Source organism: Shewanella sp. SP1S1-7 (assembly GCF_031932105.1).
GTDB lineage: Bacteria > Pseudomonadota > Gammaproteobacteria > Enterobacterales > Shewanellaceae > Shewanella > Shewanella baltica.
On record NZ_JAUOEU010000005.1, the window covers coordinates 1 to 57671 of the forward strand.

55 protein-coding genes and 3 tRNA genes (1 of these 58 running past the window's edge) are annotated in these 57671 nt (G+C 46.4%); 33 read left to right on the plus strand and 25 right to left on the minus strand.

Translation table 11 applies throughout. From position 1 onward, the window contains the following. Positions 1-639 precede the first annotated feature (639 nt). A complete protein-coding gene (gene pssA / locus Q4Q49_RS05660) occupies positions 640-1491 on the minus strand; it encodes a CDP-diacylglycerol--serine O-phosphatidyltransferase (protein ID WP_311998847.1) in 852 nt (283 codons plus the stop codon). Positions 1492-1585: 94 nt separating this feature from the next. On the opposite strand from pssA, the gene Q4Q49_RS05665 reads away from it, so the two are divergent. Continuing rightward, positions 1586-2053: a DUF4124 domain-containing protein gene (locus Q4Q49_RS05665; protein ID WP_006080594.1), complete on the plus strand. Its 468-nt coding sequence runs from the start codon at positions 1586-1588 to the stop codon at positions 2051-2053. A gap of 251 nt (positions 2054-2304) precedes the next feature. Here Q4Q49_RS05665 and clpB read toward each other — a convergent pair whose 3' ends face one another. The 3 genes from clpB to rluD all read right to left on the minus strand — a co-directional run bounded on the left by clpB (position 2305) and on the right by rluD (position 6786). Continuing rightward, complete coding sequence (gene clpB / locus Q4Q49_RS05670) at positions 2305-4878, minus strand: ATP-dependent chaperone ClpB (protein WP_006080593.1); 2574 nt, start codon at positions 4876-4878, stop codon at positions 2305-2307. A gap of 198 nt (positions 4879-5076) precedes the next feature. Next, the gene (gene pgeF, locus Q4Q49_RS05675; RefSeq protein ID WP_311998848.1) at positions 5077-5811 is read right to left on the minus strand and encodes a peptidoglycan editing factor PgeF; all 735 of its coding nucleotides are present in this window, start codon (positions 5809-5811) and stop codon (positions 5077-5079) included. After that, positions 5812-6786 carry a 23S rRNA pseudouridine(1911/1915/1917) synthase RluD gene (gene rluD / locus Q4Q49_RS05680; RefSeq protein WP_006080591.1) on the minus strand — a complete coding sequence of 325 codons (975 nt, stop codon included), beginning with the start codon at positions 6784-6786 and terminating at the stop codon, positions 5812-5814. Between the two features lie 122 nt (positions 6787-6908). On the opposite strand from rluD, the gene Q4Q49_RS05685 reads away from it, so the two are divergent. The 6 genes from Q4Q49_RS05685 to hmpA all read left to right on the plus strand — a co-directional run bounded on the left by Q4Q49_RS05685 (position 6909) and on the right by hmpA (position 11534). Next, positions 6909-7670, plus strand: a complete 762-nt coding sequence (locus tag Q4Q49_RS05685) for an outer membrane protein assembly factor BamD (RefSeq protein ID WP_006085778.1) — start codon at positions 6909-6911, stop codon at positions 7668-7670. A 229-nt stretch (positions 7671-7899) separates the two neighbouring features. Next, positions 7900-7975, plus strand: a tRNA-Phe gene (locus Q4Q49_RS05690). Positions 7976-8029: 54 nt separating this feature from the next. Further along, positions 8030-8116: transfer RNA gene (locus Q4Q49_RS05695), tRNA-Leu, on the plus strand. Between the two features lie 86 nt (positions 8117-8202). Further along, a tRNA-Leu gene (locus tag Q4Q49_RS05700) sits at positions 8203-8289 on the plus strand. A 166-nt stretch (positions 8290-8455) separates the two neighbouring features. Continuing rightward, positions 8456-10081: a methyl-accepting chemotaxis protein gene (locus tag Q4Q49_RS05705; RefSeq protein WP_311998849.1), complete on the plus strand. Its 1626-nt coding sequence runs from the start codon at positions 8456-8458 to the stop codon at positions 10079-10081. A gap of 259 nt (positions 10082-10340) precedes the next feature. Then, the gene (hmpA, locus tag Q4Q49_RS05710; RefSeq protein ID WP_311998850.1) at positions 10341-11534 is read left to right on the plus strand and encodes an NO-inducible flavohemoprotein; all 1194 of its coding nucleotides are present in this window, start codon (positions 10341-10343) and stop codon (positions 11532-11534) included. Between the two features lie 126 nt (positions 11535-11660). Here the strand turns inward: hmpA and Q4Q49_RS05715 are convergent, their stop codons facing one another. Next, positions 11661-12368, minus strand: a complete 708-nt coding sequence (locus Q4Q49_RS05715) for a pseudouridine synthase (protein ID WP_259541916.1) — start codon at positions 12366-12368, stop codon at positions 11661-11663. Positions 12369-12529: 161 nt separating this feature from the next. Here Q4Q49_RS05715 and Q4Q49_RS05720 point away from each other — a divergent pair, with 161 nt between their 5' ends. After that, entirely contained in the window at positions 12530-13456 is a 927-nt protein-coding gene (locus Q4Q49_RS05720) for a TPR end-of-group domain-containing protein (RefSeq protein ID WP_311998851.1), read from the plus strand. Between the two features lie 105 nt (positions 13457-13561). On the opposite strand, the gene Q4Q49_RS05725 is transcribed toward Q4Q49_RS05720, so the two are convergent. Further along, a complete protein-coding gene (locus Q4Q49_RS05725) occupies positions 13562-14185 on the minus strand; it encodes a metalloregulator ArsR/SmtB family transcription factor (protein WP_311990495.1) in 624 nt (207 codons plus the stop codon). Positions 14186-14332: 147 nt separating this feature from the next. On the opposite strand from Q4Q49_RS05725, the gene Q4Q49_RS05730 reads away from it, so the two are divergent. Further along, positions 14333-14947 carry an NAD(P)H-dependent oxidoreductase gene (locus tag Q4Q49_RS05730; protein WP_311998852.1) on the plus strand — a complete coding sequence of 205 codons (615 nt, stop codon included), beginning with the start codon at positions 14333-14335 and terminating at the stop codon, positions 14945-14947. 56 nt (positions 14948-15003) lie between these two features. Continuing rightward, positions 15004-15420 carry a VOC family protein gene (locus Q4Q49_RS05735; protein WP_006080581.1) on the plus strand — a complete coding sequence of 139 codons (417 nt, stop codon included), beginning with the start codon at positions 15004-15006 and terminating at the stop codon, positions 15418-15420. An 86-nt stretch (positions 15421-15506) separates the two neighbouring features. Here the strand turns inward: Q4Q49_RS05735 and Q4Q49_RS05740 are convergent, their stop codons facing one another. Beyond that, positions 15507-15845 (minus strand): DUF1971 domain-containing protein, encoded by a 339-nt coding sequence (locus Q4Q49_RS05740; protein WP_311998853.1) that lies wholly within the window; start codon positions 15843-15845, stop codon positions 15507-15509. Positions 15846-16142: 297 nt separating this feature from the next. Here Q4Q49_RS05740 and Q4Q49_RS05745 point away from each other — a divergent pair, with 297 nt between their 5' ends. Beyond that, positions 16143-16613, plus strand: a complete 471-nt coding sequence (locus Q4Q49_RS05745; RefSeq protein ID WP_311998854.1) for a YcxB family protein — start codon at positions 16143-16145, stop codon at positions 16611-16613. A 71-nt stretch (positions 16614-16684) separates the two neighbouring features. Here Q4Q49_RS05745 and Q4Q49_RS05750 read toward each other — a convergent pair whose 3' ends face one another. Continuing rightward, on the minus strand, positions 16685-17248 hold the full coding sequence (locus Q4Q49_RS05750; RefSeq protein WP_311998855.1) for an acetate uptake transporter: 564 nt from the start codon (positions 17246-17248) through the stop codon (positions 16685-16687). Between the two features lie 778 nt (positions 17249-18026). Here Q4Q49_RS05750 and Q4Q49_RS05755 point away from each other — a divergent pair. The 6 genes from Q4Q49_RS05755 to Q4Q49_RS22160 all read left to right on the plus strand — a co-directional run bounded on the left by Q4Q49_RS05755 (position 18027) and on the right by Q4Q49_RS22160 (position 21900). Next, positions 18027-18263, plus strand: coding sequence for a hypothetical protein (locus Q4Q49_RS05755; RefSeq protein WP_012088493.1), 237 nt, complete (start codon positions 18027-18029; stop codon positions 18261-18263). Positions 18264-18627: 364 nt separating this feature from the next. Beyond that, the gene (locus tag Q4Q49_RS05760) at positions 18628-19491 is read left to right on the plus strand and encodes a MipA/OmpV family protein (RefSeq protein ID WP_311998856.1); all 864 of its coding nucleotides are present in this window, start codon (positions 18628-18630) and stop codon (positions 19489-19491) included. A gap of 5 nt (positions 19492-19496) precedes the next feature. Next, entirely contained in the window at positions 19497-19907 is a 411-nt protein-coding gene (locus Q4Q49_RS05765; RefSeq protein ID WP_006085791.1) for a DUF3019 domain-containing protein, read from the plus strand. Continuing rightward, positions 19907-20620, plus strand: coding sequence for a response regulator (locus Q4Q49_RS05770; RefSeq protein WP_006080570.1), 714 nt, complete (start codon positions 19907-19909; stop codon positions 20618-20620). Before Q4Q49_RS05765 ends, Q4Q49_RS05770 begins: the two co-directional genes overlap by 1 nt. A gap of 372 nt (positions 20621-20992) precedes the next feature. Next, entirely contained in the window at positions 20993-21061 is a 69-nt protein-coding gene (locus Q4Q49_RS22155) for an AgrD family cyclic lactone autoinducer peptide (RefSeq protein ID WP_373317072.1), read from the plus strand. A gap of 137 nt (positions 21062-21198) precedes the next feature. Then, positions 21199-21900, plus strand: coding sequence for a sensor histidine kinase (locus tag Q4Q49_RS22160; protein WP_409373158.1), 702 nt, complete (start codon positions 21199-21201; stop codon positions 21898-21900). Positions 21901-22029: 129 nt separating this feature from the next. Here Q4Q49_RS22160 and Q4Q49_RS05780 read toward each other — a convergent pair whose 3' ends face one another. After that, positions 22030-22335 (minus strand): DUF1289 domain-containing protein, encoded by a 306-nt coding sequence (locus Q4Q49_RS05780; RefSeq protein ID WP_006085794.1) that lies wholly within the window; start codon positions 22333-22335, stop codon positions 22030-22032. Between the two features lie 205 nt (positions 22336-22540). Between Q4Q49_RS05780 and Q4Q49_RS05785 the strand changes: the two genes are divergently transcribed. Beyond that, positions 22541-23077 carry a DUF4136 domain-containing protein gene (locus Q4Q49_RS05785; RefSeq protein WP_006085795.1) on the plus strand — a complete coding sequence of 179 codons (537 nt, stop codon included), beginning with the start codon at positions 22541-22543 and terminating at the stop codon, positions 23075-23077. Positions 23078-23170: 93 nt separating this feature from the next. On the opposite strand, the gene cysM is transcribed toward Q4Q49_RS05785, so the two are convergent. After that, positions 23171-24049, minus strand: a complete 879-nt coding sequence (gene cysM / locus Q4Q49_RS05790; protein ID WP_311989052.1) for a cysteine synthase CysM — start codon at positions 24047-24049, stop codon at positions 23171-23173. 212 nt (positions 24050-24261) lie between these two features. Between cysM and cysP the strand changes: the two genes are divergently transcribed. From cysP to Q4Q49_RS05810, 4 genes are all read left to right on the plus strand, one after another. Next, positions 24262-25269 (plus strand): thiosulfate ABC transporter substrate-binding protein CysP, encoded by a 1008-nt coding sequence (gene cysP, locus Q4Q49_RS05795; protein ID WP_311998858.1) that lies wholly within the window; start codon positions 24262-24264, stop codon positions 25267-25269. 195 nt (positions 25270-25464) lie between these two features. Beyond that, positions 25465-26310 carry a sulfate/thiosulfate ABC transporter permease CysT gene (gene cysT, locus Q4Q49_RS05800; RefSeq protein WP_311998859.1) on the plus strand — a complete coding sequence of 282 codons (846 nt, stop codon included), beginning with the start codon at positions 25465-25467 and terminating at the stop codon, positions 26308-26310. A gap of 9 nt (positions 26311-26319) precedes the next feature. Next, complete coding sequence (gene cysW / locus Q4Q49_RS05805; protein ID WP_311998860.1) at positions 26320-27186, plus strand: sulfate ABC transporter permease subunit CysW; 867 nt, start codon at positions 26320-26322, stop codon at positions 27184-27186. After that, positions 27183-28313, plus strand: a complete 1131-nt coding sequence (locus tag Q4Q49_RS05810; RefSeq protein ID WP_311905099.1) for a TOBE-like domain-containing protein — start codon at positions 27183-27185, stop codon at positions 28311-28313. The genes cysW and Q4Q49_RS05810 overlap by 4 nt, the downstream gene beginning before the upstream one ends. 352 nt (positions 28314-28665) lie before the next feature. Here the strand turns inward: Q4Q49_RS05810 and Q4Q49_RS05815 are convergent, their stop codons facing one another. The 4 genes from Q4Q49_RS05815 to Q4Q49_RS05830 all read right to left on the minus strand — a co-directional run bounded on the left by Q4Q49_RS05815 (position 28666) and on the right by Q4Q49_RS05830 (position 32602). Further along, positions 28666-29301 (minus strand): DUF2625 family protein, encoded by a 636-nt coding sequence (locus Q4Q49_RS05815; protein WP_311998861.1) that lies wholly within the window; start codon positions 29299-29301, stop codon positions 28666-28668. 135 nt (positions 29302-29436) lie between these two features. Further along, positions 29437-30948 carry an AAA family ATPase gene (locus Q4Q49_RS05820; RefSeq protein WP_259574463.1) on the minus strand — a complete coding sequence of 504 codons (1512 nt, stop codon included), beginning with the start codon at positions 30946-30948 and terminating at the stop codon, positions 29437-29439. Between the two features lie 126 nt (positions 30949-31074). Further along, positions 31075-32220: an HlyD family secretion protein gene (locus Q4Q49_RS05825; protein ID WP_311998862.1), complete on the minus strand. Its 1146-nt coding sequence runs from the start codon at positions 32218-32220 to the stop codon at positions 31075-31077. 1 nt (position 32221) lies between these two features. After that, positions 32222-32602, minus strand: coding sequence for a DUF3302 domain-containing protein (locus Q4Q49_RS05830; protein ID WP_106651780.1), 381 nt, complete (start codon positions 32600-32602; stop codon positions 32222-32224). A 266-nt stretch (positions 32603-32868) separates the two neighbouring features. Between Q4Q49_RS05830 and purT the strand changes: the two genes are divergently transcribed. From purT to Q4Q49_RS05850, 4 genes are all read left to right on the plus strand, one after another. Continuing rightward, a complete protein-coding gene (purT, locus tag Q4Q49_RS05835) occupies positions 32869-34044 on the plus strand; it encodes a formate-dependent phosphoribosylglycinamide formyltransferase (protein WP_311998863.1) in 1176 nt (391 codons plus the stop codon). Between the two features lie 303 nt (positions 34045-34347). Further along, a complete protein-coding gene (locus tag Q4Q49_RS05840) occupies positions 34348-36072 on the plus strand; it encodes a pseudouridine synthase (RefSeq protein ID WP_311998864.1) in 1725 nt (574 codons plus the stop codon). Positions 36073-36214: 142 nt separating this feature from the next. Continuing rightward, the gene (locus Q4Q49_RS05845; RefSeq protein ID WP_311998865.1) at positions 36215-37675 is read left to right on the plus strand and encodes a DUF3142 domain-containing protein; all 1461 of its coding nucleotides are present in this window, start codon (positions 36215-36217) and stop codon (positions 37673-37675) included. Next, complete coding sequence (locus Q4Q49_RS05850; protein WP_311998866.1) at positions 37665-39935, plus strand: hypothetical protein; 2271 nt, start codon at positions 37665-37667, stop codon at positions 39933-39935. Before Q4Q49_RS05845 ends, Q4Q49_RS05850 begins: the two co-directional genes overlap by 11 nt. A 68-nt stretch (positions 39936-40003) precedes the next feature. Here Q4Q49_RS05850 and Q4Q49_RS05855 read toward each other — a convergent pair whose 3' ends face one another. From Q4Q49_RS05855 to Q4Q49_RS05875, 5 genes are all read right to left on the minus strand, one after another. Further along, positions 40004-40957, minus strand: coding sequence for a D-2-hydroxyacid dehydrogenase (locus Q4Q49_RS05855; RefSeq protein WP_311998867.1), 954 nt, complete (start codon positions 40955-40957; stop codon positions 40004-40006). A gap of 35 nt (positions 40958-40992) precedes the next feature. Then, the gene (locus Q4Q49_RS05860) at positions 40993-41625 is read right to left on the minus strand and encodes an outer membrane beta-barrel protein (protein WP_311998868.1); all 633 of its coding nucleotides are present in this window, start codon (positions 41623-41625) and stop codon (positions 40993-40995) included. Between the two features lie 41 nt (positions 41626-41666). Then, on the minus strand, positions 41667-42455 hold the full coding sequence (gene djlA / locus Q4Q49_RS05865) for a co-chaperone DjlA (RefSeq protein ID WP_063883715.1): 789 nt from the start codon (positions 42453-42455) through the stop codon (positions 41667-41669). Positions 42456-42524: 69 nt separating this feature from the next. Further along, positions 42525-43211 carry an N-acetylmuramate alpha-1-phosphate uridylyltransferase MurU gene (murU, locus tag Q4Q49_RS05870; RefSeq protein WP_107402466.1) on the minus strand — a complete coding sequence of 229 codons (687 nt, stop codon included), beginning with the start codon at positions 43209-43211 and terminating at the stop codon, positions 42525-42527. Then, positions 43208-44251: a phosphotransferase gene (locus Q4Q49_RS05875; protein WP_311998869.1), complete on the minus strand. Its 1044-nt coding sequence runs from the start codon at positions 44249-44251 to the stop codon at positions 43208-43210. Before Q4Q49_RS05875 ends, murU begins: the two co-directional genes overlap by 4 nt. 159 nt (positions 44252-44410) lie before the next feature. On the opposite strand from Q4Q49_RS05875, the gene lptD reads away from it, so the two are divergent. The 7 genes from lptD to Q4Q49_RS05910 all read left to right on the plus strand — a co-directional run bounded on the left by lptD (position 44411) and on the right by Q4Q49_RS05910 (position 53463). Then, on the plus strand, positions 44411-46708 hold the full coding sequence (gene lptD / locus Q4Q49_RS05880; protein ID WP_311998870.1) for an LPS assembly protein LptD: 2298 nt from the start codon (positions 44411-44413) through the stop codon (positions 46706-46708). A gap of 242 nt (positions 46709-46950) precedes the next feature. After that, positions 46951-48255 carry a peptidylprolyl isomerase SurA gene (surA, locus tag Q4Q49_RS05885; protein ID WP_106649686.1) on the plus strand — a complete coding sequence of 435 codons (1305 nt, stop codon included), beginning with the start codon at positions 46951-46953 and terminating at the stop codon, positions 48253-48255. 6 nt (positions 48256-48261) lie between these two features. Continuing rightward, positions 48262-49248 carry a 4-hydroxythreonine-4-phosphate dehydrogenase PdxA gene (pdxA, locus tag Q4Q49_RS05890; RefSeq protein WP_311989063.1) on the plus strand — a complete coding sequence of 329 codons (987 nt, stop codon included), beginning with the start codon at positions 48262-48264 and terminating at the stop codon, positions 49246-49248. Positions 49249-49263: 15 nt separating this feature from the next. After that, on the plus strand, positions 49264-50070 hold the full coding sequence (rsmA, locus tag Q4Q49_RS05895; protein ID WP_006085825.1) for a 16S rRNA (adenine(1518)-N(6)/adenine(1519)-N(6))-dimethyltransferase RsmA: 807 nt from the start codon (positions 49264-49266) through the stop codon (positions 50068-50070). A gap of 48 nt (positions 50071-50118) precedes the next feature. Continuing rightward, positions 50119-50499 (plus strand): Co2+/Mg2+ efflux protein ApaG, encoded by a 381-nt coding sequence (gene apaG / locus Q4Q49_RS05900; protein ID WP_028761528.1) that lies wholly within the window; start codon positions 50119-50121, stop codon positions 50497-50499. Between the two features lie 21 nt (positions 50500-50520). Continuing rightward, positions 50521-51345 (plus strand): symmetrical bis(5'-nucleosyl)-tetraphosphatase, encoded by an 825-nt coding sequence (locus Q4Q49_RS05905; RefSeq protein WP_259569714.1) that lies wholly within the window; start codon positions 50521-50523, stop codon positions 51343-51345. A gap of 96 nt (positions 51346-51441) precedes the next feature. After that, on the plus strand, positions 51442-53463 hold the full coding sequence (locus Q4Q49_RS05910; protein WP_107946707.1) for a methyl-accepting chemotaxis protein: 2022 nt from the start codon (positions 51442-51444) through the stop codon (positions 53461-53463). Positions 53464-53772: 309 nt separating this feature from the next. On the opposite strand, the gene Q4Q49_RS05915 is transcribed toward Q4Q49_RS05910, so the two are convergent. The 6 genes from Q4Q49_RS05915 to rpmA all read right to left on the minus strand — a co-directional run. Further along, entirely contained in the window at positions 53773-54186 is a 414-nt protein-coding gene (locus tag Q4Q49_RS05915; RefSeq protein WP_006080534.1) for a DUF3718 domain-containing protein, read from the minus strand. Between the two features lie 222 nt (positions 54187-54408). Next, positions 54409-54891, minus strand: a complete 483-nt coding sequence (folA, locus tag Q4Q49_RS05920; protein ID WP_006085830.1) for a type 3 dihydrofolate reductase — start codon at positions 54889-54891, stop codon at positions 54409-54411. A gap of 27 nt (positions 54892-54918) precedes the next feature. Further along, positions 54919-55392, minus strand: coding sequence for a threonine/serine exporter family protein (locus Q4Q49_RS05925; protein WP_106649679.1), 474 nt, complete (start codon positions 55390-55392; stop codon positions 54919-54921). Continuing rightward, positions 55389-56150, minus strand: a complete 762-nt coding sequence (locus tag Q4Q49_RS05930; RefSeq protein ID WP_220777047.1) for a threonine/serine exporter family protein — start codon at positions 56148-56150, stop codon at positions 55389-55391. Before Q4Q49_RS05930 ends, Q4Q49_RS05925 begins: the two co-directional genes overlap by 4 nt. A 27-nt stretch (positions 56151-56177) precedes the next feature. After that, entirely contained in the window at positions 56178-57347 is a 1170-nt protein-coding gene (gene cgtA / locus Q4Q49_RS05935; RefSeq protein ID WP_106649677.1) for an Obg family GTPase CgtA, read from the minus strand. 214 nt (positions 57348-57561) lie between these two features. Then, positions 57562-57671, minus strand: partial view of a 50S ribosomal protein L27 gene (rpmA, locus tag Q4Q49_RS05940; RefSeq protein WP_006080527.1) — the final stretch only. The gene runs 145 nt beyond the window's last position; only the last 110 of its 255 coding nucleotides appear in the window; its start codon lies beyond the right edge, outside the window; the stop codon is at positions 57562-57564.

Below are 57671 nucleotides of genomic sequence, written 5' to 3' on the forward strand. Positions count from 1 at the left end.
AAATTATGTACATATTGCTATGAACACTCATTCATTGATTTAATTCTTTGATTACTCACTCGAAAGTAAAGTAATTTCGATTAACTCAACACCTGTGAGTGTCCACACAGATTTCTTGTTTTATCTTGTTAAAGAGCAACTCAATATCCGTAAGAGGACGTGAGTACCACACTGAGCGCCGAACGCTTCCAGTTGGCTAGGGCTGCGTATTCTACGCATTTTCCGTTTCGCGTCAAGGAGTTTTTACAAACTTTCTCAACACTCATCAATCAGTAAACTCATCGATGAACTGTCACATCAGGCTGCTTAACGCTGTCTGCCGTGTCAGTGGATGCGCATTATAGGGAGCAGAAGATTTTGTGCAAGGGCTTTTTTAACAATCAGCGCCAAGCGAATGAATAACCACCAAACTGCAGAAATATACTGCAATATTGAGCAATATCGCTGTTTGGGTTGATAAGTCTGGCAGAAGAAATAGCCTATTGCTGGGGTTTTAATAGATTGAATGGGCATAAACAGAAGTTGATAGCAATTTTTAGCTATATCTATCAGCAAACCTCTAAAAACGTTATGCCCTGTGTGATGCCTTACTCTTGTTCGCAGCTAGCTAATGATAAGCAATGATCAAAAGCACGAACCCTAAGATTTATGCTCATCTTGTTTCTCTTTCTCGAGATCTGTTACACCATGAGTTTGTGCTGCGGCTTGGGCCGAGGGAACCGTCTCTACATTCGCCGCGACATCATCTCCAACAACGTGGGCGACTTTGAGTTTTCTCACCGTTCTGATAGTAATGATCGGGCCTGAAATCGCATATAAGTAGAAGCCGACACATAAAATCAATGCAGGTTGCACCGACACCACCACAAACACACCGACGACCAGTAAGATCACGATAAAGTTAACCTTGCCGCGCCAGTCAATTTCTTTAAAGGAGTGATAGCGGAAATTGCTGACCATCAGTAAACCGGTTGCTGCCGTAACAAGGGCCGCAATCCAACTGATGTTTCTTCCATCGAGGCTGTATTGGTTACCAAGCCAAATACTGCCAGCAATAACAGCGGCGGCAGCCGGGCTGGCGAGACCTTGAAAGTAACGCTTATCGGCAACGCCAACTTGCGTATTAAATCGAGCAAGCCTGAGTGCCGCACCTGCACAATAGATAAATGCGGCCAGCCAACCAATTTTACCTAGGTCTGCTAATGCCCAATTGTAGGCGAGTAGTGCGGGCGCCATTCCGAAGGACACCATATCGGCCATACTGTCGTACTCAGCACCAAAATCACTTTGGGTATTAGTCAGCCTTGCTACTCGGCCGTCGAGCCCATCACAGATCATGGCAATAAAAATGGCTATCGCTGCGGCTTCAAAGTTAGCATTCATGGAAGCAATTACGGCATAAAAACCAGAAAACAAACCCGCTGTCGTAAAAAGGTTCGGTAATAAATAGATACCTTTATTCTTTACTGTTTGATTTGAAGAATTTTGCATACACTTATTACGCTAGTTCAGTGAAGAGAAGTTAGCTTTCAAGATAACATATTTTATTATCATGTCGATGAGAGACCAGTTAGGGATGATTTCGATGTTAAAAGTGAACACGTTCAGCACTATGCTATGCCGCTGGTTTTGGCTCGGCCTTTTCATTGGCCCCGTTTCTGCGGGCGTTATCTATACTTGGGTCGACGAAAATGGGGTGACGCATTACAGCCAACAAGCCCCGCAACAAGAAAACATCAAAGCAGAAAAGCTCTACAGTGAAGATTTAGAGCAGGCGAAAGTGGGTTTTATCGCACCGGTAAAGAAAGCTGAAGCCACTTCTGAAGCCAATGAATTAGAAAAGTCAGCGGCGCTGATCAAAGAGAAAGATGCTAAACAGGCTCAATCCATTTGTGAGAGTGCTAAACACAATTTAGATATTCTCACGACGCACACTAAGCTTATCCGCCAAACTTCCGATTCGGGTGAATCTGTCGCTATGACAGAGGAAGACCGCCAAGCCTCGATTGCCCAGCAACAGGAAAGAATCAAACTCTTCTGTGATAAGAAGTAGCCATTAATGAAGAGCGATTAAGCTGATGCAATAAAAAAGGAGCCGAGTTAAAAACTCGGCTCCTTTCGTTTTAGTACTTGAAGCGGGAGCGATACTGACTAAGAAAGCGCTATCTCTTATTACAAGATAGTTTATTTCAAGCTCGTTCATTCATGAACGCTTATTTCAGTTCGCCCATTTCAACCTATCCAACTTCAAGCTTGCTGTTAACGTATCGCATTCAAACAACACACTAAGTGACTAGCGACTGGTTATTGCTCGAACACTAACTCGCCACCCGCACAGCTGACCTTGATCGGTTTACCTGGTAACAAGTCGCCACGCAGTAATTTCTGCGCCAGCGGGTTTTCGACTTCTTGCTGCAATGCCCGTTTCAACGGTCTTGCGCCATACACAGGATCGAAACCAATTTCCGCAATCAGTGATAATGCGTCGTCGGTGATTTCCAATGTATAGTCCTTTTCCGCCAAACGTTGGCGTAAGGAAGCAATCTGTATCGAAGCAATACGCTTGATATTGGCAGCATCCAATGGATGGAACACCACAGATTCATCGATACGGTTTAAAAACTCGGGTCTGAAACTGTGAGTGACCACATTCATTACCGCCGCTTTCATCTCTGCATAGGTCACTTGACCAAATCCTTCTTGGATAATGTCAGAGCCTAAGTTCGAGGTCATGATGATCACTGTATTTCTAAAATCTACAGTACGACCTTGACCATCGGTTAAGCGTCCATCATCAAGCACTTGCAGTAAGATGTTAAACACATCGGGATGCGCTTTCTCGACTTCGTCGAGCAATATCACCGAATACGGTTTACGACGAACGGCTTCCGTTAAGTAACCGCCCTCTTCATAACCCACGTATCCAGGAGGCGCACCCACTAAACGCGATACTGAGTGTTTCTCCATAAACTCAGACATATCAATGCGCACTAAGGCCGACTCGGTATCGAATAAAAACCTCGCCAGTGATTTACACAGCTCAGTTTTACCCACACCCGTTGGGCCTAAGAAAAGGAACGAGCCAATCGGGCGATTTGGATCCGCCAGACCCGCGCGGCTACGACGAATCGCATTCGCGACCGCATCGACGGCTTCGTTTTGGCCTATCACCCGCTCGTGCAGCGCCACTTCCATTTGCAGTAATTTTTCGCGCTCGCCTTCAAGCATTTTCGATACGGGAATTCCCGTCGCTTTCGACAAGACTTCGGCGATTTCGAACTCAGTGACCTTGTTACGCAATAACGTCATGTCCTGCATTTCGGCTTGCGATGCCAAATCGAGCTGTTTTTCAAGCTCAGGAATACGACCGTATTGCAACTCAGACATCCGAGTTAAATCACCCGCACGACGCGCCACTTCTAAATCCATTCGAGCCTGTTCGAGATCGGCTTTAATATGCTGAGTTCCCGCTAGTGCGGCTTTTTCAGTACGCCAGATTTCGTTCAACTCTGAAGCTTTAGCTTCAACGTCACGTAATTCCTCTTGCAGATGGTCAAGCCTGCGACGGCTCGCCTCATCATTTTCTTTGGCTAACGCTTGCTCCTCCAGTTTGAGCTGGATAGCACGACGTTCGAGCCGGTCGAGTGACTCAGGTTTTGAGTCCATCTGCATGCGGATGCTCGATGCCGCTTCGTCGATCAAATCGATCGCTTTATCGGGCAACTTACGGTCCGACACATAACGGTGCGACATAGTCGCCGCCGCCACAATCGCCGGATCGGTAATTTCCACATGGTGATGCAGCTCGTAACGTTCTTTCAGGCCACGCAAAATGGCGATGGTGTCTTCAACACTTGGCTCATCCACCAGCACTTTTTGGAAACGACGTTCAAGCGCAGCATCTTTTTCAATGTACTGACGATACTCATCGAGCGTAGTCGCGCCCACACAGTGCAAATCACCACGCGCTAACGCAGGTTTGAGCATGTTACCCGCATCCATTGCGCCTTCACCTTTACCGGCGCCGACCATAGTATGCAGCTCGTCGATGAAGAGGATCACTTGACCTTCTTCCTGCGCTAACTCATTCAATACCGCTTTTAAACGTTCTTCGAACTCACCGCGATATTTAGCGCCCGCAATCAATGAGCCCATATCGAGGGATAAGACGCGCTTATTTTTAATGCCCTCGGGGACTTCACCATTAACGATACGCTGGGCGAGTCCTTCAACAATCGCCGTTTTACCCACACCCGGTTCACCTATAAGGACGGGGTTGTTTTTACTGCGACGTTGTAATACTTGGATCGTGCGGCGAATTTCATCGTCACGGCCGATCACAGGATCCAACTTGCCTTGCTCGGCTCGCTCGGTCAGATCGATAGTAAATTTCTTCAACGCTTGGCGTTGATCTTCAGCGTTCGGATCATCCACTTTTTGGCCGCCGCGCATTTGTTCAATGGTTTGCTCCATCAACTCTTTAGTCGCGCCGGCTTTTTTCAACGCTTGCGCGAGGGCATCGCCTCCTTCTAACGCAGCTAATACAAATAACTCGCTAGAGATATATTTGTCTTTACGCTTTTGCGCCAATTTATCGCACAGATTTAATAAACGTATTAAACCTTGGGATAATTGCACATCGCCGCCCGTACCTTCGACTTGAGGTAAGCGCTCAAGCTCTTGACTCAAAAGCGAGCGCAGCGCACTCACGCGAATGCCAGCTTGGGTCAATAAGGGATGGATTGAACCTGAATCTTGGTTCAACAATGCCATCATCAAATGCAGCGGTTCAATAAACTGATGATCACGCCCGAGTGCGAGAGACTGGGCATCTGAGATGGCAAGCTGAAATTTATTGGTCATACGATCGAGTCGCATACAGCCTCCTAAAACTCACATAGTAGAGATATGCCAATCCACAAGATATCTTGCCAATTTAGTGGCGTTAAATCAGTACCGCTAATGGAGAGATCTTAATAGGATTGGTATTACATTTCGTTAGTTAAAAGATGGGGGCTATTTAGCCAAATTCAAGCGGATAACGCGGAAATAAATATAAATTGTAGGGGAATTAACTTAAGACTTAAGCCAGATCAACGATGCCATGCGCCCCGTCACCTTATCGCGACGATAAGAGAAGTAATCAGTGTCACTGACAGTGCAGATATCGGCGCTATAAATATGCTTGATGCCGAGTAAACTCAAGCGTAATTTAGCCAAGCCAATAATATCGGCCAGATACTTGTCACCACTGGGAATAAAACACGCAGCCGCCTGTGGATGTAAGCCACAGAATGCGTGCTTCACTTCGACGCCCACTTCAAATTTTTGCGGACCAATGGCCGGGCCGAGGTAGGCAATCAACTCATCCATAGGAGAACTAAACTGCGCCGCGGTGGCCTCAATCACGCCATCACATAAACCGCGCCAACCGGCATGGGCCGCAGCCACTTCGGTTCCCGCTTGATTACACAGCAATACAGGTAAACAATCGGCGGTCATCACAACGCAAACTTGGCTCGCAGTTCGGCTAAAACTGGCATCGGCAATCGGCGTACCCGCTGCCTGAGCTAAGCTCAGCGTGTCTAAATTGAGCACATGGGTACCATGGACTTGCTCAAGCCAGACAGGATCGGCGGTTAACGCTAATTGTTTGCAGAGTAATTCACGATTAGCCATCACCTGCTGTTCAGCATCACCGACATGCAGTCCAAGATTCAAACTGTCATAGGGATACACGCTCACACCGCCATGACGATTTGTCATAGCGATGCCAACATTAGCAGGAACAGGCCAATCGTGATCAAACACTTAGAGATACTCGATCGGATGCTCTACCGTGTCTTGACGCAGTGCTTTAGTCAAAATCACCATGTCTTCAGGAATTGGCGCTTGCCAGCTCATGATTTCACAACTCACTGGGTGAGCTAATTCTAGACGAACTGCGTGCAGCGCTTGGCGCTTGAAGTTTTTCAGGATATCGAAAAACTCTGGGCTCGCGGCTTTAGGCGGTTTTGGACGACCACCATACACAGGATCGCCCACTAACACATGGCCTATGTATTCCATGTGCACACGGATCTGGTGAGTACGGCCAGATTCTAGACGTAATCTCAAACGCGTGTGGTTACGGAATTTTTCCGCGACACGGTAATGTGTCACCGCAGGTTTACCTGAGTGCAGCACGGCCATGTGAGTACGTTTAGTAAGATGACGACCAATCGGCTCATCCACAGTACCGCCACCAGTCATAGTACCCATAACAATCGCTTCGTATTCACGAGTGATTTCACGGGCCTGCAAAGCGGCAACTAAATGGGTTTGCGCTTCAACGGTTTTGGCAACGACCATCAAACCTGTTGTATCTTTGTCCAGACGATGCACAATACCTGCACGTGGCACATGCTCAATATCAGGACAATGGTGCAATAGTGCATTCATCAAAGTGCCATCGGCATTGCCAGCACCAGGGTGAACCACCAATCCAGCTTGCTTGTTGATCACGATGATGTCGTCATCTTCATAGACGATATCCAGATCAATGGCCTGCGCCGCGGCATGGACTTCTTCTTCGAGAGTGGCGTCTATGAGTATCTGTTGCAGCTCATAAACTTTCTCGCGGGGCTTATTAACGACAACGCCGTCAACGTGAACTGCATCAGATAGGATCCATTCCTTGATGCGCGTGCGCGAGTAATCTGGGAACAACTCTGCTAGGGCCTGATCTAATCTCAGTCCAGTTTGTGTTGCCGAAATCTCGCTTTTTAGATTAATCTCTTGTGTCATAGGAACCGTATCCCCATTTAGGGGTCAAAAAATGTGTGCTATCTGTTACAATCGGATGTTTTCTATTTTATAGTGAAATGGAAAAATTCTTAACTACAACTTAAAAAGAATTGAATTCAAGTATGTATAAATTTTCCAAAGGCGTTACCTTAGTCCTATTTTCACTAGCGTTATCAGCCTGTAGCAGCAGCCCTGATGATAACGATATTGCCGCCAAAACGTCACCTGATGTGCTTTACACTCAGGCAAGAACCTCTATGGAACTTGGCAATTACTCTAAAGCTGTCCGTTCTTTGGAGGCGTTAGACTCACGCTTCCCCTTCGGACCTCACAAAACTCAAGTCCAGTTAGACCTGATTTATGCTTACTACAAAATGGACGATGTCGCTTCGGGGATTGCGAACATAGACAGATTTATCCGTCTTAATCCTACCCACCCTGATATTGACTATGTGTTTTATATGCGCGGTTTAGTGAACATGCAAGCCGACAACTATTTGTTCCACGATATGCTAAATATCGACCGAACCGATCGTGACCCTAAAAATGCTCAAGATGCTTTCAAAGATTTTGATCGTCTTATCAAAACTTACCCTAACAGCAAATATGCCGCCGATGCGCAAAAACGCATGTTAGCGTTGAAGAATCGCTTAGCAAGATATTCAATCCAAGTTGCCGAATATTATCTCAAGATGAATGCATGGAGCGCCGCAGCAATCCGAGCACAATCTGTAATGGAAACATATCCTGGCACCCCTTCAAATGAACGGGCATTAGAGATAATGATAGAAGCTTATGGCGAATTAGGTCAGAGCAAGCTGAAGCAAAACGTGCTCATGGTAATGCAAGCTAACTATCCAAACAATGAAATCTTATCAAACTAGCCGAGAATGCCCCTTTAATAGGGGCATTTTTTTGCTTTGCTAGCCAAGATAACCCATCACTGGATATTGCTAAGTCCCCAGCGTGGATAGTGGTTTGACTATTTTTAGCTCGCCACTTGCAGCGTAAATGACACTTTCGTGTAAATCTTATCCAACCGAGTCACTTTTTACGTTATTTAGTAAAAATCTATTGACTCAAAACCCGAAAAGCCTTTAAATTGCGCCCGTCGCCCGAATAGCTCAGTCGGTAGAGCAGAGGATTGAAAATCCTCGTGTCCCTGGTTCGATTCCGGGTTCGGGCACCATCTTTAAATTGGTTGCTTCAGCGACTAATGTTAGAGAACTGCAATAGGTACAGTGCAGGTGTGGTGGAATTGGTAGACACGCCAGCTTCAGGTGCTGGTGCTCGCAAGGGCGTGGAGGTTCAAGTCCTCTCACCTGTACCAAATTGCAGTTCAACGAATGAAACAAAGCATTAAGATTGTTTCTTCGGTTTTAAGATTACTCATTCGATGAAATTTCGGATAGCCATGCAGATGTGGTGGAATTGGTAGACACGCCAGCTTCAGGTGCTGGTGCTCGCAAGGGCGTGGAGGTTCAAGTCCTCTCATCTGTACCAACATTTAAACCTCGCTTAGCGAGGTTTTTTTGTATCTAAAACAAAATAAATCCTCTGTTACTCTCACCTCTTTCCGCTGATTTGCTATACCTAATGTTACAGACTCATTATAGGGATAGCTCGAGCTCTGCCTAAAGGACTCTTTAGTTCACTGAGGCTATCCCATATGAACGGTCTACAAATAAAACAAAAAATGTTTATCGGCATTTTGGTCCCCCTTGCAATGTTACTGACGATTGGTTTTCTCGCCATTAATATGATGGGCAACATTGAGTCGGGTGTTGAACGCATCTATAACGACAGAGTGGTGCCGCTGGATGATTTAAAAGTGATTGCCGATAAGTATGCGGTCGATGTTATCGATGCGGTCAATAAGGCGAACGCGGGTGGTTTCACCGCCTCGCAAGCGGCTGAAGCGCTAGACAGTGCCAAATCGACTATTACTCAACATTGGCAAAAATACCTATCTACCGAGCTTACCTCAGAAGAATCCCGACTCGTAAAACAAGCCGAAGTGCTGTTCTCCCCCGCGAATCAACAGATTGATACCCTGGTCTCGCGCTTAAGAGGATTAAACGGCGATGTTTCAAGCCAACTCTCAGCCAATATCCTGCCGCTGTACCAAGCGATCGATCCTATCAGCAACCAAATATCTGAACTGATTGCACTGCAAATCCGCGTAGCAGGCGAAGAAAAAGATCGTGTAAATGCCATTTATCAATCTTCAATCACTATTTTTGTGGCATTAGCCTGTGCCGCCATGATCATCAGTATTGTGATTGGACTCTGGGTCAATCGCAGCGTGATGAATCCCATTAATGACATCCTCGGTAAATTGAAGATGATCCATCAAGACTCTGATCTCACCGTCAGATTCACCACTTTTAATCACGATGAGCTAGGGCAAATATCCACGAGCCTCACCCAAGTGATTGAACACTTACGGGGCATTCTTCATTCCATTGCCGAGGCGGCAACTACGGTCAACAGTTCGGCAAATGAGTTAAGTAGCTTCACCCAAGCCACCAATAAACGAATGCAACAGCAACAAGCCGAAACGGAGCAGACTGCAACGGCCATGAATGAGATGACGGCCACCGTTGCCGAAGTCGCCCAAAGCGCATCTGCCGCAGCGGATTCAGCCAAAGATGCCGATACCTATGCCGCTAACGGCAATAATATTGTGATGCAATCGATTAGCAGTATGTCGCAGCTTTCTGATCAAATTCAAAAAACGGCGCAGGTCATTGGATTTTTATCTAATGAAAGCCAAAATATCGGCCGCGTTCTCGATGTGATTAAGAGCATTGCCGAACAAACCAATTTACTGGCACTCAATGCCGCCATTGAAGCCGCACGGGCGGGAGAGCAAGGTCGCGGTTTTGCGGTCGTGGCCGATGAAGTGCGCACCCTAGCGCAACGCACTCAAAAATCGACTCAAGAAATTGAGGCCATGATTGCCACCCTACAACAGGGGGTTAAAGAAGCCGTCAGCGCCATGGAAATCGGTATCAATCAAGTAGATGATGCCAACGATAAAGCCAATCAGGCGGGTCAAGCGCTGAAAGAAATTGTCACCTCAGTAGACAGCATCACCGAGCTGAATACCCACATTGCGACCGCCGCTGAAGAGCAAAGTAGCGTTGCCGAGAGTATTAATCGCAGCATTATTGCCATCAGCGATATCGCCGAGCATTCCACAGCTTCGGCGACTGAATTAAGTGAATCTGTGATTAATTTGACTAAGCTCGCCAGCAGCATGCGCAATCAAGTGAGCGCATTTAAGCTCTAATTTAACTCAATCAACCACCAAACGACTGCAACCATTTTTGCTGTTGCAGTCAAACTCCTTTATTCACATCATCTGTAACCCATTGAAATAAAATATCCGTTTCATCATTTCTCGATTTAATTTCTCCTTTTATTGAACACTTCAAATGAACTCAGCCTCGTTATCGATAGCACGGATAGCGATAATCTCTATTGATCCAAATCAAATAGATCTTTAAACTCATTAAACATTCATAATATTTACACGTTAAGGATTTTCTATGTTGGACAGCCGTACAATCCAAGTTATCAAGAGCACTATTCCCTTACTCGAATCTGCAGGCCCTGCGCTGACGACCCATTTTTATCAACGCATGTTCAAACATAATCCTGAATTGAAAGATGTGTTCAATTTGGCGCACCAACATTCTGGTGGTCAGCCTGTAGCCCTGTTCAATGCCGTCGCAGCCTATGCAAAAAATATCGAAAACTTAGCGGTACTGAGTTCAACGGTTGAGCGCATTGCCCAAAAACATACGGGATTTCTGATCAAACCTGAGCAGTATGCGATCGTCGGCAGCCATTTATTGGCAACGCTTAAAGAATTAGGGGGCGATGCGGTAACAGAAGAAGTGTTAGAAGCTTGGGCACAGGCCTATGGATTTTTAGCCAACATCTTTATTCAGCGAGAAGCACAGATTTATCAAGCGTATGCAGAGCAAGATGGTGGCTGGTTGGGCGAGCGTCAGTTTGTCATTAGCGCGAAAAATACCGAGTCAGCAGTCATCACCTCCTTCATATTGACGCCCGAAGATGGCAAGCCCGTTAAAGATTTTATCCCTGGTCAGTATTTAAGTTTGAAGCTAACACACCCGAATTTGGCATATGAAGAAATCCGCCAATATTCCTTATCCGATGCGCCCAATGGCACCAGCTACCGCATCAGTGTGAAACGCGAACTCGGCGGACAAGTGTCGAACCTGCTGCATGATGCGATACACGTCGGCGACAAAATCGCGGTGATGCCACCCGCGGGAGACTTTACCCTAGAAGTCGCGGCGGACACCCCCGTAGTGCTCATTTCGGCTGGTGTAGGCCAAACACCGATGAAAAGTATGCTCAATCAATTACTCAAGCTGCAGCATCCCAGCACTATCACTTGGCTGCATGCCTGTGAGCAAGGCGCCGTACACGGGTTCAAACAGGCTATCTACGCCAAGCGCCAGCAACATCATAATCTGACAAGTCATGTTTGGTATCGTGAGCCAGCCCCAACCGATAAGTTGGGTGATGATTATGATTTCGAAGGGCAAATGGAGTTAAGTAAAGTCGCCGAACAGTTGCTTCCCCACGCACGTTATTATTTCTGCGGCCCCATTGGATTCATGTCAGCCATCAAGCAACAACTACTCGCTCTGGGTGTCGCGGCTGAAAGCATGCACTATGAAGTGTTCGGCCCTCACGCCGATCTTTAATGGCATGACACGGGCTTGAGAAGATTCACGCTCAGGTCCGTTTTTATGCTTAGCTTTCATTGTTAGCATGGCAAACAATAACGACAAGAACGATGAATGCTTGATGCACTTTTCTGTTCATCATTTTTAACGGATAGAAGCAACTTCAGCGGCAGTGAGCGCGCGACTTTCACCCGGAGCCAGCTTTTCATCGAGCACAATATCGCCTATCGATAATCGATGCAGGCCAACAACCGGATTGCGGAACCGACCAAACATCCGTTTGATTTGATGATACTTACCTTCATGTAAAGTCACTTCAGCCACGTTATCAGCGAGGATAACCAGCTTAGCGGGTTGGGTTGTAATATCTTCAAAGCCAAAATACATCCCTTCGGCAAATGCAGCGATGTATTCTTCAGTTATGGGATTAGCTAAGGTAACCCGATACACTTTGTCGACCTTGTGTGTAGGTGACATCAGCGCATCAGACCAGCGGCTGTCATTGGTTAATAACAACAAACCCGAAGAGTTTAAATCTAATCTGCCGGCAATATGCAACTCATCACGGGCTTCGCAATCAAGCAAATCAATCACTGTTTTATGCTGAGTATCTTTGGTAGCACTCACCACTCCAATCGGCTTGTGAAGCATCACATAGACGGGCGCATTGGCCTGCAGTATTTGCTCATCGAGTTGGATGTGGGAAAACTCATCCACTTGCCTATCCATATCTTTCACTATCAATCCATCGACGCACACACGGCCCGATAATAGCAGTTCACGCACCGCTTTACGGTGAGTGTGTAACTGGGTACAAAGATAACGATCGAGTCGGCCGCGCTTAGATTGCATAACACCACAAATGACGAAATATGAATGAGATAGCCATTCTAGCAGGATGCAAGTTCGGCTCATAGCGAGCCGAACTAGAGGGTTATAACAAAGACTATTCTGGGCTAAATTGGATCGAACGAGGTAAAATTTGTTAAGCTAGGCGCTCAATTCATCTTACTGTGAGTGGTTACCGCATCAAAAACTTATCCGCAAGTCCCGCTTTAATACGTTCGAACCTGCTATTTTTAGCCTTGTTTTTAGTGACGCTAGCGAGCTCTTTTTTCGCCCAAGCGAACGATACAGTTAATCCTCCTGAAGCGGCTCGCCCCTCCGCTATCCATGATAAACCGCTGGTCGAGCGTTATGTCCTCGATGAACTTAAATCCCTCAGACACGATCAACAGGATCTAGAGCGTCGTCTCACCATCGACATCACCGACCGCGAACTCGCCGTAGCCGACAAATCGATGAACTACGCCAATGTCACTGTAACTTACTTCTTCTACATCATCGCGGGTGTCGCCTCGTTAGTCGCCTTTATCGGTTGGCAATCCCTGCGAGAAATCAAAACGCACACCGCCAAACTGGCTGCTAACCAGCTGCAAAGTATTGCCGAACAATACGAAGAAAAGTTCAAAGTACTTGAGCAAGAACTCAAGCGTAAGAGCCGTACTATCACGGACAATAATCGCGAGATTGAGATCATCAATGAAATCCATAACCTCTGGCTACGGGCGCAAAGTGCACAAACGCCAGAGCAGAAAATTGAAGTCTATGATGAAATTCTCACGATTCGACCAGGGGATTTAGAAGCGCTGACCTACAAGGCCGACGCCGCAATGGAAATGCGCGAATTTAACTGGGCACAAAGCCTGTGTAATCGCGTTCTGGAAGTTGATCCAACAAACGCTCACGCTTTTTATCAAAGAGCTTGTGCCTTTGCTTGCTTAGGGGTTGAAGATAGAGCGATTTCTGATTTAGAGCGCGCCATTCATAACAGCGCATCCTTCAAGGAACTGGCCTTAGATGAGGCGGATTTCTCACAACTTAAAGGACATGCTCGTTTCGAAACGTTATTGGCCTATCACGAACCTGAAAAGCTCTAAGCGACTAAGTTCTAAGCTGCGCACTAACGCTTGATATATAGCGTTGGCGCTCAGTGGCGTTTTATCCTAAAGATAAAGCGCCATAATTGAGCGGCTTAAGTCCCACTAGTGAGAAATAGCCTCAATCTTATATGCACAGCGGCGTGCACCTTCGATGATATGTTCTTCGCGGCTCACCACCGCGATATCGGCGAATAACTGCTGGAAAAGTTGCAACTCTGAGCGACAAAAGTTCAAACACTTAGTCGCTGCGGCGCAGATAGGACAATGATTTTCGAGTAAAAAATACACGCCATCTACCTGTTCCATCGTCGCCATATAACCTTCGTTCGAACGTAATTTCGCAAGGATGGCCAAACGTGTCGGAATATCTGTCGCCCCTTCCATAGCGGCACGATATTGGGTTAACGCACTTTGCTCCCTGTAATCAATAAGCTTATCCAAGCCTTGGTCGCCAAAGATCATTTTCACCGAATCAATAAGCTGCACCGTCAATTCCTCATGGCGATCGGCAAAGTGACTGCGGCTCTGTTCAGTTAATCTCCAGTAACGCGTTGGGCGACCACGACCTTCAACTCTATCTTCGATGTCCACATCGCCTGCGTCTTCCAAAGCTTGAAGATGTTGACGTACGCCCATAGTCGTTAACGCCAATTCCTCAGCTAAGGTTTTAGCGGTAAGTGGGCCATGTAACTTGAGCAATTGAATAATCTTATCAGTGGTTTTCATCTGAACTCTCCGATGGTAGCCAGCGCATTATCTCCGATCCAGTACCGCTTTAATAGATTAAATAAACTTTTTTATTTACTTTATCCTTTACAAGATTAAATAAAGTAATTACCTTATAAATAATTTATAAACAAATAGGTTTACTTAATGAAGTTACTCATCATCAGCACCAGCCAAAGACCCGACTCCCAAAGTGCTAAAGTCGGTCGTTATATTGCCGAAAGCAGTTTCTCATCTCCCCATGCCATGGGTTACGCCAGCATACATCACTTAGAGTTATGCCAATTTAACCTGCCATTTTGGGATGGAGAGGAAGACAATAAGGGGGAGCACTGGCCCGAAATAGAACAAAGCGTCGATGAAGCCGATGCGCTGGTGCTTATCACCCCTGAATGGGGCGGCATGGCATCACCACTACTGAAGAACTTTTTATTGATGTGTACTCGCGAAGAAACCGCCCATAAACCGGCACTGTTAATTTCTGTTTCAAGCGGAATTGGCGGTACTTATCCCATCGTTGAAGTGAAGATGAATGCACTCAAAAACAATAAATTAGTGCCCATTCCCGATCACTTGATCATCCGCAATGTTAGCAATGTACTCAATACCGTTCCCGAAGGTGCTCGAGATATCGCACTCAGGGAAAGAGTGCAGTACAGCTTGTATATGCTGCATCAATACGCCCAAGCATTAGCGCCCATTCGTCAACAACATGCCGGACAAGCGTACCCAAAGCAGCAGGAATACTGTTACGGTATGTAGGCGGCTTGAGATTTTAACCACCAGCAACAGACTAAAATCATTACAAGGAACGCATTATGATTCATTTAGAGCATATCAACTTAGTCGTAGACGACATCCCCGCAGCACTGCGCTTTTATCAAGCGGCTTTTCCCCACTGGCGTGTTCGTGGTGGCGATAAAGGCACTTGGTACGGCAAACCTCGCAATTGGATTCATTTTGGCGATGATTATCAATACATTGCTTTTAGTGACAATGGTGAGGGAGAAAACCGAGATTTAACGGGTCATCAAATTGGACTGGCGCATTTTGCCTTTGTCACCGACAACTTAGATGCTGTGATAGCAAGATTGACCCAAGCAGGCTTCCCGATTGCCAAAGATGGCATGGAAGATCCCTATCGGCGTAATATTTACTTCTTTGACGCCCATGGTTTTGAAGTGGAATTTGTCGAGTATTTGACTGATATTCCGGCGGAGCGAAATCGCTATTAACGGTATTAGCGTAAGTCGTTATTAAAAAAAGTGGTCAACTGCAGCCGCGAACCGTGCGAATTGAACTGAGTGCTAGATGCTAAGCACTATTCACTTCGCTCGGATTGTTGCTGTGCCACTATGGCCGAATCCTTATGGGCATAAAAGTGAAGTCTGAACTGGGTATCTTCGCTCAGCAGCTCCACTTTATGCCAATACTCAGGATGAGAAATGGCCGTCTCACCGGCGCGAATGATGATTTCTTTATCTAACTCGCCTCTACTGCCCGTATAGCCATAGAACTTTAAGCTGCCCGTTAGCACTTGGATCTGCCCATACACGCCAGCCTTAGTATTGTGCATGTGCAGCAACATTTTAGGGACGTTGTCACGACTGAAAACCGGCGTTGATTTGTAATTAACAAAATCTTTAGGGACTAAGGCCATTATGCTTTCGCACTCCTTGAGGGACTCATGGGGATCGAATAACGCTGACGTCAAGACTAATATAGCCGTTGCAGCATTTCTGTCCAACTCCCAGTGTTAGCTTTATCGAAGAGATAATCCCAACATTGGCCTAGGACGCGACGCCGCACTTACCTATACTCACGCGAGCGATCTTAGCGCTTTAGACATTAGCAACTTTATGCATTAGTGGCTTTATGAATTAGTGACTTTAGTTACTTTCATCACTGTTATCGCTACACTAGCCCGCATTAAGTAGCACCTAAAGTAGATGACATCATGCCCATACCCTATTCTTACTCAACGACCTATATTTTAGATAAAGCGCATTTCGATGAGTGCTATACCCAATCTGTCGTATCTGATCCCACGCTCAAACCTTACTACAAAGCCATAGGGTTGACCCTGATAGGTATCGCACTAATTTTTGCTGACATTAGCCTCTATTTAGCTTACTTTTTCGTTGGAGTCGGCGTTATCGATGCACTCAATGTGAAGTATCACAAGGCATGGTGGTTAATGCGTCAAATGATGAGTAAAGCGGCCAGCAATGAGGTCACGCTCACCATTGATGAGCAAGGGATCCACACTCAATCTATGTCAGTGACCAGCCAAATTTTATGGACCGACATTTACCGAATTAAAGAAACTGAAAAAGGTTTCTTGATCACCCACAAGGCAGGCACGAGTTATGTATCCTTGCGTAGCTTAGATGAGGCGGCTGCGGCCTATATTAAAACTAAAATCTAGTCCCGCTAAAAAACACCCATAAAAAAGGCTGATCTGCATCAGCCTTTTCACCAGTCTTCATCACTGCAGCATTACTTTTTCAATTCACCAACCGGTAAAATCGTACTGCCATACTCATTATTGAGCACCTGCGCCATCGCAAAATAAATCGCACTCGCACCACAGATGATCCCTTCAAAGCCAGCAATAGTGCCAATCAAGGCGCTGCCCGTGAAATCACGCGCCGCTAATAGGAAAAATAAGACAGTCAAAGAAGCAAACACAAATTGCTTAGCTCGTGGATAACGTAAAGAACCCACAAACATGAATGCGGTGAATATGCCCCAAAGCGTTAAATACCAGCCCATAAAATACGTTGGACTCGCCGCAATGCCCGCATTAGGCATTAGGATTAATCCCACTAATGTTAACCAAAACAAACCGTAAGAGGTAAATGCCGTCGTACCGAAAGTATCGCCGCGCATAAAACACATAATACCCACAATCACTTGACCAATGCCGCCGTAAAAAATCCCCATGGCTAAGATCATAGAATCAATAGGGAAATATCCCGCGTTATGAATGTTTAACAAAATCGTTGTCATACCAAAGCCCATTAAACCTAATGGCGCTGGATTAGCCAGTTTTGTAGACACAGAGTTCCCCTAGAGAAAAATCAATAATTCAATAAAAATCAACGGCATTAACCGTAAACCTTATGTTATCGCACCTGCGAGAGCCGCGCATTCTAGAGGATAGCCACAACCTTGGCAACGAAATCATTTAAAATGAATAAGTAGCAATAAATATAAAATAAAAACATACACTTAAAATAAAAATATTAAAAATAAACCGAGTCCTAAGTTTGATTAAAAATTAATTCTTTTCAATTCAATATTCTAGGAATAAAGTCGACTACAACCTGCGTCATATCGCATTTTATGCGACTTTTTATAACTTCCGCATAGTTTGGTATTAAGCGCCCTTAAAACCTTAATCAAAACGAGGGCTAAAATAGCAAGAATACTGCACTTAATCGCAAATCAGTGGTTAAGGTGATGTAAGTGGCGCTTTTGAAAAAAACAACTCTGGAATGCCAGATTTAGCCTATTTTAGCCTACGAAGCTAATGCGGGAGTTAAGCACGACTCACTCTGCACATAACCTTTGCACAAAGCCCTTCGCGCTAAAGCCAAACTCAACAGGTTCATCTGTTGGGAGAATGGCTAAATCGAAGTCAATGGCTCTGCACTTAAGCTGGTCACTTACTTGAAGCGAATCAAGGGAAAACAAGCTAAAAAACCTTAACCCCAAAAGGTAAAAATTATTTATATCTAAAACAGAATAGCAGTGATAAATTGCTGGTGTTGGCGCAGTGGTATTAAGAGAATGCTTCTTAATCTGTGGTTAACAATACATAACTAAAGGAAATAAAATGAATAAGTTATCAGCTGTTTTCACCCTGTTGGCATTAGTGAGCTTCACGACCTTTGCTGACGACTCCTCTTTACCGCCTGCACCAGCAGCCGATATCGCTCAGCTGAAAGAAGTGTGCCAGCAGATGGCCTCTGAAGATCAAGTCGAAAATGCAGAGCTAAAACAATATGTGCTTGATTGTGTAAACGATCAACTGACAGAAATGGGCTACAAGTCGGTTACTGAGGTTAATTAATCTTCATTCTAATCTCTGTGTTATTACCGCAACATCGCGTTATTCAGCTTCATTAAATGCCATTCACATCTGCGAATGGCATTATTATTTTCAAGCAACACAGCTATTCAGCTCACAATTAATATCATTTCCGTTACAGACGAAACCTATCGAATACAAAATTTAACATCTACAATTAACCGTACGAAAGCCACAAAAATAGGCTTTTAGCATGACTATCAAGGTATTGTGCGATCTACAAATTTACTATTTAATTGATAGCTGTATCATTTTGCATCCCTGCGAATGAAACCACTGTTGAATTGGGCATAAAATGCTAATCTATTTTCCTGTATTGTTAACCTCAGCCCTTAATCGTTAAATCATGTATCGCATTCTTTTTGTCCTCATTACAAGTTTAAGTATTTTGCCCTCTGTTGGAATGGCGAAAGAAGCCTGTTCATCAGAAAATCAATGCATTGAGATGAACAACTGGGATCTTGGCGTCGCCATTGGCTGGGGGCAAAAAAGCAATCCACTCAAGGATTTTGACGATATTCCACTGTTCTTTATCCCTACAGTGGCCTACTACGGCGAACACTGGTTCTTCGACAATGGTAATTTAGGCTACACCTTAGCCGAGCAAGAAAGCTTCACGTTCAATCTCGTCACCAGTTATAGCTTAGATAGAGCCTATTTCTACCGATGGGATCCATCGAATATCTTTTTGAACCGCGGTACACAAATTGAAGCCAAAGCCATAAATAGTATGTCTTTGTCGACTGAGCCCGAACGTGAATTTAATTCTTTAGAGACGCGGAACTTCACCCTACTTGGCGGTGCCGAAGCATTCATCTATACCAGACTCGGCATTATTCGATTGGCATACACCCATGATATGTTTAATGTTCATCAAGGTTCAGAAGCACAAATAAAATGGACCTATGGCTGGGATTACGATCGTTTCATTTTTGAATTCGCACTGGTGTTTGATTGGAAGAGCCAAGCAGTGGTCGATTATTATTATGGCGTTAGGCCAAGTGAAAACGCCTATTGGAGTGAACAATATCAAGCAAAATCAGGTTGGGATAAAGGTGCGGAAATGACGGCCCGTTATATATTAACTGACAATTGGGATCTACTCTTGGCAGTTCGTTACACTCTAATTGCCGATGAGATTGCCGCCAGTCCCTTGTTAGACCAAGACTATAGCAGCACCTACTTTATCGGCGCAGCCTATAGGTTCTAACGTTAGTGACGCTGCCTCAGTTAAGCTTGCTTTGCTTTCTTGGTCTAAGCCTCGGCTTGATGGGCCCAAGTTCTGCTCAAGCTAAAACTCGCGACGCGGCATTAAAACTCACACCTGAAATTTGTATTACCAGTTCAGAAACTCAGGCCTGCGACGTCTATATTGAACTGCAGTGGGAACTCGCCAAAGATGAGCTTATCTGTATTTTGTCCGACAATGCCGCCTATCCCAAATGGTGCAGTGATTCAGTTTCAACCCATACGTTAAGCATGAAAATCCACACTATGACGGATATTCAATTTGTCATGGTGAGTAAAGACAGTAACCAAACTTTGGCTGGTGCCAAACTTAAAATCACTTCTGCATCACAACCTCAGGTTCGCAGACGTTACCGCAATCCTTGGAGTTTATTTTAATGACAAGCCCACAATCGAACCACAGAGTATTATTGGTTGAAGACGACGTTCGCCTAGCAAACTTGATTGTAGATTACCTAAAATCCCATGGTATGCATGTTGAAGTTGAACGCCGTGGCGACACAGTATTAACGCGATTAATCAATTACAAGCCAGATATCATACTGTTAGATATTATGTTGCCGGGCATGGATGGCCTCACCCTGTGTGAGAAACTGCCCGACTATTTTGCCGGCCCAATCCTATTGATGAGCGCACTTGGCTCAAGTGAAGATCAAATCAAAGGACTAGAACTCGGTGCCGATGACTATGTGGTTAAGCCCGTCGATCCTGCCCTGTTAGTCGCGCGGATCAACAACTTACTGCGCCGTCAGAATCAACCACCTCAGGCGGAATCCCACTGCTTGACCTTTGGTAAACTGAGTATCGACCCGCATACCCACGCGATTCGCCTCAATGAAACTGAAATCGATCTCACCAGCCATGAATTCGAGTTGCTGTGGTTACTGGCCTCACAAGCGGGCCAAGTGCTCAGCCGTCAGTATATCTATCAGCTGTTACTCAATATTGATTTCGATGGCAAAGATCGAAAAATTGACGTGCGTATCTCTAGATTACGTAAAAAACTCAACGATAATATCGAGACACCTTTCAGAATTAAAACCGTTTGGGGACAAGGTTACCTCTTTGCGCCTGAAGCCTGGAATAACTAAGCACACATACAGTGAAACGTCTCTTTATCAGTTTATATCTGCTACTCAGTCTCAGCGTGCTTGGGATTGGCTGGACACTCGACAGCTTGTGGCAGAAAAATGTGGATGACAATAACGCCCTCGATGCGCCATTAGTGGCCTTGGCTCAATTGTTAGCGGAACTGCCTCCCGATACCCGCCAAAGGTATCTGGAGGCGATCCCTGCCAATCCTGTGATGCCGTTGCAATTGCTCAGTGCCGATCAAGTCGCGCTGGCAGACAATCAAGCGCTAAGCACAAGCAAGGTGTTCACTACCACGACCAATGACGATATTCTGCTGCAATTTATCCGAGTCGGCGATCAAGTCTTAATGGCAGGGCCGCTGGACATCGATCCTAGAGGCAACCTTCGCAGCCTGTTCACCCTGTTCTTTTATTTATCACTCGCCCTCGTTGCGCTAATTTGGGTTGGCCCGCTTTCACGGGATTTGAGCATACTACGTAAGGCCACTAAAGAGTTTGGCGAAGCGAAATGGGACACGCGAATTACTCTATCAAATCGTTCCCAAGTTAAACCCTTAGCCAATACCTTTAATGAAATGGCGCGGCATATTAGTGCCTTGATAGAAAACCAAAAACACCTGTCTAATGCGGTATCCCATGAGATCCGCACGCCGCTGGCGAGGCTCAAATTCGCCCTTGCACTCATGCCCATGTATTGTCAGCCTGATTCGGACGAACAAAAGCGCCAAGACTTTCTCGATGAAATGCAGCTCGATATCAAAGAAATGGAAGACTTGCTTCAGGAACTGCTAACCTACGCCAGTTTAGAGTCCCAGCGAGAAGGTATCCAGTTGGATGAATACGATCTAATTAATCTCATCAATCAAAGCATTAAGCGCCTAGAAACCTTAAGTCCAACGCCTATTATCTTAAAGACAGAAGTCGAAAAACTGCCCTTGTTTGGAGAGCCGGCATTGATTGAACGTGCGCTGCAAAATTTACTGACCAATGCCCAACGCTTTGCCCGTACTGAAATCATTATTGAAGTAAAGCAGACACAGCACAGGGTCAATTTAAGTGTGAGTAACAACGGCGAACCTATCCCCTCGGTGGATTTACCGAAAGTGTTCGAGCCTTTTTATCGCAGCCAATCGGTGCAAAATGGCAATAAAGGGCATGGTTTGGGGCTTGCGATCATCAAACGGATTATGCAGCGACACCAGGGGAATGTCAGCGTCACCAGCGATGAGCAACATACCCGATTTAATTTAATCTGGCCGAAGAAGCGCAAGCTGTAATAGGGATTGGGATAGGGATTAAACGGCTGCGCATCTGTTATTCATCAATGCGCTAATTCTACAAGCCAGTAAAACAAGTGAGTTAAACAAGACTATTTAACTGGCCGATTTAACTTGCAATTCAAAATATTAGTCTAGCTCGAAGCCACCAAAATCGAGATCGGCTTCGGGCTCAGGCTCAAAATTCAACTGCGGATTTAACGCCGCCCTTTCTTGCTCAATTTGCGCTTGCCGTGCTTTCATCATCGCCAACTGGCGACGGCGTTTACGTTGAGTGCACAGCCGAATGACATCGTACTTTTGCGCATCTGAAAACGTTAACCAATTGAATCTTTCGTCACGGCTTCGCAGGCAACCATTACAGTAACCGCGCGCATCGGTTTGACACACACCAATACAGGGACTGGGGATATCAAAAAAGGCTAACTGTTCCATAACCCGCCGCTATTCCTCTGTCAAAATGAGCTGTTCTCAAATGAAGCATACTCAGATGAACCATTGTTAAACGACACCTGCGCAAAACGAAGCTGCCGAATGGCGTTTAAAGCGATTCAAATACAACACACTTATCTAAAGTACTTGCAGAAACAACCTTAATCAAGGCACATTGAACAGAGTTTGTACAACTTGGAGCACTATCATGGGATACCGTCACTTTGCCAGTCTGCTCGTCGCTGTTGCCTTATTAAGCGCCTGCAGCAGTAAACCGAAAAACGATTACGATCTCAATTACGACTTCAGCACACTGCACAGCTTTACCCAGCTAACGCCACAGCCCACAGACGACCCGCTCAGCGCCCAGCGCATTCAAGTCGAAATTAACAACCAGTTGACTCAAAAAGGCTTTGTCGAAAATACCCAAGCCCCCGACTTTAACGTCGCCTACGCCCTACTGACCCAAGATAAACCTAAGGATTCAGGGTTATCGATTGGATTAGGCACAGGCACATTCGGCCGTTCAGGGGGCATAGGAATTGGCACTAGCGTTGGGGTACCACTGGGTAGTGATACCGCTAAAATTCAAACTATTCAGATAGATATTGTCGACCCTAAAACCAAAACACTCATTTGGCGTGGTAGCGACAGTTATGATTTCGATGCAGGCGGCAATGAGAAAGCCCAAGATACCGCCAAAGCCGTTAGCCGAATTTTGGCGCAGTTCCCACCGACAAAATGATCAAGGCTGAGTGAGTAAAAATGGGCGAATTTCGCCCATTTTTATTAATGAAGAATGCTTGTCGTCAAATATCTTAGGCGAAATATCTAATACTCAGGAGAAAAGCCCTGACGAAAGATAACGATCACCCCTATCACAAACAATCGCCACAACCACTGAATCAGGATTCAGTCTGGCTATCTCAAGCGCAGCAAACACAGCACCGCCCGAACTGACGCCGGCACAAATCCCTTCTTCACGCGCTAAGGTTCTCGCCATGGCTTTTGCATCTTGCTCTTCAACATCCATGACTAAATCAACACGGGATGCATCAAAAATCCCCGGCAAGTAGGCCTGCGGCCAACGGCGGATCCCCGGAATGCTACTGCCATCGGCGGGCTGAAGGCCAACAATCGTGATGTCAGGATTACAGCTTTTAAGGTATTTAGACACCCCCATTATGGTGCCAGTTGTCCCCATACTAGAGACAAAGTGAGTGATTTTTCCTTGACTCTGTTGCCAGATTTCCGGACCTGTGGTGAGGAAGTGCGCATTCGCATTATCTTGATTATTAAACTGATCCAGCACCTTGCCTTTACCTTCGGTTTGTAACTGCAGTGCCAAATCCCGCGCCGTCTCCATGTTATCCACCAGCATGAGTTCTGCGCCATAAGCTTGCATCGCATCCTTACGCTCTTGGGTCGAGTTTTCGGGCATAATCAGGATCATCTTGTAGCCTTTGATCGCCGCCGCCATCGCTAGGGCAATCCCAGTATTACCACTCGTCGCCTCGATAAGCGTGTCACCCGGGCTGATCTCTTGGCGAAGTTCAGCCTGAATGATCATATTGAGTGCTGCACGATCCTTTACTGATCCCGCAGGGTTATTCCCTTCCAACTTTAACAGTACAGTTGAGGTGCCGCAATTAAGCCGCTGCAAGCGAACCAGCGGAGTTTGCCCAATACAGGCTTCAATTGTCGGAAAGTCAGACACTAGGATTATCCTTTACTTGATAAAAACAACTAAGCGTTAGCCTATTCTAAGTGGGTTAGCATGCACAAACACAGTGAAAATGATCTATGGCATACAATAAATCGCTCATACTTATTCAAAAAAGTTCTATTTAACTGACTTCTTATAAATAATTACTTCAACTACTCTATATGTCATAACGCTGACAAAGTTGCCAGTTCAAGGAGTAGCAAATGCAAATAAAAGTGATAAAGGCCCTACTGGGAACGCTCTTTCTGGGAACGTCGCTCAATGTGGCTGCCGCAGATCAAACCCTGCTGAATTCTTCTTACGATATCGCGCGGGAATTATTCAGTGCCTATAACCCCGTTTTCGCCAAACATTGGAAAGAGAAAACAGGTAAAAGCGTCGAAATTAAGCAATCCCACGCAGGTTCATCGGCACAGGCGCGCTCAATTCTGCAGGGATTACCAGCAGATGTGGTGACGTTTAACCAAGTAACAGACGTACAGATCCTCCATGACCGCGGTAAATTGATCCCAGAAAATTGGCAACAACTACTGCCTAATGCCAGTTCACCTTACTATTCCACCATTGCTTTTTTAGTTCGTAAAGGTAACCCAAAGCAGGTAAGCGATTGGGGCGATTTAGCCAGAGATGACGTTAAACTGGTATTTCCTAACCCAAAAACCTCTGGTAATGCGCGCTACACCTATTTAGCCGCATTAGGTTATGCCCAAAAAAGTTTTGGTAAAGATAATCAGGCTTCACAGGATCAATTCCTGAAAAAATTCCTCGGCAACGTAGCAGTGTTTGATACTGGCGGTCGTGGTGCAACCACCTCATTTGTAGAACGTGGTATCGGTGATGTGCTGATTACGTTTGAATCGGAAGTGAACAATATCCGTCAGCAATATGGTGCGGACGATTACCAAGTCATAGTGCCAAAAACATCGATTCTGGCTGAGTTTCCCGTCGCTGTTGTAGAGAAAAACGCTAAGCGCAACGGTACACAAGAGCTAGCGACTGAGTATTTGAATTATCTCTACAGCGAAGAATCACAACGATTATTGGCAGGTTTCAACTATCGTGTGCACAACGAAAAGGTTCAGGCGGAGTTCGCTAAGCAGTTTCCAACGGTTGACCTGCTGACGGTTGAGCAAATCATTGGTGGTTGGGATAATGCCATGAAAACGCAGTTTGCTAACGGTGCAAAACTCGATCAATTGCTCAAGCGCTAATTTCAGCTTGATGCTATAAAAGGTTAACATTGCAACCCGGGCTCAGTCCCGGGTTAAGCAATTTTAGCGCATTGACGAATGATGATTTTCAAGCAGCGAAGACGACTTCAATAGTCTTTAACTCAGACAGCCGATCGCTGACGGCAAATACAGCGTATTGGATTAACTCAATTAACCTGAGCGGGTGATTATTCTGTGATTTTTAATAACGGGCGTTTACGCCATAAGCGGGTTCTTCCAGGTTTTACCATCAGCTTAGGTGTGTCCCTACTGTTTGTCAGCCTGATTTTATTATTGCCGACCACTGGGCTGATTATGCAGACCAGTTCAATGAGCTTGTCCGAATACTGGAGCGTCATCACAGATCCTCAGGTGTTGGCAAGTTACCGAGTCACCATACTATCGGCGCTCGCGGCATCGCTATTTAACTGCCTTTTCGGATTATTACTCGCCTGGGTGCTGGTACGTTATGAATTCCCCGGCAAACGTATCTTAGATGCATTGGTGGATTTACCCTTTGCGTTGCCAACCGCCGTTGCCGGTATCACCTTAGCAACCCTGTATGCCGAAAATGGCCAAATCGGTAGTGTACTTGCAGAACTGGGCATAAAAGTCGCCTATACCCCGCTAGGCATAGTGGTCGCGATGATTTTCACCAGTATTCCCTTTGTGGTGCGTACCGTACAACCGGTTCTCGAAGAGTTATCCCACGATGAAGAAGAAGCGGGCATGACGCTTGGCGCCTCGGATCGTGCGGTATTCTGGCGGATCATTTTGCCATCCTTGTGGCCAGCCTTGATGGTCGGGACGGCACTGTCTTTTACCCGCAGCCTAGGTGAGTTTGGTGCCGTTATCTTTATCGCGGGCAACATGCCCTATATCAGCGAAATCACATCGTTAATGATCTTTGTCCGCCTGCAAGAGTTTGATTTTGCGGGAGCTAGTGCCATTGCCTCTGTGGTGCTGATGACCTCACTACTGCTATTACTGCTAATAAACCTGTGGCAGGCGCGTTATCTGCGCCGCATTCATGGACGATAAGGAGCAAACATGAACTCATTTAAGCCCTTAAGAGTCGGTGAAGCCCCTCTTATCAAGTGGAGCCTGATTACCCTCGCGGTGTTCTTAGGCTTGCTATTGTTGCTATTGCCGCTGGTGAGTATTTTTCAGCAAGCGTTTGTCGGTGGTTGGGAGCGTTATATTGGGCACTTAACTCAACCTGATTCGCTGCATGCGATTGGTTTGACGCTGATGGTTGCGACGCTCACAGTCCCGATCAATTTAGTGTTTGGGATCATGCTGGCGTGGAGCGTGACTCGGTTTGAATACCCAGGTCGCAAGTTATTAATCACGCTAATTGATATTCCGTTTGCGGTATCACCTGTCGTCGCAGGTTTGCTCTATTTGCTACTCTATGGCAACAGTGGTTGGCTGGGCGAATGGCTCTATGAGCACGATCTGCAGATCATGTTTGCTTGGCCGGGAATACTGTTAGTCACCATTTTTGTCACATGTCCCTTTGTCGCCAGAGAACTCATTCCATTGATGCAACAACAGGGCGCATCGGAAGAAGAAGCCGCAGTGATCCTCGGTGCCTCATGGTGGCAACTCTTCCGCCGAGTGACGCTCCCTAATATCAAGTGGGCACTGATTTACGGTGTGATCCTCACCAATGCCAGAGCCGTGGGCGAATTTGGTGCCGTTGCTGTCGTGTCTGGCAACATTCGCGGTGAAACCAATACCTTACCCTTACATGTGCAATTATTGTATGAAGATTATCAGGCCGAAGCCGCCTTCGCGAGCGCGTCATTACTCGCCCTGATTGCACTAGTTACCCTAATGCTAAAAGCCGTCGTTGAATGGCGACAACAACGCAGTTTATCCGCCAATGACAATAAAGAGCAGAACCAATTATGAGTATTCGTCTTACTAATATTTCCAAGAAATTTGGCAAGTTTCAGGCGCTTTCCCCGCTGGATCTTGATATTCAAGAAGGGGAAATGATTGGTCTGCTGGGACCATCTGGTTCAGGTAAAACCACGTTATTGCGGATTATTGCTGGGCTCGAGGGAGCCGATAGCGGCCAAATTCAATTCGGCAACCGAGATGTCACTCAAGTGCATGTGCGTGAAAGACGCGTGGGTTTTGTGTTTCAAAACTACGCGCTGTTTCGCCATATGACGGTCGCCGATAACGTCGCCTTTGGACTCGAAGTCATGCCGAAAAAACAAAGGCCTTCGGCGGCAGAAATTCATAAGCGAGTGACACAACTGCTAGAAACAGTACAACTAGGCCACCTCGCACAGCGCTATCCTGAACAACTCTCGGGAGGACAAAAACAGCGCATTGCATTGGCCCGCGCACTGGCGACCCAACCAGAAGTCTTGCTACTGGATGAACCCTTTGGCGCCTTAGATGCTAAAGTGCGTAAAGAACTACGCCGCTGGCTACGCAGCCTGCATGATGAATTGAAATTCACCAGCGTGTTTGTGACCCACGATCAGGATGAGGCGCTTGAGCTCTCAGATAGAGTGGTAGTGATGAGCAATGGTCATATAGAGCAGATTAATACACCTGCTGAGCTATACTCACACCCCAATAGTCGCTTTGTGTTTGATTTTCTTGGTAACGTCAATGTCTTTGAAGCCAGTTGGCAACAAAAACGTTGGGAAAATGGTCAAGCATTTTTAACACCTCCAGAACAGCCAGCACTGCAGCAAGATGGTGTTCTCTATGTACGCAGTCACGAATTAGCGCTGTCAAATAAGCCCAATAGTCAGGCCAATTTGCCGTTCAATATTGTCGCCATGACCCCCATTGGCGCCGAAGTAAGACTGGAATTAGCCCCACACGGCTGGCATAGCGAAGAACTGTGGGAAGCCAAATTCACCCACCATAATCTGCAGGAACTCGGGTTGCAAAAAGGCAGTGTAGTTTACGCTACCCCAAGAACAGCTTACTTCTTTGGTGCGCAGGGTGAGAGTTCACCGACGCGTCTAAGTTGGCCATTCCTGACTCCGGGCAGTCTCGCCTTTGATATCTAATCATCAAGGTTGAAATCAGCAATATTAGCGGTATCACTGGGCAGTGATACCGCCAAAATTCAAACCATTCAGAGAGATATTGTCGACACAAAAAGCAAAGCATTCATTTGGTGTGATAGCGACTGCTTTGATTTTTGATGCAAGCGGTAACGAGAAAACCCAAGATACAGCCAAAACCGTCAGCTAGATCTTGGCGCTGTCCCCTCCGAAGTTAATTATGGATGGCATATACAGCCCATCCATGTTGAACCAATAGAGCTGATAAGCAAATTTATATCTAGTAATCAACACATTAGATGTTTATAACAAATAATTGTTGCAAAAGTACTCATAAAATCAGCGGGTAAACGAATTAACTAACCGAGGTTAATAATTCCAATTTCAACCTATACATTTCATCAACTGACACCACTTTCACGCTGCTTATTTCAATAGAACCTTCTTTCGCCCATAAAAATGGATAAAAGCTCAGGCATTTATCTGTAGCTATCTGTGAATAGTTTTTTTGAAAGCGCTCTTTACCTAAACTCGCATAAAACTCATTGATTCTCTTTGTAACTGACCATTGAAAAAAATCTGTGAACCCGATTTCTAACCCTTCCCAATGAATTGAATCTGGCGACCAATAGTATATATTTCCAACATCTGCGCCTAACCCGCCGCCGTTGATAGCAAAAAATCCACCAACTACGTCATTCGCCACTAACAGATAATGTGCACTTCTATCCCAATCAGTAAGGTTTCTAGACAATCTTTCATGTCCAGAGCCGAAAAATCGAATCCATCCATTGTCGATCAAAATCCCACCAGTTTCGTAGGCAATAGCCCCTAATACCGAACGAGTCGATACTTGAAGGGATTCAAGTACTTCAGCCCGATCCTTTGAAGGCGGCAGTATTTCTACACAATGCTCAGCACCAGCAACCATTTCATTGACTACTTTTATGCCAGAGTCTTCGATATCAATCAGTTCATATACACTTTTCAATCTCTTATCCTTGTATCACTAATATCCATTAAAACGACTCATCATTCATAACAGTACCTTGGGAATGTCGAAAATAACTAAGCCAATATAGCGTTTAAAAATGCTAATTAGCACTTATGGTACTAAGCAAAAATCTTACTCATGGGCATTCACGGTTCGGCCTGCGGCCCATTGCCTAAGCGCATTGATTTTATCGCTCATGACCACAGATAAAGGCCGTGTTTTGCTGAGTTCTTCAAGTAATAGCACTTGATCAACACTGCGCTCAACGCTTCTTGCGGTATACATGGCAGCAATAACCGCTTGTTCGATTTCGGCGCCGGAAAATCCTTGGCTGCGGGCCGATAATTGAGCGAGATCTAAGCTCGCCACATCGATTCCGCGGCGCTGACAGTGGATTAAGAAGATGGCTTTGCGTATAGCTTCGTCGGGTAAATCGACAAAGAAGATTTCATCCATCCTGCCCTTCCGCATCAATTCTGGCGGCAGAGCTTGAATGTCATTGGCGGTCGCCACCACAAACACTTCAGATTTACGCTCCGCCATCCAAGTGAGTAAGGTGCCGAGTATCCGCGTCGATGTGCCCTCATCGCTGCTACTGCCGCTTAAGCCTTTTTCAATTTCATCTATCCAAAGCACGCAGGGCGACATCATGTCAGCAAGCTCCAGTGCATGCCGTAGATTCTTCTCAGTTTCACCGATGTATTTGTTATATAGGGCTGCCATATCGAGTCTGAGCAAAGGTCGTTGCCAAACGCCCGCAACCGCCTTAGCCGCGAGGCTCTTACCACTGCCCTGCACACCCAGCAGCAAAATGCCCTTAGGCGCATCGAGCGCCTTAGTGTGTTGCACAGAAGTAGGCTTGTCGGCTTGGTCAAGGGTGCTGACAGCCGCGATAGGTACACGTTGCTTGAGCCATTTTTTTAGATTATGCAGCCCGGCGATCTGCGAAAAATCACTGGTGTCGTATTCAAATTGCAGCACACCGTTTAAGTCGAGTAACTGAAACTTGGCTTTATTGATGGCATCGATATCTGACAAGGTAATAGCGCCATCATCGACTATGGCTTTGCGCACCAGACGGCGGGCATCGTCTAAAGTCACGCCCCGTAGATTCTCCGCCAATTTGACCACAGCGGTATCATCGACCAATAACGGCGTGCCTTGGTGACGAATTTTATCGACCTCAAGGTAGATCAGGTTTTGCAATTGCACTGTGCTTGGTAAGGTTAATTGAAAATAGGCGCAATAACGTTTGATTTCGGGCGGGATATCAAAGGCATGGCTCACCAGCACTAATGTGTGTTGCAGTGTCTCGTACTCGAGGGCGATTTCTTTGAGTAAACGGACATTTTTTGGCGCATCAATCACAAAGGGATGAAAGTCGCACAGTACATAAATCCCCTGCTGCGAGGTTGATTTAATTTGCCCAAGCAAATCTGTGGGTTCGCTATTAAACTTTTGCGCCGCCATAGGTTTATCGACCCGTGCTAAACCTTGGGTAATGCTCCAAGTAAACACAGGTTGATAAAGCACACTGGCGACCCGTTTAAGTAACTCGACCACGCGATATTCTTCATAGGTTTCAATCACTACGATTGGCGTATTGGAGCGCAGCACTGAGGTTAAATCGCGAATATCTTGCATGTCGTTCACATCCCTTTTAACTAACCTAAAAATTGCCACAAAAAAGTCCAGCGAACTGGACTTTACACCAACCTTTACACTGAACTGAACAAAGTGCTCAACAAACAAGATTTAACGGTTTAGGCACTAATGTCCATCAAAAAATAAGTAATTCAACCAGCCTTGCATCCTGAGTAATACCTTACGCATTACAGCCACATGGTGAAAGTGTTCAGTGTAAATAGCCACTTGGCCTGACACTCCAGCAGGGAACTCTTTACGAATAGCGTCGTCATCGATATCAATCAAAACAACCACTCGACCATTTTGAAACAGACGACTGGAGGACGCTAATACACCACCCATTTGGATTTCACCTTCAGCCATTGCAGGTAGCACTTTCGCCACTTTGCCTTTAAACACTTTCCCTGGCGCGGCATCGAGAATAATTTCGGCCTCGTCGCCCTCTTTCAGGCGCAGTAGAGAATTCTGCCAAAAGGCTCCGGCAAAATAACGTTGCTCATCAGGGATAAAACTCATCACGGGCCTTAACGGTAAAGGCACAGCCATAGCCCCTGGACGGAGCGCCATTTGGGTGACGATACCATCAGCGGGTGCCCGTACTATGGTCTGTTCTAAATCATAGAGTGCGCTCGCTAAATCTCCCTGCAAGCCAGCCACTTTAGTATTAACGCCATCAATATTAGACTCATAGGCAAGCCTCATCCGTAACTCTTCTGATCTAGCAGCAGTTAACTGCGCTTCAGAAGCAAGATACAGTTGGCGTTTATTATCCAATTCCAATGCGGTAAAGGGAGAATTAGCGCCTCCTTTTCGATGACCGCTTTCATAGCGTTCATAGGCGGATTTATTGCGATCTTTATCAGCATTGACTCGCTCAACATTAGCTTTAGCCGATTCCAATGCGGCGGCGAGCTGTGGCACTTCTAACTCGGCAGCGACTAACGCGGCACGCTTACGCTTTACTACGGCCTCAAAGGGGGTGGGATCAATTCGGAAAAGTACATCTCCTTGTTTAACAGGAGTATTTGGCTGCACTTCAACACGAGTCACTAACCCTTTTACCGCAGGGGAAATAGGAATGGTGACAAAATATTCCCGAGCAAAACGTGAATAAGGATGGTTATAGTTCATTAGCAGTATTAAGGCACCAATGAGCACCACGCCCCCCAAAACGGCAGTAGGCACAGTCCATTTAGTCAGCGGGATTTTAAACACTTTAAAAATAACAATACAGATGGCGGCATAGGTCAGTATCAGCAATAGATCCATTTTAGACCTCGACTTTATTGGTAGTATTCGGCTCTTCAACAGCGGCGCTTGCTTGTTCTAATTGCTCAAGTCTCGCTTGTAACGCTATTACCGTCTGACGTAAAGTGCCCACATCCTCCTCTAACGCCTGTTCTCGTTTCATCACAGTACCAAATCCCCAGCCACGATCTTCTCGATATAAGGTGGCCCAGATCCATAAAAATGGCCAAATAGCATGTAACGTAAATAAACTCACCCACCCAGCAATATGCAGCGCATCTTGCTGTGGGTGATTACGCTTTTTGGCAATTTCGTATGGAATATCATGGATAGCAATCACACCATAAAAAATAACGACAACCACAAAAAATAAAATCCCTAACGCAAAGTAATCTAAAAACATTTGAATCCCCTCAATCATCATGATCACTAATCAAACAAACACAGTTGAATATCTCAAGGCTAAAATTAACAACTAAACAACATTATAGAACAACAAAAAACAATCACTTCCAGCCAAGTCAAATTGAATCGTGTTCACACCAAACCCAGTGATCTAAAGCACACTTGTTTATTTACACCATGCTCTAATGTGCCGTTCGCGTTAAACTCATGGCTAAATTGCGCGCCATGACGCAATACCTACAACTGCTAATAAAGGAATCACACATGATAGGCACTCCCTACACTGAGGGCGCACGACGCGCCATGTTGCTCGGCTGCGGTGAACTTGGCAAAGAAGTGGCCATTGAACTGCAACGCTTAGGCGTTGAAGTGATTGGCGTTGACCGTTACGCCAATGCCCCCGCCATGCAAGTCGCGCATCGCTCCCATGTGATCAATATGCTCGATGCCAACGCCCTGCGTGCGGTTATCGAGTTAGAAAAACCGCACTTAGTTATCCCAGAGATTGAAGCCATCGCCACCCAAACCTTAGTGGACATGGAAGCCGAAGGGGTAAATATTATCCCCACAGCCCGGGCGACTAAACTCACTATGGACAGAGAAGGGATTCGTCGCCTCGCCGCTGAGACCTTAGGTTTACCCACTTCTCCGTATTTTTTCTGTGATACTGAAACCGAATTTAATCAAGCGATTAGCGAAATTGGCGTGCCCTGCGTGGTTAAGCCAGTCATGAGCTCATCAGGCAAAGGTCAGAGCGTTATTCGCGATATCGCCCTCAGCCATAAAGCGTGGCAATACGCCCAAGAAGGGGGGCGCGCCGGCGGCGGGCGCGTGATAGTGGAAGGCTTTATTCCCTTTGATTATGAAATCACCCTGTTAACCATTAGCGCAGTCAATGGCATTCATTTTTGTGCGCCGATTGGCCACAGACAAGAAGATGGCGATTACCGTGAGTCATGGCAGCCACAAGCTATGTCCGATGAAGTGTTAGCAAAATCCCAAGCGATTGCGAGCAAAGTCGTCGAAGCCCTTGGCGGTTATGGATTATTTGGCGTAGAACTGTTTGTTAAAGGCCATGAAGTGTATTTCTCTGAGGTCTCACCAAGGCCACATGACACAGGTCTAGTGACACTCATCAGCCAAGACTTATCGGAATTTGCCCTGCATGTTAGAGCGATTCTGGGTTTGCCGATCCCCAATATCCATCAGCATGGACCAAGCGCCTCGGCGGTGATTTTGGCCGAAGGCACCTCAAGTAATATCCGCTACCAAGGTATTACCGCTGCATTAGAGGCGGTCAACACTCAACTCAGATTATTTGCCAAACCCGACATTGATGGCCGCCGCCGTTTAGGTGTCGCGCTTGCCCGTGATATCAATATCGACAGCGCAATCAGCAAAGCACTCGATAGCGCCAGTAAAGTGAAGGTCATCTTTTAAACTGTTTTATCGGTTTTAAATTGGCTTCAAGCACCAAACGACACATCAAAGGGAAATGCGCTTTAATGCCATTTCCCTTTTTCAATGCACACAGTACAACATCCAGAACCTTTACCAATAAAAAGTGACCCACCCAAACCGACAGAGTAAACTAGCGCCCTTGTCTTGTGGCCTTACTTTGCAAGCAAAGCAAGTCTTTTGACCTAACGCTTTATTCAGGCTATTGATTTTTAAGTCTGTAACTTAATTCGAACGTCGCCTAAAACTCATCAGTAATAGAAACCAATAGTAGTAGAAATCCATATGCATCTTCAGCCTTCTTGCTTTACCTCTTTCACACAAGCCATTGATGCCTATGCCCTGCCGCAGCGTTTTACCTTTCCTTTCTATTACGAACCACATCCACTGTGCGTGATTGCAGCCAACGAATTACAGCAACACCTTGAGACTCAAAGTGATTGGCAACATAACTTTGGCCTAACGGGTGAGTTAACCGGCGCCATTGGCAAGATGTTCGGGGTATTACTGGTACAAAATCCACAAGGGGAAGTGGGCTATTTATCGGCATTTTCGGGCAAGTTAGCCGAGCAAAACCATTGGCCGCGCTTCGTTCCACCTGTGTTTGATATGCTGGTTAAGGACAATTTTTTCCACGCCGAAAATCGGCAAATCAACCAAATCAATGAGCAGCTGTTTGCAGTAGAAAATCATCCCGACATTCCGAGGCTATCAAACGAGCTAGAAACTGAACAAGCTCAAGCGCAAGCCAAACTTGCCGCCCACAGACAAGTGATGATCGATGGCCGCCAATCCCGCAAGGCGCAGCGCAATCAACTCGCAGCCCAATTGGCTACCAATCCGACGGATGAGACCTTGCGTGAAAACGCAATAACTGAAACCAAACTCAGCCAAGAAAGCATCAATGAAAAGAATCAGTTAAGAGATATTAAACGCTATTGGGATGAACGTATCCATACCATCAGCCAAGCGCTAAGCCAGCTGACAGATGAGCGCGAGACGTTACGACAACAGCGCAAACGGCTCTCGGCCGCGCTGCAACAAAAGTTATTTGAACAGTATCGTTTTTTGAATATTAAAGGCACAGAAAAGAGCCTTAACGGTATATTTAATGGCACGGTTGAGTTAACCCCGCCCGCAGGCTCGGGCGAATGTGCTGCCCCTAAGTTGTTACATTACGCCTTTAAACATGACCTTAAGCCATTAGCGATTGCCGAGTTTTGGTGGGGCGCACCGCCAAAATCAGAAATTCGCCAGCATAAGCAGTTTTATCCCGCCTGCCTGCGAAAATGCCAACCCATTTTGGGACATATGCTCGAAGGACTTGTAGTCGATGATAATCCGCTGCTGACCAACCCCGCCGAAGGCAAAACCTTAAGTATCCTCTATCAAGACGAGGCGATGGCGATTGTGAACAAACCCGCCGAGTTTTTATCCGTGCCCGGCAAAGAGATTGAAGACTCAGTGTATTCGCGCATCCGCCAAACTTTTCCCCATGCCACAGGGCCGCTAATCGTCCACAGGCTCGATATGTCGACCTCGGGATTAATGGTGATCGCGCTGACAAAAGATGCCCATAAACAGCTGCAAAAACAATTTATCCAGCGCACTGTAACTAAACGTTATGTGGCGCTGTTAGCGGGAATTCCTACCGTCATGGCAAATACGCAGGCGACGGGTAACATCTCTTTACCCTTGCGTGGCGATTTAGACGATAGACCGAGACAACTCGTTTGCCACGAGTTTGGCAAAGCGGCCCAAACCTATTGGGAATTGAGCCAACTTGATGAAATGGCACGTACAACCCGCGTGTATCTTTATCCTAAAACGGGCCGAACCCATCAACTCAGGGTTCACTGCGCCCACTCAGAGGGGCTAAATACACCGATTGTCGGTGACGACCTCTACGGCACTCGCGCCAATCGCCTGCATCTGCATGCGGATTTATTGATGCTTCAGCATCCCGTTACCCGTGAGCGGATGCGCTTTCAGGTCGATCCTGATTTTTGAGATCTGAGTTCTGATATTGATTAGCAAGGCACCCAAGGAAGAACCAAGCTTAGGGGCATTATCAGAAGTTTGACCGCGATGTAAAAGCGAGCTTTTTCGGGCATAGTAATGCCTCACTCAAAACGGAATCGATAGCAGTAGTATGGGCATAGGCAATCTGGTTAAAAACATTAGCCGAAATCAATGGTTCTTATTCGTTTTGTTGAGCTCCGCCGTATTTATGAGCGCCTGTCAGCCCGTATCGGAACCGAGTGAACTCACGGCAAACCCAAATGCCAGTCATACAGCAGAAGTCACCTCTGCAACCGAAATGCCTCGTGCTCCACTCACTCAGGAAGTCTATATCTGGCAGCGCCAATGGCGCCCCGCCAATCAAACGGCATTAGTGCAAAGCCAAGGAGCATTCCAAGGATTACGCATTTTAGCGCTGCAAGCACATCCCAAACCCAATGGCGCAGATATTTGGTTTGAAGTCGCGGTCAATCATGCTTGGCTTCAGGCAGATCCTAGGCCTAAAGTCGCCGTGATCCGCTTAGATGGCCAATTCGCGCATTTAAATGATGAACAAGTGATCCGTAAAATCTGCCAAGTACTGACACATTGGCAGGCAAAAGGCACGCACATCGCCGGAGTTGAAATCGATCACGACAGCGCTAGCAGCAAACTGCCCGCCTATCGGGATTTTCTTAAAAAGCTTAAAGCGCAGCTACCAGCCGACCTCAAACTCAGCATTACCGCCCTGCCCGCTTGGCTCAATAGCGCCGATTTTCCCGCATTGCTCACCAATATCGATGAACTCGTGCTGCAAATTCACAGCGTGAGCGACCCACGCCTCGGACTATTCGACGCCGCTCAAGGTTGGCAATGGGTGCAGCAACTCTCAAAAATCAGTACTGTGCCTTATCTTATTGCGCTTCCCGCTTACGGCTCGGCGGTCATCAGCACAGCTTCAGGTTATAAAGTGGAGAGTGAAACACCGCTGCGGGGTCAACTCAATGACCCCCATGCCGTTGAGGAACTGATGGCCGACCCGCAAGTGTTGAAAGCTTTTGTGCACAAACTGCAAAGCCGCACTGATGCCAAGCTCAAAGGCATTATCTGGTTCAGGCTGCCGCTGGAAGGGGATAAAAGAGTTTGGCCACTCGATACCTTAATCGCTGTGGCACAGCAAGGTGAACTTGCCGCCAAGATTGAATTAGTGCTCTCAAGCGATAACGACATTCAAACGACATTAGCCACTGAAAATAAGGCTAAAAGCCAACAAATCCTCAAGCAACAGCTCTTCCAATTGAGCTTAATTAATCACGGTAATATTGCTGGCGACATTCCCGCGAGTTTGTCCCTAGCGGGACAAGCTTGCAGCGGGTATGATGCGCAAAATGGCTATCGCGTGATACAAAAAAATGGGCTGTTAATCTGGCAGTGGCGAGCTGAAAATATCGCCGCATTGGCGCCGACTGACACTGCTCCAAGCGCGACGAACATGCCAATGCCGCAAGCACACAAACAAACTCAAAAACACATGCTCAACCCTGGCGGCCAGAAAGTGATAGGCTGGGCACGTTGTGAGTCATTATATTTACAGGGAATTTATGCGCCATAAGCCAACATCATCGTCCACAATGGCAAAATCCAATCGGGCTTTTATGCTTAAAAAGACCACGCTTATCTGTTTAAGCCTATTTTCGCCAATGCTATTGGCCTGCGGCCCCGACTTCCCTTTGCAATTGACTCAAGACAGACAGAGTAATCTCAGTTATTTACCGCAAACCTCTTTCAGCCAGCAGCTTACCGCCCTCGCAAAACCTTTGCCTTGGCAGTATCAAGATGCGCCAGCTGCGCAGGAATATCTGTGGGATGAAGTGCATAGCCGTTATCTGTCACAAACTCGCGCCTTTGAAAACAGCGAATTAAGTGAAGCCCATTTGATCTTAGTGAACACACTAAGGGATGCGACAGGCCCAATCGAGGCCGAACAAATGGCCGCCAAGTTGGATAAGGATCTGCCCCAAGCGCTGACCTGGTACACCTTAGGCGCAGTGGCGTTTGAGGCACAAGATTATGATAGAGCGAGTAACTATTTTAGCAAAATCATTAAACTACCAGAAAGCGAACGCGCATCTCGCAGCCTGTGGGCACTCTATTCGCTGTCGCGTATTGAGCTTATCTTAAGTAAAACCTCGGCGGATCCAGAGCACTTTAATCGTGCCAACGCTTACCTGACTCAATTGCAAGCCGAAGTCACCCAAGGCGCCGCCGATCCCCTGCGTTTGAGCTTAGCAAGCCTGGGCGAGCAAGCCTATATTCTGCTTCACCAAGGCCTACCGCAAATAGCCAATCAAAGTGCAGATGATACTGAGCTACAAATGATGCTTAACCCTGATGCACTGAATAAGGCGATTGAGCTCTATGCCACCCAATCAGTACAGGGCGATAGCGGCGGTTATGATTCTTTATTGATGTTAAGCCGTACCTTAATGGGGAAAGACATTGCTGAGCTGAAACCGTTGCTGCAACAGACAAGCGTGCAGCAGTTATTGATTGCCTATTGGCAAAGCAGCACCAATGAATTTGCCTACGATGGCCAGCTTTCAGAAATGGGCTCAAAGGTAGCTGAAATCCTCAAAGTGTTTCCAACCGATGGTTTACAGCTCAACCATGGCGATAAATTAGCGGCAATTTATTACCAGTTAGGGGATTACGCTAGTGCTGAGCGCCTATTGACGCTCGCGAAACCCAGCGGCCTCACTTGGTGGCTAACCGCTAAATTAATGCTACAAAAGGGCGATCAAGCAGAGGCGGCCAAGGCCTATGCTCAGGCGGCGCGTCACTTCCCCAAACAATCCAATGAAGCATTAGCAACAGTTGATGCCAAAGAGACTCAGCAGCAAGCCATTAATGCCGATGAAGATAAAGCCACTTACTGCCGTATTCGCGCTGAGCAAGGCGTGTTATCCCTAGAGCGCGGCGAATATGTCGATGCGCTCAATCACTTACTCGCCAGCGGCGACGAATACTGGCAAGACATCGCCTATGTGGCGGAGCGCGTGCTCACCACGGCTGAACTTAAGTTATTTGTCGATGAGCATGTGCCGCTTATCGCCTTCGAATACCCTAAAGATAGCGACTGGTACGATAACATTGAGCCGATTAACAATCGCTTACGCTATTTACTGGGCCGCAGATTATTACGTGAAGGCGCAATCGCCGAAGCGCCCACTTATTTCCCTAATCCTAATCTTAATGCCAGCGCCCTTGCCTACGGCACTGAGCTGAACGCGGCGAAAAATGCAACAGGCATTGATAGCGCTAAGGCCTATTGGGCTGCTGCCGAACTTGCCCGCCATCAAGGTATGGAAATTTTAGGGTTTGAATTAGCCCCAGATTACGCTATATACCAAGGGGTATTCGATCTAAGCGATTGGAATGAACCGAGCAAATTGGCCGAAAAAGAACAGTTGCGGTTAAGCGCCAGCCAAGCCGTTCCCGATAAACGCTTTCATTATCGTTACACGGCGGCGGAACTGGCCAACAAGGCATCGGATCATGTGCCCCAAAACAGCCAAGCCTATGCCGCGCTACTCTGCCAAGCCACGGGTTGGGTATTGTATCGAGATCAAGAACTTGCCCTACGCTACTACAAAAAATACGTCGCCAACGGCCCCTTTGTGCCTTGGGCCGAAAACTTTGGTATGGAGTGTGAAGCCCCCGATTTTGACGGTGCAGTAAAACGAGCGCAAGCCAATGAAATTGCAGAATGGAACGCCCTGTACCACAAGCTGAAAAAGCCGGTTGTATTTGGCGTATTAGCCATCACGGGTTTATTGGGTGTGTGGTGGATGCGTAGAAGAAAAACTCAATAATAAATAACCATTTACGTCTTTCTCTCTCAACATCGACATGATGAAAAGAGAGAAAGACGCATACCGCTTTACTTGTTCACACAGTTAATCACTTCACCCTGTAAATAACCGTGCACATTCGCCACGGCAATATTGAGTAGACTTTGTCTGGCTTCCTTAGTCGCCCACGCATTGTGGGGACTAATGCTGATGTTCGGTGCATACAATAAGGGATTATCCGCGCTGGGCGGCTCGGTCGATAATACATCGACACCGGCAAATAGGCGGTTTTGCGAAAGCGCTGCTGCAAGCGCGGCCTCATCAATTAATCCACCGCGCGCCGTATTAATCAGCAGCGCATTAGGCTTCATCAAGGAAAGAGTTTGTTGATTGATAAATTGCTCAGTTTCAGGGGTAAGTGGGCAATGCAGCGAGATAATATCTGATTCGCTCAGCACAGTATCACGCGGTACCCAAGTGGCACCTTGGGGCAAGTCTTTGATAACTGAACGCGTATTGACGAGCACTTTCATCCCGAATGCAAGGGCGAGCGTCCCAACCTGCTGGCCAATATCACCGTAACCTATTAAGCCTAAAGTCTTGCCTTTTAAGGATTGCAGCGGCATTAAGGTGAAACAAAAATCTTGGCAGTTCACCCACTGACCATCGACCACCGCTTGATGATGGGCAGCCACGGCTTGGGTGTGATGCAGTATATGGGCAAACACCATCTGCGCTACGGCATCGGGCGCATAGGCCGGCACATTCGTAACCACTATGCCTTGCGCTTTAGCTGCCGCGATATCAACAACGTTAGTGCCCGTTGCCAATACACCTATATATTTCAGTTCCGGAAGTTGCGCCAGAGTCTTAGCATTAAGCGGCGTTTTATTGGTGAGAATGATCTCTGCACCTTGGGCACGCGCGACAACATCGGCGCCCGCGGTGCGGGGGAAACACGCAAACTCGCCTAATTCAGTCAAGGATTGCCAACTGAGATCGCCAGGATTTAAGGTTTCGCCATCGAGTACAACTATCTTCATGCCGCTAAATCTCCTTTTAAAACGATGTGTTAGCGCTAAAAACTGACTTTGAACCCAAGGTTAGCCTGCGCCTGCCACATCACATCCGACGTAATGTGCCATAGGCATTCATCTTCATTGCAAAACAACGAACTGTCGCTGTTGATAAACGTCGCGTAACCGCGAATATCTGCAAACAAACCAAAGTGTTGAGTGACTTGATACTCTACCCCACCGCCAATCCCCATAGAGAAACGTGTTTCACTCGACCAAGCGTCGGGCAGCATGCGGGTGATCCCTGCACTTGCGGTGACGTAGGGTCGAATATCGCCACGGGGAAAATATAAAGTCCCGCCTAAGTGGATGTAATCTAAGTCTAAAGAGGTAAGACGATCGGGCGTAAACAAACCGCCACTTTTGAGTTCAGAGGCTTGGTGACTGTATAAAAGATAAATATTACCGGGATCATTCGTGGCAATGCCCAGCATCAGGCCGTAATGGCTTGATTCCTCGACCTTCACATTTTTCTTGTCGCCCGTTTGATCTGCGTTGACCTCAACTTGATTAACATCAAATTGACCGCCACCCAGACTATAACCGCCAAAAGGTGCGACAAACACCTCGGCCTGCGTGGACATAGTCACAGATAACAAACTCGCCAACAGCAACAGGCTATACGTGTTTTTCATAATGAATTCCTTATCTTTTATACAATCCAAAGCAATCAAGACTAACGCATACCGCGCTCAGACTTGACTCTGTCATAGGCCGCTTGAATATCCTGTGCCTTACGATTGGCCAACTCCATCATTTCCGGTGGCAGGCCCTTAGCGACTAACTTATCGGGATGATGTTCGTTCATCAACTTACGGTAAGCTCGCTTAACTTCTTGGTCGCTGGCTTCGTTAGTAATCCCCAGCAAACTGTAAGCATCGGTAATCGATGTTTTGTTGCCACCTGAGGTCTGATGAAAGCGAAACTCCGCCTGCCAGCGCTTCAGTAATTCATCTAACTGTGCTCGACCATAACCTAACTCTTGGGCAATCGTCATCAAGATAGCGTGTTCAGCGGGATCCAGTTCACCGTCGGACAATGCCGTTTGGATCTGAATTTCGATGAACATCTGCACTAACTCTTTGCGGCCCATGGTAATAACACGGAAAGCTTGTAGGCTGCTACGCAGATCAAAATCCGCCGATTTCCCCTCGCGAAACGCCTGCTGCGCTTCTTTACGGGCTTCACCGGTTAAGCGCATTTGATCCATTAACAAGGTCGCGATGCGAATATCGGTTTCAGTCACATGTCCCGACGCTTTCGCCACATGCCCCATCACCGCAAAGGTGGTATTAAAGAAGATAGCTTGGCGATTCTTAGCCTGCCCTAGCACTTGTCGAAACCCCACGCCAGAAGCCGCGCGCTTATCGTAAAGATGACCGAGCCACAAACCTAGCAGTGCACCAAAAATACGGCCGAACATAAAGCCAATGACAAATCCAAAAAACTTACCCCAAAGCCGCATCTTATTTCCTGATTTCTATTATGTATTTGATGTGCCAGCGAAATCCTATGGATAAGCCAACACGGATATTTAGGTATTGCTTTGTAATCTGAGTTCGAGCCCTTGCAAGCGTGCTATCGTGCCAACATCGCACCAAAGTCCCTCAAACAGCCCGCCACTGACTCGGCCTTGAGCCATTTGTGCTCTCAACAACGGACCGAGTGCAAACGCCCCCTGCGGCGTCTGATTAAACAGCGACGGCCGATAAATGCCCATGCCAGAGAAAGTGTATTTAGTCTCACCAAGCTCCTGCACTCGATTGCCATCCAAGGCGAAATCCCCCTGCGGATGCTGCTCAGGATTAGGCACTAGCCACAAATGAGCGAGCGAATCGGCAGCAAGCTGCGTGATTGGCGGTAAGGTATCAATAAACACATCACCATTAATAACCCAAAAGGGCTCATCACTTTCACCCTCTTCACCCTCACACAACAAAGGCAAAGCCCGTTTAATGCCGCCGCCAGTTTCGAGCGCACTCTCTTCGGCGCTATAGCGAATTTGCACCCCAAAAGCACTACCATCGCCCAGCGCCTCAACTAATTTATGCCCTAGCCAAGCATGGTTGATGACGATATCGACTATGCCTAACGCGGCAAGTTTTTCAATATGATAAACAATCAACGGTTTACCTAATACTGGCACCATAGGTTTAGGCATATTATCCGTTAACGGCCGTAACCTCTCACCTCGTCCGGCGGCCAAGATCATGGCTTTCATTGCTTAACCTCAGATAAAGACTGGCTAGCTGTAAACGCAGGCAACACGCGACGAGTCAACCAGTGTGCAAATGGCACGAGTTCGGGATACTGCATGGCGATGTCGACAATATACGTTAATGTCAGTGGAATATCCGCCATATAGGCAGGTTTACTGTCGCGATAATTTAACCGTGCAAAAATCCCCACCGCCTTGATGTGTCGCTGCAAGCCCATGAGATCAAACCAAGTTTGATATTGCTCAACGGGGGTCTGTGTGGGAATAAAACCTAGCGCGAGTGCTTGCTGATAATGGTACTGCATCAAGTCTGCGACTAACGGCTGCGGCCAACGAATATAACAATCACGCAATAGTGATACCACGTCGTAAGTCACAGGGCCGACGACAGCATCCTGAAAATCAATCACACACAATTTGCCTGCTTGCAGCATAAGATTGCGGCTATGGAAATCCCTGTGCATCCCCACACTAGGCTGAGATAGCGCATTGTCGACAAGCAGATCAAAGCTATCGCTTAGCATTTGCAGCTCTGACTCGTCCAATGACAAATTAAGATGAGTGCCGAGAAGCCACTCAGTAAAGATGTGCAATTCACGGCGCACAAAGGCTTCGTCGTACAGCGGTAAGGGCTCAACTAGGCCACTAACAAAATGCTGACTTGCAACCACAGAGGCCACCTGCGGCAATAAATCAAGCGCCTGACGATAATAGTCAGCCACATTATGCGTGTTAAGCACTGATAACAGCTGGGTATCGCCTAAGTCGCTCATCAGCATAAAACCTTGAGCGGCGTCAGCATGGATCACTTTTGGAACTGTCAGTCCCGCGGCAGCATAGGCATTAGATAAGGCAATAAAAGGCGCGATGGGCACCAGTTGTGGCGGTGAATCGGCGGCGATAAAGGAGGCATTGGGCATAGTGATCCGAAAGTAACGTCTAAAACTTGCGTCACCGGAAATCAATACTGGTGTCACCTCATCGGAAAAATAACCATTCAGCCACTGATTTAGGGAAAGAAATCTCGGATCGGATAAAGTCATTTCATGGCTCTTAAAGAAAAATTGCTTTATTATAGCTGGCATATAATTTGGAAACAGCTAAGAAATTGAGAGATTTATTAAGCGTCGTTGCGTTTGTAAATTGCAACTTTCCCCATCCATACTTGTCCAGAATAAGAAATCATAATTACTGACCTAAAGATGCAGATCCGATACCTTCTGGCCCTGAGCCTGTTACCGCAAATAGTCCTGGCAGACGACTCTCCAACCGCTTCGGCATCTCAATGCTTAATCGAACCGCCAGTACCCCGTATCGTATCTCAAACCCAAGGGATGAGTGCGGCTGAACTCAACAAAATTCGTATTGTCTCTGATAACTCTGATGCAGAAATGGGCAAACAAGCCATTTTCCGCGGGGATGTGGTTTTTAGCCAAGGCGATAGACACATAGCAGCCGATGAGGCTATTTTAGATCAAGCGACCGAACAGTTTGATGCCAATGGTAATTTAGTCTTCCAAGACAGTAACTTCACTGTTACCGCCGAATCATTGCAAGCTCAAATGCGCTCCAATCGTGCCACCCTTAAAGGGGCACAATATTGGCTGCATGGCCAACAGGTCCATGGCGATGCCGAAAAACTGCAAATCACCATCAATAACAATTTAATTTTAACCAATACTAACTTCACGACTTGTCCTCCCGACAATGTGTCTTGGCTGCTCGAAGCCGAAAAAATTAAGATCAACAGTGAAGAAGAATGGGGCGAAATTTGGAATGCCAAATTAAGAGTCGGCGGTGTGCCGGTATTCTACATTCCCTATATGACAGTGCCGGTTTCTGATAAACGTAAGTCGGGTTTCCTCTACCCCAGCTTTAGCACCAGTACTACCAATGGCGTCGAATTTTCAGCGCCCTATTACTGGAACATTGCCCCTGAATATGATTTAACCTTTACACCTAACTATATGTCTAACCGTGGATTATTCACTAAGACTGAGTTTGGTTATCTAGCCGGTGATGCCCAGAAAGGCCGAGTCAATTTTGAATACCTTGGCAACGATCAATTGATCAGTGGCAGTCCTAATCGCTACCTGTATAACTGGCAACATCAAGGGGCTATTGACAAAAATTGGCGTGTTTTAGCTAATTTTACTGATGTGTCAGACAACAACTATTTCAATGACTTAAAGTCAGATGTGAACCGTGCTACCGACAACCAATTGTCGCGCATAGGTGAAATCAGCTACTTCGAAAGTAACTGGGATATCAGCACTCGGGTCCAAGACATTAAAGTCCTCGGTGAAGATGAAAAACCGTATCAGGTGATGCCTCAGGTCAACTTTAACTATCGTGCTGCCGATTTTTGGAATAATTTAGATTTTGGTTTTAATTCGGAGCTGACTAATTTTGCCCATCAAGACAACAATGTAAATACGGCGACGCGTTTACATATGGCACCGAGCGTGACTCTGCCGATTCACGGACCTTCGGGCTCACTCACCAGCCAAGTGAAGTTAATGCAGACCAATTATTGGCAACAGAATAACGATCCTAATGAAGATCTGGACGACATAGTAAGCCGAACCATTCCGCAGGTACGGATTAATGGTCAAATCAACTTCGAACGTTTTACTGAGCTTTTCGATCAAAACTACCGCCAAACGCTCGAGCCACAATTTCAATATCTTTATGTCGGCTACGAAGATCAACGCAACATAGGCATTTATGATACAGCTCAATTACAGGACGACTACTTTGGTCTATTCCGTGATCGTCGCTTCTCGGGTCTGGATCGAATTTCCGATGCAAATCAAATTACGCTTGGTTTAACAACTCGCTTGTTCGACGATCACAACCAAGAAGCGACTAAATTTAGCCTAGGGCAAATTTTTTACTTGCAGGACAGTAAAGTCGGTTATGAAGACAATATTTTTGAATCAAATCAATCGACATCAGTACTAGCCGCCGAGTTAGATACACGTTTAACGAATAATTGGTACATGGGGGCGGCAATTCAGTACGACACCAACACCAGTGAAAATAAAAAAACGGAAGTCACTTTAGACTTCAGACCCGAAGCGAACAAATTACTGCAATTTAGCTATCGCTACGTCCCCGATTTATTGAACTCCAATACCAATGATACTGTGAACATCTCCCAAGCGGGCGTTCGTGGTGCTTGGCCTATCAGTGACGATCTCTATTTCGTGGGTAATTGGTATTATGACTTAAACGAAAGCCGCGGCATTGAAACCTACACAGGTATTCAATACGAATCATGCTGTTATGCGGTGCGATTTAGTTATCACTACCGCATTAAAACCAATTATGACGACAACATAGGCTCTGCTGCTATCGACTCCCGTGAGCAATTTGAAAGCGGCTTCTACCTGAACTTAGTCATTAAAGGACTCGGTGGTTCTGGCCCATTAGGCGTATCAGATATGCTCAATGACGGCCTGTTTAACTACAGAAAACCGCTTTATCTGAGGAATTAGCAAAGAATTGTGATAAATTGCTGAACCTCAACAAGGACTGAGAGTCCAAACAGGTTAATGAGTGCCTTACCGTTTGCCTTTTGCTAACGCTAATAAAAGCGGACCTAAAGGGTTAACCATGCACTCAAATGCATCGCCAAAAAATTACATTAGGGCAACTCGCTGTAATTTCGATATAAATGGTAAAGTTATTTCAATTAAGCCGTCGAACCTGACCTTAGAACGTGCCAAGGATTTTGTGGATGAAACCCAGTAAACATCTGATTTTTGCTTTATTTGCACTCGCTATCAGCCAACCTACATTGGCCGCACCTCAGCCACTCGACCGCGTTGCGGTCCAAATTAACGACGGCATAGTGCTCGAAAGTGAAATCGCTAACATGATTGACACTGTTAAAGCCAATGCCAAAACGGCAAACCAATCGTTACCTTCTGACAGTGCCCTGCGTACTCAGGTGATTGAACGTTTGATCTTGACCCGTTTACAACTGCAAATGGCAGATCGTATCGGCCTGCATATTGGTGACTTACAATTAGACCAAGCGATTGAAAACATCGCGCGCGAACAAAAAATGTCTGTGGCCCAGATGCAACAGAAAATTGAAAGCGAAGGGTTAAGCTTTAGCCAATACCGCGAGCAATTACGCGAAGAAATCACCTTAGGTGAAATTCAACGTATTCAAGTACAACGCCGTATCCAAGTGTCACCACAGGAAATTACCAGCCTAGTCAAACTCATCCAAGAACAAGGGATGAAAGATGTGGAATATCAAATTGGCCACATCCTGATTGACGTGCCAAGTAATCCAACCAGTGAACAACTGGAATCCTCGAGTAAACGTGCCAATATCGTTTTGGAGCGTTTGAAGAGTGGTGAAGATTTCCGCCGTACTGCTATCGCGTCTTCTTCGGGTCCTAAAGCACTCGAAGGTGGTATTTGGGACTACATGAACATCAACGAAATGCCAACCCTGTTTGCCGAAGTGATCAACGGCGCGAAAACAGGCGACATTATCGGTCCAATTAAGAGTGGTGCAGGTTTCCATATCATCAAGATCATGGATGCTCGTGGCCTACAAACCAAAGAAATCGAAGAAGTCAGAGCGCGCCACATTTTGCTTAAGCCATCGCCAATTCTGTCGGAAGACCGTGCTAAAGCTATGCTTGAGCAATTCCTGAAACAAATTCGCTCAGGTGAAGCTAAGTTTGAAGACCTAGCGCGTCAATATTCTGAAGATCCTGGTTCAGCCACTAAAGGCGGCGAATTAGGTTGGGCAGAACCAAGCATTTACGTGCCTGAGTTTGCTCAAACTCTTAATAGCTTAAAAACCGACCAGATTAGTGAGCCGTTCCGTACCACCCACGGTTGGCATATCACTCAGTTAGAAGAACGCAGAAAAACCGATGCCACAGATCAATTCAACAGCAACCGTGCGCACCAGTTGATCTTTCGTCGCAAATTTAACGAAGAACTGCAAAACTGGCTAGACGAAATGCGTTCAGACGCATACATTGAAATCTTCCAGCCAGAGACCAATCGAGGTTAATGTTAATTGAGCACTAAACGTATTGCCGTTACCCCTGGTGAACCCGCAGGTATTGGCCCCGATTTAGTCGTACAACTCGCTCAGCAGGCTTGGCCTGCTGAGTTAGTCGTTTGTGCGGATCCAGAATTATTAACCAGCCGTGCTAAACGACTCGGTTTGCAAGTGACTTTCCGCCCTTACCAGCCAAATCAAGCGCCTAAACCGCAAGAAGCGGGCACATTAACCATTGCCCCCTTCAAGCTAGTGACCGAATCGATTTGCGGTCAGCTCGATGAGCAAAACAGCACTTATGTAGTTGAAACCTTGCGTTATGCGGGCGAGAAAAACATGAGCGGCGAGTTTGATGCTGTCGTGACAGGTCCGGTACACAAAGGCATTATCAATCAAGCGGGTATTTCCTTTAGTGGCCATACTGAGTTTTTTGCCCATCAAGCAAATTGCCCAGATGTGGTGATGATGCTGGCAACGCCGGGATTACAAGTGGCACTCGTGACCACACATATTCCACTGGCCTATGTTGCAAAAGCGATAACGCGTCAACGCCTACAACATATTATCAAGATTTTACATGCCGATCTCATCAGCAAATTTGGCATAGTTTCACCGAAAATTTATGTTTGTGGCCTCAATCCACACGCAGGTGAAGACGGCCATTTAGGACGTGAAGAAATCGACGTGATTATTCCTGCACTCAACGAGTTGCGAGAAGAGTTCCAGATGAGTATTGTCGGCCCATTACCGGCCGATACCCTGTTCCAACCTAAATATTTACAGGACGCCGATGTCGTCTTGGCCATGTACCATGACCAAGGACTTCCCGTTCTCAAGTCACAAGGATTTGGCAAATCGGTAAACATCACCTTAGGTTTACCCTATATTCGTACCTCGGTTGACCATGGTACGGCGCTCACACTCGCGGGTACAGGCAAAGCCGATATTGGCAGCTTTGTGTGTGCTCTGAATAAAGCCATTGAGTTATCCTCAAAGAACTAAACGATTACATTATTAATGAGCAACAAAGTACATTTAGGCCACACGGCCAGAAAGCGTTTCGGACAAAACTTCCTTACCGACGGCAATGTGATTGACCGCATTGTGGGCGCAATTGCCCCCGATAATCACCATGTGATGGTCGAGATCGGCCCAGGCCTTGGTGCCTTAACCGAACCCGTAGCCGAAGCTGTAGATAACCTGACCGTCGTCGAACTTGACCGCGATCTAGTTGAACGCTTACATCATCACCCAGTCCTTAAAGATAAACTGACCATTCACCAAGGTGATGCACTGCAGTTTGATTTTGGTCAACTGAGTGTGCCTGGCAAAAAGATGAAAGTGTTTGGTAACTTACCTTACAACATTTCAACGCCGCTGATGTTCCACCTGTTCGAATTTGCCGAACAGATTGAAACCATGCACTTTATGCTGCAAAAAGAAGTGGTACTGCGTTTATCGGCAAGCCCAGGTTGTAAAGCCTATGGCCGTTTAACGGTAATGGCGCAATACTTCTGCCAAGTGGTTCCGGTTCTTGAAGTGCCGCCCCACAGCTTTACGCCCGCGCCTAAGGTCGACTCAGCAGTCGTACGCTTGCTGCCATACGCGGTCAAGCCATTCCCTTGCAAAGATGTGACCGTACTACGTCACCTTTGTACTACGGCGTTCAATATGCGTCGTAAGACTCTGCGTAATAACTTAAAGCACATGTTATCTGACGATGAGTTCGAGCAATTAGGGATTGACTCAAGTCAACGCCCAGAGCAGATTAGCGTGCAGCAGTATGTTGCTATGGCTAACATGGTTTGTGATAAAAAAGCATAAATATATCAGGGCACTTAGGTGCCCTTATACCAAAGCCTAGGAACAAGAATGAGCGCATTGGACACCTCCATTCGGGTTGAAGTTAAAACTGAATATATAGAGCAGCAGTCCTCACCCGAGGATGAAAAATACCTCTTCAGCTATACCATCACTATCATCAATTTAGGGGAGCAGGCGGCAAAACTCGAGACCCGTCACTGGATAATCACAGATGCCAATGGCAATACCAGTGAAGTCCAAGGCGCCGGAGTTGTCGGTGAAACGCCCACCATAGCGCCAAATACCGCCTATCAATACACCAGTGGCACAGTGCTCGATACGCCACTTGGCATAATGCATGGCACTTATGGTATGGTCAGCGAATCGGGTGAGCGTTTCCAAGCGACGATCCGTCCCTTCCGTTTAGCGACCCCAGGCTTACTACATTAATATCGTTAGGAAAGGGGTACTGTGGCGCATTATTTTGTTGGTGATATTCAAGGCTGTTTCGCTGAATTACAAAAATTACTCGCTAAGGTCGATTTTAATCCCTCACGTGATGAACTCTGGGCTGTAGGTGATCTTGTTGCACGTGGACCAGATTCCTTAGCTACACTACGTTTTTTTCGTTCTTTAGGTGATTCCGCTAAAACGGTTTTAGGCAATCACGATCTCCACTTAATGGCGTTACACGGCAAGCTCAAACGAGCTAAGCCCAGCGATAATTTAACTGAAATTCTTGAATCGCCCGACATTTCAGCCTCAATTGACTGGCTGAGGCAGCAACCCCTAATGCGTGAATTACCTGAACACCAACTCATCATGAGTCATGCGGGTGTGCCACCGCAGTGGTCGCTTGAAGTATTAAGAGAAGAAGCCGCACTCGTCAGTTGCGCACTCAAACAAGATGATTATCTTGAGGCACTGATAAGCCAAATGTATTCGGATAGTGCCGAACAATGGGACCCAAGTGCAATTGGCATAGAGCGCCTACGTTACTGCATCAACGCATTAACACGCATGCGCTACCTCTATGTCGATGGCCGACTCGATTTTGATTGTAAACAACCTCCTGAAAACTGTACTAATCCACAACTCAAACCTTGGTTTGAGTTTGCTTCGCCCCTGCGCCAGAGTCACACCTTGGTTTTCGGCCATTGGGCAGCACTGATGGGCAATGTCGGCGATACTAAATTAAAGGCTTTAGATACAGGTTGTTGCTGGGGTGAACACTTAACCCTATGGCATCTTGAAAAAGACCAAAAAATTACGCAAAAAAAGTTAAAAAAGAGTTAAACTAAAATAGCTTAAAGTCGATAACAGACTGAGCCGCCTAACCCTGAAATCACCCTGTTTTCATTTGGAAAAATATAATAAAAATCGGAGTATCCTATGAAATTTAACGTAGCCACCAGAGTGATTGGCGGATTTGGTATTGTCACGCTTTTGCTCGTGGTGCTAGGATTTACATCCTACCTCACCAACAACAGCCTAAAAGCAAGCTCGGCGATGATGCAAGAATTAAGCTTGCCCGCGCTTAAGTCGACCAATCACCTCAGTGAAACCTTGAGTGAGCAACAAAGACAAATCCTGATTGCCTATCACACGCCTAAATCGGCCAATATTCCCAGTATTCGCAAAGTGTTCGATGATCATGGAACTCAGTTCAAAAACGAAATAGCCAACATCACCCAATTAGTCAAAAGCCAGCCAGAGCTCACCTCATTAATCAGCCAATTAAGCGGTAGTTTCTCAAGCTTTGAACGAGACAGCCTTGCTATGATCGCCGAACGTGAAGCTTCATTAAGCAAGCAAGAACAGTTAGTTAATCTAAAGAAAAAACTCGAAAATGCCGCCGATGATGCCTCATCGGAACTGCTCGATATTGTTGATTTAGAAAGCAGTCAAAATCCCGATGAGCAAAGTCTGGCCGCGTCAGCCAGCGCGATTGATACTAGCCTCGGGAATATCATCACCACTATCGCAGATTTAGTCACCAATGAAGAAGACAGTAAGCATGAACTGATCTCTAAAGAACTTGACTACATTATCAGCGAAACCAAGAACAAACTTGAATATGTGAATCGTCACGGTCAAGGTATCGTCGATGCGGATACCTTAAGTTCAGTCACTAAAGATATTGAAAAAGTTTTAGCGCTCGTTACCGGCCCGCAATCTATGTTGCAGCTGAAATCGAGCCAGCTTTCCCATGCTAAAGAAGCTGTGCTCAAACTCGCTATTATCGAAAAAGACGTGAAAGTTATTAATTCCAACATGGATGATGTGAGTAATAACATCGAACTTGTTGCCGCAAACATGAGCAACGACACCATAGCTAAGATTGACTCTGCTAGCATACAAACAATGATTGTGGTGTTAGTTGCCATTGTTGTCGCTGTCATTGTGAGTTTTGCTGTAGTGAACCCGCTCAAACGCTCACTCAGCCAAGTGAACAATGCCCTTAACGTCTTAGCCTCAGGCAACCTTACCCATAAGCTGGATGACTCTGGACACGATGAATTTGCGGAGCTAGCGAAAAACTGCAACCGTCTCGTCGATAGCTTACGCAGTTTGATTATCGGTATCTTGGATAGGTCGAACCAACTGGCCGCGGCAGCTGAACAAACGTCAGCAATCACAGCGCAAACCACCTCAGGTATTCAAGAACAAAAAAGCCAAGTGGACCAAGTGGCCACTGCAACCACAGAACTGAGCTCTAGCGCGCAACAAGTGTCGTTAAGTGCCGATCAAGCCCTTGAGCAAATCAAGCAAGCCGACCAAGAAACTCAGCATATGCGCGCCATTGCCGAAGAGAACAAACTGACTATTTTGGCTTTAGCCGATGAAGTGGCAAAGGCAGGCGTTGTGATCAATAAAGTGCAGTCTGATAGCGCCTCAATTGGCTCAATTTTGGATGTGATCCGTGGCATTGCAGAGCAGACTAACCTACTCGCCCTTAACGCCGCCATTGAAGCTGCTAGAGCCGGTGAACAAGGTCGTGGTTTTGCGGTAGTTGCCGATGAAGTCCGTAGCTTAGCCTCACGTACTCAAGTATCGACCCGAGAGATCCAACAGATGATCGAAGTGTTGCAACAAGGTGCAGAGCAAGCCGTTGCCGCCATGGATATGGGACGTGCTCAGGCAAATGCCTGTGTTGAAAAAACTGAGCAAGCCAACATTGCCCTCGAAACCATTAGCCAGTCTGTGCATAAGGCCTATGACTCAGGCACTCATATCGCCCATGCTGCTCAAGAGCAGAATTTAGTGAGTCAGCAAGTGTCTGAAAAACTGGAGCATATTGCTGCCATTTCGGAAGAAACGGCTATCGGCGCAGATCAAACGGCTCAGTCTAGCCATCAAGTTGCCAAACTAGCCGAAGAGCTTCAAGCCTCAGTCGGCGAATTTAGAGTCTAAATGTTAATTGCTAAAATCTTCTAAACCAAGGGTCGCTTAGCGGCCCTTTTTTTGCGCCAAATTTACTTTCCCTATCATACCAATCACTCGGTCTGACCGACTTAGTGCAAATTAGGGCCATAAAAAATGCCGAACTTAAGTTCGGCATTTTTTCTGATTCAAGGCAAGATGTTTAATGCAAAGCGCTTAATACTAGACTCTTAACGCTAATGGCTTAAACCAATTGCTTAATACTCGTCACTTAATATTACTAAGCTGCAAATAGAGCTAAAGTGCCGCTAGTTCGGTGCAACGAGTCCAGCTCAGCGATTACTCTTCTTCGCCGCCCGCAGCAGCGCCAAGACGCTCTTTCACTGCAGCAGTGATAGGGCTATCACCATGACCGTTTGCTTCAGCCCAAGCTTGGATAGTCATACCATCGGCTTCAGCGACACTCAGTTCCGTCACTGACAAACGTTTAGCCACAAACTCACCGGCATCATTAGCACTCGCGCCGTAAGCGGTACGCAATAGACTTGCGCCATCGCAACTGATGCCACTGTAAATCTGACGTAGCTTAACGCGGCTTTCTTTTAATTTTTTACGTAGGCGGTTTTTATCGTTAGCTTTTACGTAATCGCAAATACTCGCGACAAGTGGATCAACGCCCGCAACAGCAGGGGTTGGTACAGTGATATAGCTAAATCCAATTAACGCAGCCAAGGCTACAGGCATAAGACGCATCCGATACTCCTTAATACTTTCTTATAGTTTTATTATCAATTTTGTATGGGCTGCATCTCGTCTCTAAAGGGTATTGACCTCTTGGCTTTAGCTCTCGTTCGAAATCTAGGATAACGAAATCGGCTATCTCTTCTTTCCGTGAAAACTAAATGTCCGATATGATGCAATACGTTAGATAAACTGACACCCCATACACACTGGGTACACAACAGAGGCTGCAATTTAACATTTTTTCACCAAATTGATAAAGCGATATTCCAAACCATCCGCATTTATACTAGACAAAGATTCCGTTTCTTTCCAAGTTCCGTCATCCCAATGGGGAAAAAATGTATCGCCCTCAACTTCTAGCTTGATTTGCGTCAAATATAAGGTATCTGCGTAAGGTAATAACTCGGCATAAAGCTGACCGCCACCAATTACCACTAACTCTTCACACTCGCCGGCGGCTTGTTTGGCTGCATCAAAAGAGGTCACACAGGTCACTCCCTCAATGACGAGATCCGTTTGACGTGAAATCACTATGTTATGTCGGCCAGGAAGGGGTCTACCAATGGACTCAAAGGTCTTACGCCCCATCACCACAGGCTTACCTAGGGTCATGGCTTTAAAGTGACGTAGATCTTCTGGAAGATGCCATGGCATTTTATTCTCTTTTCCGATGACTCGGTTGTTTGCCATCGCGGCTATCATAGCAATGCGCATGCTCACTCCTGTTTTATTGAAATAGAATTATTGAATGACGGGGCGGGTTCTGAAATACAGCAAGCTCGGCATAGCCAGCCCCACAGCTAACGCCCCGAGAATAAAGACGGTTTTGAGGCCATTACTAATCACTTGTGCCGTCAGTTCAGGGCTCACCTGAGACTGGGCAGTCAGTTGCACTAAGGCAATGACAGTATTAAAGGCATAAGTGCCAGGGATCATAGGAATAATAGCGGCGACAGCATACATTAAAGGTGGCGCTAAGTGGCGCTTTCCAAACCCTATGGTAATAATCCCGACGATAGCAGCCGCGGCAAAGGTGGCCCACTCAATTGGTAAACCAAACTGTAGCATTAAGGTGCGCGAGCTATGACCAATGGCTCCCGCTATAGCGCAATAGGGAAGAAATCGTTTAGGAACATTAAACACCATAGCAAATCCTACGGCGGGGATTGCTGAGAAAAAAGCATCGTGCAACAGCGTTATCAGTAATTCCATCATAGGAAAATCCCGCCGATCTGCATCGCGATCGTAATCCCGATGACCGAAGAAACGGTCAACAAAGTCGCATGGCCCCAACGGGAAATGCCGACATTCATATGCCCTTTCACCATATCCGATATCGCATTGATCATCGGAAAACCAGGCACTAGCATTAGCACACTCGCTGCCATTGCTGCCTTAGGGGTTTCACTCAATTCAAACACATAGCCCGTCTGAGCCAACATGCTGGTGACAAAAGCGGTGACGGCAAAGTTAATCAATAAATTAAAATGCCGTTTAGCAATCGCTAAACGTACAGACATACCCACTGCTGCGGCAAAAAAGGTAATCACACACGAGATAAGATCACCATTAAACAGGTGACAAAAACTAGCACAAGACAGGCCAATCATGAAGACAACTAAGCTTGGAGGATAGCTTTTAGGCTCAATCCGCGCCAAACGTTTACGCACTTCATTGGGGCCATACAGCCCTTTTTCAGCTAATAAACAGATGCGTTGCAATTCACAAACTATGGTCATATTAATGCCATGCTCACGGATGCGACGAGTCGTAGTGATGCATCGACCATGAACCAAACTGGTTAATACGAGGGAATTGGAGGAAATGGAGAGTTCTACGCTGGCAAGGCCTAAAGCCTGACCTAGACGCTGGCTGATTTCTTCAACTAAATCAGATTCTGCGCCGTAGGCCAGTAGCAGTTGTGCAGCACGCACAACTTGCCGAGTAATATCATTTTGAGTATCTGCGTACACTGAACTCTCAAAATTAGGACGTTAAGATTATCTCTGGTAAATAACTTCTACGTCGTAGTCGTCATCATCAAAGTCGTCGTCATCATCTTCATCAACATAGTCTTCATTTAATGAATCAAGGTTGGCTTGATGATAATTATCCCACTTGAACTCGACTTCACTATCTGGGTCAACCTCATTGTCTTCTGGTGGCAGGCTCGCAATATAATCGAGGAGTTTTAATGCCAACTCATTAGTGCCGTCGCGGTTGTAGGCAGAAATCGTGTAAACGTCACCTTCCCAACCCATTTCTTTAACGATACGGTCAACCTTTTCTTGCAGCTCTTCTTCGAGCAGCAAATCGGTTTTGTTAAAGACTAACCAACGCGGCTTGCTCGCCAACTTTGGAGAATACTTCTCAAGCTCACCAACAATAGCGCGCGCAGACTCAACCGGATCGGTTCCGTCAATCGGCTCAATATCGATGATGTGCAGCAGAATACGGCAACGCTCAAGATGCTTTAAGAAGCGAATACCTAAACCCGCACCATCGGCAGCGCCTTCGATGAGACCTGGAATATCCGCAATCACAAAGCTTTGACCAGGACGTGGATTAACCACACCTAAGTTAGGCACTAGTGTTGTAAACGGATAATCAGCCACTTTCGGCGTTGCACGGGAAACCGCACGAATGAATGTCGACTTACCCGCGTTAGGCATGCCAAGCAAACCAACGTCAGCCAGCAGTAACAACTCTAATTTAAGGCTGCGTACTTCACCGGGTGTTCCTAACGTCTTTTGACGTGGAGCACGGTTAGTACTGCTCTTAAAACGGGTGTTACCTAAACCATGGAAACCACCTTTGGCAACCAATAGCTTTTGACCGTGGGTCGTTAAATCCCCAAGGACTTCTTCAGTATCATGATCGACCGCGCGAGTACCAACAGGAACTTTCAAGATCAGATCTTTACCGCTGTGACCGGTACAATCACGGCCACGACCATTTTCGCCACGCTCAGCCATGTGAAAACGTTCAAAACGGAACTCGATCAAAGTGTTGAAGTTTTCGTCAGCTTGCAGGAAAACACTGCCACCGTCGCCACCATCACCACCATCAGGACCACCATCAGGTACATACTTTTCGCGCCTAAAGCTAACACAACCGCTACCGCCGTCGCCTGCTTCGACCCTAATTACTGCCTCATCGACAAACTTCATACTTACTCCTGGCACCACTGAATGAAGCAATTATACCGTCTAACTTCATTGGTCGCCAAAAAACTCGAGATACTTTGCTCCCAATCTTACCTGTCAATGCTCATTCTTGGTAATCATTTACCAACTCAAGCATCTACACGGCGTAAATAGAAGCACAAAAAACAGAAAGCCCCACCAATGGCGGGGCTTTAACAGTATAAGCTAGGTTCGAAAATTAAGCTTCGATGCTAATAAACTTACGGTTATTAGCGCCTTTAACTTCGAATTTCACTTTACCGTCAGTCAGAGCAAACAGAGTATGGTCACGACCAATACCTACGTTTA

Bases quoted from the DNA above. Each gene is read 5' to 3' on its own strand.
- Q4Q49_RS05810 (WP_311905099.1), top strand. From the start codon at position 27,183: ATGAGTATTCGTCTTACTAATATTTCCAAGAAATTTGGCAAGTTTCAG.
- rluD (WP_006080591.1), bottom strand. From the start codon at position 6,786: ATGACACAAGAGATTAATCTAAAAAGCGAGATTTCGGCAACACAAACT.
- Q4Q49_RS05730 (WP_311998852.1), top strand. From the start codon at position 14,333: ATGAAGTTACTCATCATCAGCACCAGCCAAAGACCCGACTCCCAAAGT.
- Q4Q49_RS05740 (WP_311998853.1), bottom strand. From the start codon at position 15,845: ATGGCCTTAGTCCCTAAAGATTTTGTTAATTACAAATCAACGCCGGTT.
- Q4Q49_RS05760 (WP_311998856.1), top strand. From the start codon at position 18,628: ATGTATCGCATTCTTTTTGTCCTCATTACAAGTTTAAGTATTTTGCCC.
- purT (WP_311998863.1), top strand. From the start codon at position 32,869: ATGATAGGCACTCCCTACACTGAGGGCGCACGACGCGCCATGTTGCTC.
- Q4Q49_RS22160 (WP_409373158.1), top strand. From the start codon at position 21,199: ATGGCGCGGCATATTAGTGCCTTGATAGAAAACCAAAAACACCTGTCT.
- Q4Q49_RS05715 (WP_259541916.1), bottom strand. From the start codon at position 12,368: ATGCAATCTAAGCGCGGCCGACTCGATCGTTATCTTTGTACCCAGTTA.
- Q4Q49_RS05860 (WP_311998868.1), bottom strand. From the start codon at position 41,625: ATGAAAAACACGTATAGCCTGTTGCTGTTGGCGAGTTTGTTATCTGTG.
- Q4Q49_RS05915 (WP_006080534.1), bottom strand. From the start codon at position 54,186: ATGCGTCTTATGCCTGTAGCCTTGGCTGCGTTAATTGGATTTAGCTAT.
- cgtA (WP_106649677.1), bottom strand. From the start codon at position 57,347: ATGAAGTTTGTCGATGAGGCAGTAATTAGGGTCGAAGCAGGCGACGGC.
- Q4Q49_RS05825 (WP_311998862.1), bottom strand. From the start codon at position 32,220: ATGGATCTATTGCTGATACTGACCTATGCCGCCATCTGTATTGTTATT.
- Q4Q49_RS05925 (WP_106649679.1), bottom strand. From the start codon at position 55,392: ATGATGGAATTACTGATAACGCTGTTGCACGATGCTTTTTTCTCAGCA.
- Q4Q49_RS05780 (WP_006085794.1), bottom strand. From the start codon at position 22,335: ATGGAACAGTTAGCCTTTTTTGATATCCCCAGTCCCTGTATTGGTGTG.
- murU (WP_107402466.1), bottom strand. From the start codon at position 43,211: ATGAAAGCCATGATCTTGGCCGCCGGACGAGGTGAGAGGTTACGGCCG.
- Q4Q49_RS05820 (WP_259574463.1), bottom strand. From the start codon at position 30,948: ATGCAAGATATTCGCGATTTAACCTCAGTGCTGCGCTCCAATACGCCA.
- Q4Q49_RS05830 (WP_106651780.1), bottom strand. From the start codon at position 32,602: ATGTTTTTAGATTACTTTGCGTTAGGGATTTTATTTTTTGTGGTTGTC.
- cysW (WP_311998860.1), top strand. From the start codon at position 26,320: ATGAACTCATTTAAGCCCTTAAGAGTCGGTGAAGCCCCTCTTATCAAG.
- Q4Q49_RS05910 (WP_107946707.1), top strand. From the start codon at position 51,442: ATGAAATTTAACGTAGCCACCAGAGTGATTGGCGGATTTGGTATTGTC.
- folA (WP_006085830.1), bottom strand. From the start codon at position 54,891: ATGCGCATTGCTATGATAGCCGCGATGGCAAACAACCGAGTCATCGGA.
- Q4Q49_RS05735 (WP_006080581.1), top strand. From the start codon at position 15,004: ATGATTCATTTAGAGCATATCAACTTAGTCGTAGACGACATCCCCGCA.
- surA (WP_106649686.1), top strand. From the start codon at position 46,951: ATGAAACCCAGTAAACATCTGATTTTTGCTTTATTTGCACTCGCTATC.
- Q4Q49_RS05755 (WP_012088493.1), top strand. From the start codon at position 18,027: ATGAATAAGTTATCAGCTGTTTTCACCCTGTTGGCATTAGTGAGCTTC.
- Q4Q49_RS05840 (WP_311998864.1), top strand. From the start codon at position 34,348: ATGCATCTTCAGCCTTCTTGCTTTACCTCTTTCACACAAGCCATTGAT.
- Q4Q49_RS05725 (WP_311990495.1), bottom strand. From the start codon at position 14,185: ATGAAAACCACTGATAAGATTATTCAATTGCTCAAGTTACATGGCCCA.
- Q4Q49_RS05855 (WP_311998867.1), bottom strand. From the start codon at position 40,957: ATGAAGATAGTTGTACTCGATGGCGAAACCTTAAATCCTGGCGATCTC.
- cysP (WP_311998858.1), top strand. From the start codon at position 24,262: ATGCAAATAAAAGTGATAAAGGCCCTACTGGGAACGCTCTTTCTGGGA.
- Q4Q49_RS05665 (WP_006080594.1), top strand. From the start codon at position 1,586: ATGTTAAAAGTGAACACGTTCAGCACTATGCTATGCCGCTGGTTTTGG.
- Q4Q49_RS05785 (WP_006085795.1), top strand. From the start codon at position 22,541: ATGGGATACCGTCACTTTGCCAGTCTGCTCGTCGCTGTTGCCTTATTA.
- Q4Q49_RS05845 (WP_311998865.1), top strand. From the start codon at position 36,215: ATGGGCATAGGCAATCTGGTTAAAAACATTAGCCGAAATCAATGGTTC.
- Q4Q49_RS05875 (WP_311998869.1), bottom strand. From the start codon at position 44,251: ATGACTTTATCCGATCCGAGATTTCTTTCCCTAAATCAGTGGCTGAAT.
- Q4Q49_RS05685 (WP_006085778.1), top strand. From the start codon at position 6,909: ATGTATAAATTTTCCAAAGGCGTTACCTTAGTCCTATTTTCACTAGCG.
- pssA (WP_311998847.1), bottom strand. From the start codon at position 1,491: ATGCAAAATTCTTCAAATCAAACAGTAAAGAATAAAGGTATCTATTTA.
- clpB (WP_006080593.1), bottom strand. From the start codon at position 4,878: ATGCGACTCGATCGTATGACCAATAAATTTCAGCTTGCCATCTCAGAT.
- djlA (WP_063883715.1), bottom strand. From the start codon at position 42,455: ATGCGGCTTTGGGGTAAGTTTTTTGGATTTGTCATTGGCTTTATGTTC.
- apaG (WP_028761528.1), top strand. From the start codon at position 50,119: ATGAGCGCATTGGACACCTCCATTCGGGTTGAAGTTAAAACTGAATAT.
- rsmA (WP_006085825.1), top strand. From the start codon at position 49,264: ATGAGCAACAAAGTACATTTAGGCCACACGGCCAGAAAGCGTTTCGGA.
- Q4Q49_RS05705 (WP_311998849.1), top strand. From the start codon at position 8,456: ATGAACGGTCTACAAATAAAACAAAAAATGTTTATCGGCATTTTGGTC.
- hmpA (WP_311998850.1), top strand. From the start codon at position 10,341: ATGTTGGACAGCCGTACAATCCAAGTTATCAAGAGCACTATTCCCTTA.
- Q4Q49_RS05850 (WP_311998866.1), top strand. From the start codon at position 37,665: ATGCGCCATAAGCCAACATCATCGTCCACAATGGCAAAATCCAATCGG.
- Q4Q49_RS05770 (WP_006080570.1), top strand. From the start codon at position 19,907: ATGACAAGCCCACAATCGAACCACAGAGTATTATTGGTTGAAGACGAC.
- lptD (WP_311998870.1), top strand. From the start codon at position 44,411: ATGCAGATCCGATACCTTCTGGCCCTGAGCCTGTTACCGCAAATAGTC.
- Q4Q49_RS05745 (WP_311998854.1), top strand. From the start codon at position 16,143: ATGCCCATACCCTATTCTTACTCAACGACCTATATTTTAGATAAAGCG.